Source organism: Bacillus sp. FSL R5-0576 (assembly GCF_038004765.1).
Taxonomy (GTDB): Bacteria; Bacillota; Bacilli; order Bacillales; family Bacillaceae; genus Bacillus; species Bacillus subtilis.
Window position 1 is genome coordinate 2,089,277 of sequence record NZ_JBBORU010000001.1, and the last position, 57,671, is coordinate 2,146,947.

62 protein-coding genes and 1 riboswitch (1 of these 63 cut by a window edge) are annotated in these 57,671 nt (G+C 42.9%); of the genes, 3 read left to right on the plus strand and 59 right to left on the minus strand.

The window, feature by feature from the left end:
* Positions 1-101: 101 nt before the first annotated feature.
* The 34 genes from NX903_RS10525 to NX903_RS10690 form a co-directional block, all read right to left on the minus strand.
* On the minus strand, positions 102-869 hold the full coding sequence (locus NX903_RS10525; RefSeq protein WP_004398051.1) for a menaquinol-cytochrome c reductase cytochrome b/c subunit: 768 nt from the start codon (positions 867-869) through the stop codon (positions 102-104).
* Between the two features lie 34 nt (positions 870-903).
* Positions 904-1,578 (minus strand): menaquinol-cytochrome c reductase cytochrome b subunit, encoded by a 675-nt coding sequence (gene qcrB / locus NX903_RS10530; protein ID WP_003225560.1) that lies wholly within the window; start codon positions 1,576-1,578, stop codon positions 904-906.
* A 1-nt stretch (position 1,579) separates the two neighbouring features.
* On the minus strand, positions 1,580-2,083 hold the full coding sequence (locus NX903_RS10535; RefSeq protein ID WP_003230627.1) for a ubiquinol-cytochrome c reductase iron-sulfur subunit: 504 nt from the start codon (positions 2,081-2,083) through the stop codon (positions 1,580-1,582).
* A gap of 141 nt (positions 2,084-2,224) precedes the next feature.
* On the minus strand, positions 2,225-2,671 hold the full coding sequence (locus NX903_RS10540; RefSeq protein ID WP_086344014.1) for a YpiF family protein: 447 nt from the start codon (positions 2,669-2,671) through the stop codon (positions 2,225-2,227).
* 54 nt (positions 2,672-2,725) lie between these two features.
* Positions 2,726-3,265, minus strand: coding sequence for a ReoY family proteolytic degradation factor (locus tag NX903_RS10545; RefSeq protein WP_004399171.1), 540 nt, complete (start codon positions 3,263-3,265; stop codon positions 2,726-2,728).
* A 71-nt stretch (positions 3,266-3,336) separates the two neighbouring features.
* The gene (locus NX903_RS10550; protein ID WP_003230620.1) at positions 3,337-4,608 is read right to left on the minus strand and encodes a tetratricopeptide repeat protein; all 1,272 of its coding nucleotides are present in this window, start codon (positions 4,606-4,608) and stop codon (positions 3,337-3,339) included.
* 334 nt (positions 4,609-4,942) lie between these two features.
* Complete coding sequence (gene aroA / locus NX903_RS10555; protein ID WP_086344607.1) at positions 4,943-6,229, minus strand: 3-phosphoshikimate 1-carboxyvinyltransferase; 1,287 nt, start codon at positions 6,227-6,229, stop codon at positions 4,943-4,945.
* 10 nt (positions 6,230-6,239) lie between these two features.
* Complete coding sequence (locus NX903_RS10560; RefSeq protein WP_003230615.1) at positions 6,240-7,355, minus strand: prephenate dehydrogenase; 1,116 nt, start codon at positions 7,353-7,355, stop codon at positions 6,240-6,242.
* 48 nt (positions 7,356-7,403) lie between these two features.
* Positions 7,404-8,486, minus strand: coding sequence for a histidinol-phosphate transaminase (gene hisC, locus NX903_RS10565; RefSeq protein ID WP_004399129.1), 1,083 nt, complete (start codon positions 8,484-8,486; stop codon positions 7,404-7,406).
* Between the two features lie 10 nt (positions 8,487-8,496).
* Positions 8,497-9,300, minus strand: a complete 804-nt coding sequence (gene trpA, locus NX903_RS10570) for a tryptophan synthase subunit alpha (protein ID WP_021481539.1) — start codon at positions 9,298-9,300, stop codon at positions 8,497-8,499.
* Positions 9,293-10,495 (minus strand): tryptophan synthase subunit beta, encoded by a 1,203-nt coding sequence (gene trpB, locus NX903_RS10575; RefSeq protein WP_021481540.1) that lies wholly within the window; start codon positions 10,493-10,495, stop codon positions 9,293-9,295. The genes trpA and trpB overlap by 8 nt, the downstream gene beginning before the upstream one ends.
* A complete protein-coding gene (locus tag NX903_RS10580) occupies positions 10,476-11,123 on the minus strand; it encodes a phosphoribosylanthranilate isomerase (protein WP_086344015.1) in 648 nt (215 codons plus the stop codon). The genes trpB and NX903_RS10580 overlap by 20 nt, the downstream gene beginning before the upstream one ends.
* Before the next feature lie 4 nt (positions 11,124-11,127).
* The gene (trpC, locus tag NX903_RS10585; protein WP_015714170.1) at positions 11,128-11,880 is read right to left on the minus strand and encodes an indole-3-glycerol phosphate synthase TrpC; all 753 of its coding nucleotides are present in this window, start codon (positions 11,878-11,880) and stop codon (positions 11,128-11,130) included.
* The gene (gene trpD, locus NX903_RS10590; RefSeq protein WP_014480124.1) at positions 11,873-12,889 is read right to left on the minus strand and encodes an anthranilate phosphoribosyltransferase; all 1,017 of its coding nucleotides are present in this window, start codon (positions 12,887-12,889) and stop codon (positions 11,873-11,875) included. The genes trpC and trpD overlap by 8 nt, the downstream gene beginning before the upstream one ends.
* Positions 12,861-14,408, minus strand: a complete 1,548-nt coding sequence (gene trpE / locus NX903_RS10595) for an anthranilate synthase component I (RefSeq protein ID WP_086344016.1) — start codon at positions 14,406-14,408, stop codon at positions 12,861-12,863. The genes trpD and trpE overlap by 29 nt, the downstream gene beginning before the upstream one ends.
* Before the next feature lie 216 nt (positions 14,409-14,624).
* Positions 14,625-15,008 carry a chorismate mutase gene (gene aroH, locus NX903_RS10600; protein ID WP_004398675.1) on the minus strand — a complete coding sequence of 128 codons (384 nt, stop codon included), beginning with the start codon at positions 15,006-15,008 and terminating at the stop codon, positions 14,625-14,627.
* Entirely contained in the window at positions 15,005-16,093 is a 1,089-nt protein-coding gene (gene aroB / locus NX903_RS10605; protein WP_086344017.1) for a 3-dehydroquinate synthase, read from the minus strand. The genes aroH and aroB overlap by 4 nt, the downstream gene beginning before the upstream one ends.
* On the minus strand, positions 16,093-17,265 hold the full coding sequence (aroC, locus tag NX903_RS10610) for a chorismate synthase (RefSeq protein ID WP_004398727.1): 1,173 nt from the start codon (positions 17,263-17,265) through the stop codon (positions 16,093-16,095). Before aroC ends, aroB begins: the two co-directional genes overlap by 1 nt.
* 74 nt (positions 17,266-17,339) lie before the next feature.
* Positions 17,340-18,110, minus strand: a complete 771-nt coding sequence (gene cheR / locus NX903_RS10615) for a protein-glutamate O-methyltransferase CheR (RefSeq protein WP_086344018.1) — start codon at positions 18,108-18,110, stop codon at positions 17,340-17,342.
* 236 nt (positions 18,111-18,346) lie between these two features.
* Positions 18,347-18,796, minus strand: a complete 450-nt coding sequence (ndk, locus tag NX903_RS10620) for a nucleoside-diphosphate kinase (RefSeq protein ID WP_010886554.1) — start codon at positions 18,794-18,796, stop codon at positions 18,347-18,349.
* A 115-nt stretch (positions 18,797-18,911) separates the two neighbouring features.
* Positions 18,912-19,874 (minus strand): heptaprenyl diphosphate synthase component II, encoded by a 963-nt coding sequence (gene hepT / locus NX903_RS10625; RefSeq protein WP_003246013.1) that lies wholly within the window; start codon positions 19,872-19,874, stop codon positions 18,912-18,914.
* A gap of 25 nt (positions 19,875-19,899) precedes the next feature.
* Complete coding sequence (menG, locus tag NX903_RS10630) at positions 19,900-20,601, minus strand: demethylmenaquinone methyltransferase (protein ID WP_086344019.1); 702 nt, start codon at positions 20,599-20,601, stop codon at positions 19,900-19,902.
* Positions 20,602-20,607: 6 nt separating this feature from the next.
* The gene (gene hepS / locus NX903_RS10635) at positions 20,608-21,363 is read right to left on the minus strand and encodes a heptaprenyl diphosphate synthase component 1 (RefSeq protein ID WP_144486747.1); all 756 of its coding nucleotides are present in this window, start codon (positions 21,361-21,363) and stop codon (positions 20,608-20,610) included.
* A 163-nt stretch (positions 21,364-21,526) separates the two neighbouring features.
* Positions 21,527-21,754 carry a trp RNA-binding attenuation protein MtrB gene (gene mtrB, locus NX903_RS10640; RefSeq protein ID WP_003230576.1) on the minus strand — a complete coding sequence of 76 codons (228 nt, stop codon included), beginning with the start codon at positions 21,752-21,754 and terminating at the stop codon, positions 21,527-21,529.
* A 21-nt stretch (positions 21,755-21,775) separates the two neighbouring features.
* Complete coding sequence (gene folE, locus NX903_RS10645; protein WP_003225516.1) at positions 21,776-22,348, minus strand: GTP cyclohydrolase I FolE; 573 nt, start codon at positions 22,346-22,348, stop codon at positions 21,776-21,778.
* Between the two features lie 187 nt (positions 22,349-22,535).
* Complete coding sequence (gene hbs, locus NX903_RS10650; RefSeq protein ID WP_003153447.1) at positions 22,536-22,814, minus strand: non-specific DNA-binding protein Hbs; 279 nt, start codon at positions 22,812-22,814, stop codon at positions 22,536-22,538.
* Between the two features lie 372 nt (positions 22,815-23,186).
* Positions 23,187-24,665: a stage IV sporulation protein A gene (gene spoIVA / locus NX903_RS10655; protein ID WP_003230572.1), complete on the minus strand. Its 1,479-nt coding sequence runs from the start codon at positions 24,663-24,665 to the stop codon at positions 23,187-23,189.
* 180 nt (positions 24,666-24,845) lie between these two features.
* Entirely contained in the window at positions 24,846-25,580 is a 735-nt protein-coding gene (locus NX903_RS10660; RefSeq protein WP_015714176.1) for a hypothetical protein, read from the minus strand.
* Between the two features lie 21 nt (positions 25,581-25,601).
* A complete protein-coding gene (locus tag NX903_RS10665) occupies positions 25,602-25,805 on the minus strand; it encodes a DUF2768 domain-containing protein (protein WP_024572571.1) in 204 nt (67 codons plus the stop codon).
* A 337-nt stretch (positions 25,806-26,142) separates the two neighbouring features.
* Positions 26,143-27,180 carry an NAD(P)H-dependent glycerol-3-phosphate dehydrogenase gene (locus tag NX903_RS10670; protein WP_015251807.1) on the minus strand — a complete coding sequence of 346 codons (1,038 nt, stop codon included), beginning with the start codon at positions 27,178-27,180 and terminating at the stop codon, positions 26,143-26,145.
* A 17-nt stretch (positions 27,181-27,197) separates the two neighbouring features.
* Positions 27,198-28,508 (minus strand): ribosome biogenesis GTPase Der, encoded by a 1,311-nt coding sequence (der, locus tag NX903_RS10675; RefSeq protein WP_003230565.1) that lies wholly within the window; start codon positions 28,506-28,508, stop codon positions 27,198-27,200.
* 153 nt (positions 28,509-28,661) lie between these two features.
* Positions 28,662-28,856 (minus strand): capping complex subunit for YIEGIA, encoded by a 195-nt coding sequence (locus NX903_RS10680; protein WP_024573590.1) that lies wholly within the window; start codon positions 28,854-28,856, stop codon positions 28,662-28,664.
* Positions 28,853-29,746, minus strand: a complete 894-nt coding sequence (locus tag NX903_RS10685; protein ID WP_029946258.1) for a YIEGIA family protein — start codon at positions 29,744-29,746, stop codon at positions 28,853-28,855. The genes NX903_RS10680 and NX903_RS10685 overlap by 4 nt, the downstream gene beginning before the upstream one ends.
* Positions 29,743-30,342, minus strand: a complete 600-nt coding sequence (locus NX903_RS10690; RefSeq protein WP_086344020.1) for a YphA family membrane protein — start codon at positions 30,340-30,342, stop codon at positions 29,743-29,745. The genes NX903_RS10685 and NX903_RS10690 overlap by 4 nt, the downstream gene beginning before the upstream one ends.
* 77 nt (positions 30,343-30,419) lie before the next feature.
* Here NX903_RS10690 and NX903_RS10695 point away from each other — a divergent pair, with 77 nt between their 5' ends.
* Positions 30,420-30,551: a YpzI family protein gene (locus NX903_RS10695; protein WP_003225499.1), complete on the plus strand. Its 132-nt coding sequence runs from the start codon at positions 30,420-30,422 to the stop codon at positions 30,549-30,551.
* 42 nt (positions 30,552-30,593) lie between these two features.
* On the opposite strand, the gene fni is transcribed toward NX903_RS10695, so the two are convergent.
* The 17 genes from fni to NX903_RS10780 all read right to left on the minus strand — a co-directional run bounded on the left by fni (position 30,594) and on the right by NX903_RS10780 (position 46,446).
* Positions 30,594-31,643, minus strand: a complete 1,050-nt coding sequence (gene fni, locus NX903_RS10700) for a type 2 isopentenyl-diphosphate Delta-isomerase (protein ID WP_086344608.1) — start codon at positions 31,641-31,643, stop codon at positions 30,594-30,596.
* A 12-nt stretch (positions 31,644-31,655) separates the two neighbouring features.
* A complete protein-coding gene (gene rpsA / locus NX903_RS10705) occupies positions 31,656-32,804 on the minus strand; it encodes a 30S ribosomal protein S1 (protein ID WP_014477197.1) in 1,149 nt (382 codons plus the stop codon).
* A 232-nt stretch (positions 32,805-33,036) separates the two neighbouring features.
* Positions 33,037-33,711, minus strand: coding sequence for a (d)CMP kinase (gene cmk, locus NX903_RS10710; RefSeq protein WP_024572170.1), 675 nt, complete (start codon positions 33,709-33,711; stop codon positions 33,037-33,039).
* Positions 33,712-33,789: 78 nt separating this feature from the next.
* Positions 33,790-33,966 (minus strand): YpfB family protein, encoded by a 177-nt coding sequence (locus NX903_RS10715; protein ID WP_003230553.1) that lies wholly within the window; start codon positions 33,964-33,966, stop codon positions 33,790-33,792.
* Between the two features lie 44 nt (positions 33,967-34,010).
* Entirely contained in the window at positions 34,011-34,664 is a 654-nt protein-coding gene (gene dgrA, locus NX903_RS10720; protein WP_086344021.1) for a cyclic di-GMP receptor DgrA, read from the minus strand.
* A 92-nt stretch (positions 34,665-34,756) separates the two neighbouring features.
* Positions 34,757-36,109, minus strand: coding sequence for a germination protein YpeB (ypeB, locus tag NX903_RS10725; protein ID WP_003230547.1), 1,353 nt, complete (start codon positions 36,107-36,109; stop codon positions 34,757-34,759).
* 34 nt (positions 36,110-36,143) lie between these two features.
* Positions 36,144-37,061, minus strand: coding sequence for a spore cortex-lytic enzyme (sleB, locus tag NX903_RS10730; RefSeq protein WP_015714181.1), 918 nt, complete (start codon positions 37,059-37,061; stop codon positions 36,144-36,146).
* Between the two features lie 138 nt (positions 37,062-37,199).
* Positions 37,200-37,856: a glutamic-type intramembrane protease PrsW gene (gene prsW, locus NX903_RS10735; protein ID WP_014480144.1), complete on the minus strand. Its 657-nt coding sequence runs from the start codon at positions 37,854-37,856 to the stop codon at positions 37,200-37,202.
* Positions 37,857-37,975: 119 nt separating this feature from the next.
* Positions 37,976-38,950: a YpdA family putative bacillithiol disulfide reductase gene (locus tag NX903_RS10740; RefSeq protein ID WP_086344022.1), complete on the minus strand. Its 975-nt coding sequence runs from the start codon at positions 38,948-38,950 to the stop codon at positions 37,976-37,978.
* Between the two features lie 107 nt (positions 38,951-39,057).
* On the minus strand, positions 39,058-40,332 hold the full coding sequence (gene gudB, locus NX903_RS10745; RefSeq protein WP_003230536.1) for an NAD-specific glutamate dehydrogenase: 1,275 nt from the start codon (positions 40,330-40,332) through the stop codon (positions 39,058-39,060).
* A 155-nt stretch (positions 40,333-40,487) separates the two neighbouring features.
* Positions 40,488-41,072 (minus strand): genetic competence negative regulator, encoded by a 585-nt coding sequence (locus NX903_RS10750; RefSeq protein ID WP_003230533.1) that lies wholly within the window; start codon positions 41,070-41,072, stop codon positions 40,488-40,490.
* 158 nt (positions 41,073-41,230) lie between these two features.
* Entirely contained in the window at positions 41,231-42,010 is a 780-nt protein-coding gene (locus NX903_RS10755) for a metallophosphoesterase (RefSeq protein ID WP_086344023.1), read from the minus strand.
* Positions 42,011-42,096: 86 nt separating this feature from the next.
* A complete protein-coding gene (locus NX903_RS10760) occupies positions 42,097-42,540 on the minus strand; it encodes a YpbF family protein (RefSeq protein ID WP_003230531.1) in 444 nt (147 codons plus the stop codon).
* 62 nt (positions 42,541-42,602) lie between these two features.
* Positions 42,603-43,325: a LysM peptidoglycan-binding domain-containing protein gene (locus NX903_RS10765; RefSeq protein ID WP_086344024.1), complete on the minus strand. Its 723-nt coding sequence runs from the start codon at positions 43,323-43,325 to the stop codon at positions 42,603-42,605.
* Positions 43,276-43,878 (minus strand): CPBP family intramembrane glutamic endopeptidase, encoded by a 603-nt coding sequence (locus NX903_RS10770; protein WP_024573135.1) that lies wholly within the window; start codon positions 43,876-43,878, stop codon positions 43,276-43,278. Before NX903_RS10770 ends, NX903_RS10765 begins: the two co-directional genes overlap by 50 nt.
* Before the next feature lie 26 nt (positions 43,879-43,904).
* Complete coding sequence (locus NX903_RS10775) at positions 43,905-45,395, minus strand: RecQ family ATP-dependent DNA helicase (RefSeq protein ID WP_015251799.1); 1,491 nt, start codon at positions 45,393-45,395, stop codon at positions 43,905-43,907.
* A complete protein-coding gene (locus NX903_RS10780) occupies positions 45,388-46,446 on the minus strand; it encodes a helix-turn-helix domain-containing protein (protein WP_086344025.1) in 1,059 nt (352 codons plus the stop codon). Before NX903_RS10780 ends, NX903_RS10775 begins: the two co-directional genes overlap by 8 nt.
* A 265-nt stretch (positions 46,447-46,711) precedes the next feature.
* Between NX903_RS10780 and NX903_RS10785 the strand changes: the two genes are divergently transcribed.
* Complete coding sequence (locus NX903_RS10785) at positions 46,712-46,960, plus strand: ferredoxin (RefSeq protein ID WP_003225461.1); 249 nt, start codon at positions 46,712-46,714, stop codon at positions 46,958-46,960.
* Positions 46,961-46,997: 37 nt separating this feature from the next.
* Here the strand turns inward: NX903_RS10785 and fmnP are convergent, their stop codons facing one another.
* Positions 46,998-47,570, minus strand: coding sequence for a riboflavin transporter FmnP (gene fmnP / locus NX903_RS10790; RefSeq protein WP_004399159.1), 573 nt, complete (start codon positions 47,568-47,570; stop codon positions 46,998-47,000).
* A 153-nt stretch (positions 47,571-47,723) separates the two neighbouring features.
* Positions 47,724-47,858, minus strand: a riboswitch (FMN riboswitch).
* 208 nt (positions 47,859-48,066) lie between these two features.
* On the opposite strand from fmnP, the gene serA reads away from it, so the two are divergent.
* A complete protein-coding gene (gene serA, locus NX903_RS10795; protein ID WP_014664444.1) occupies positions 48,067-49,644 on the plus strand; it encodes a phosphoglycerate dehydrogenase in 1,578 nt (525 codons plus the stop codon).
* Between the two features lie 42 nt (positions 49,645-49,686).
* Here serA and aroD read toward each other — a convergent pair whose 3' ends face one another.
* The 7 genes from aroD to resB form a co-directional block, all read right to left on the minus strand.
* Complete coding sequence (gene aroD, locus NX903_RS10800) at positions 49,687-50,454, minus strand: type I 3-dehydroquinate dehydratase (RefSeq protein ID WP_086344026.1); 768 nt, start codon at positions 50,452-50,454, stop codon at positions 49,687-49,689.
* A 111-nt stretch (positions 50,455-50,565) separates the two neighbouring features.
* Positions 50,566-51,672 carry an anti-sigma-X factor RsiX gene (gene rsiX / locus NX903_RS10805; RefSeq protein WP_086344027.1) on the minus strand — a complete coding sequence of 369 codons (1,107 nt, stop codon included), beginning with the start codon at positions 51,670-51,672 and terminating at the stop codon, positions 50,566-50,568.
* Positions 51,608-52,192, minus strand: a complete 585-nt coding sequence (gene sigX, locus NX903_RS10810) for an RNA polymerase sigma factor SigX (protein WP_003230521.1) — start codon at positions 52,190-52,192, stop codon at positions 51,608-51,610. Before sigX ends, rsiX begins: the two co-directional genes overlap by 65 nt.
* Positions 52,193-52,395: 203 nt before the next feature.
* Positions 52,396-54,165: a sensor histidine kinase ResE gene (resE, locus tag NX903_RS10815; protein WP_086344028.1), complete on the minus strand. Its 1,770-nt coding sequence runs from the start codon at positions 54,163-54,165 to the stop codon at positions 52,396-52,398.
* Positions 54,162-54,884: a DNA-binding response regulator ResD gene (gene resD, locus NX903_RS10820; RefSeq protein WP_003246107.1), complete on the minus strand. Its 723-nt coding sequence runs from the start codon at positions 54,882-54,884 to the stop codon at positions 54,162-54,164. The genes resE and resD overlap by 4 nt, the downstream gene beginning before the upstream one ends.
* Before the next feature lie 80 nt (positions 54,885-54,964).
* Complete coding sequence (resC, locus tag NX903_RS10825; RefSeq protein ID WP_086344029.1) at positions 54,965-56,140, minus strand: cytochrome c biogenesis protein ResC; 1,176 nt, start codon at positions 56,138-56,140, stop codon at positions 54,965-54,967.
* Between the two features lie 19 nt (positions 56,141-56,159).
* Positions 56,160-57,671: the 3' portion of a cytochrome c biogenesis protein ResB gene (gene resB / locus NX903_RS10830; protein WP_086344030.1), read on the minus strand. The gene runs 117 nt beyond the window's last position; the window shows 1,512 of its 1,629 coding nt (coding positions 118-1,629); the start codon falls outside the window, past its right edge — the gene reads right to left on this strand; the stop codon is at positions 56,160-56,162.

Sequence of the window (57,671 nt, forward strand, 5' to 3'; positions counted from 1 at the left end):
ACTCTCAGTCTGTAAAAATAATATGTCCATATAAAAAAGCTGACGCCGGGTCAGCTTTTGATAATAAAAGTATATCCTTCCATTTGACAATTCACAATACGTTATTTTGCGGTTGTTTCAGAAATAAATTTTGCAAGTTCTTCGAGCTGCTTATCATTTCCTTTGAACACACCCGCCGGCATTTTGCCTTTTCCTTCTACAGCGATTTTTTTGATTTCTTCCGGTTTCAGCCCGCTGTCAACCAATGAAGGCCCAGCCGCTCCTCCCTGAAGGTTATCCCCATGGCAAGAAATACAGCCCTGTTCCTTAAAGACCTTATATCCTTCTGCATTGGTGTCAATGTCGGCTTCTTTTGTGATTTTCCCCTGTTCTTCTGCCTTGGCCCAGTCATGAGTAGCAACTGACTGCCACGTCAAAAATACAGCAGCGGAAATGGCCAGAAGCATCATACCGACAGCGACCGGACGCTTCCACGGCCTTCTTTCTGTCCCTCTGTCTAGGAATGGAGCCAAAAGCAGGGCCCCAAAAGCGAGACCTGGCATAATCATGGCGCCGACCACTGTAAAGCTTCCAGCGGCGTATTCATACTTCAACAGCTGGTATAAGAAAAGAAAATACCAATCCGGCAGCGGAATATAACCAGTATCAGTCGGGTCCGCCATCCGCTCCAAAGGCGGCTGATGCACAATCGTCAAAACGAGAAAACCGATGAGAAAGACAGCTCCAACCATCCATTCCTTTAACAAGAAATTTGGCCAGAAAGCCTCTGTTTTACCGGGATACTCCGAATAATCCTTCGGTATATTCGGCTTTTTTTCAGCCGGTATCCTTGAGTCGCCTACAAATTTCATCCCTTTGCCCCGGTGCATGTCATCCCCTCCCTTTTATTCGCAGATCAAGAGTTTAAAGCGGTCCTGAAATTCCCTGCTTCCGGATCATAATAAAATGTGCAGCCATCAGCCCGAACAATGCGGCAGGAAGAAAAAATACATGGATCGCAAAAAACCTAGTCAGCGTTTGGGCGCCTACAATATCCGGATGCCCTGCAAGGAGCGTTTTAACCTGCGTTCCGATCAAAGGCGTGGCTTCGGCGATCTGCAGCCCGACTTTTGTTGCAAACAGAGCCTTCATATCCCAAGGAAGCAAGTAGCCTGTAAAGCCAAGACCGAGCATAACAAAAAAGATCAGCACACCGACAATCCAGTTCAGCTCGCGCGGTTTTTTATACGCGCCTTGGAAAAAGACCCTCAGCGTATGTAAAAACATCATCACAATGACCAGGCTCGCACCCCAGTGGTGCATCCCCCTGACAATCTGGCCGAATGCTACTTCATTTTGCAAATAATATACCGATTCCCAGGCATTTTTGATATCAGGCACATAATACATCGTTAAAAACATTCCAGATAATACTTGGATAACGGTTACAAAAAACGTCAGTCCCCCAAAGCAATACACAAACGCAGAGAAATGATGGGCGGGATTCACATGTTCCGGTACTTCGTGATCGGCAATATCCCTCCACATCGGTGTAATATCAAGCCGCTCGTCTACCCAGTCATAAATTTTGTTCAGCATGTCACCCTTCCCCCTTAGGCTTTGCTTTTCCAAGATACAGGAAGCCGTCTTTTACTTCTTGCTCATAATGATCAAGAGGCGCAAGCGGCGGCGTGCCAGGGACATTGGTGCCGTCCTTTTCATAGAGTCCGTAATGGCATGGACAAAAGAATTTATTCGGGTTTTTAGGATCACTATTCCAGTTCACCGTACACCCTAAATGTTTACAAATTGGCGAAAGTGCTACAATTTCATCCCCGTTTTTGAAGACCCAGGCTGATCTTGACTCTTCTGACTCATACCAGGCATCGACTTGATTAATTTTAAAATCAAAGCGCTGCGGCTCTTTTGTCAACTCATCAACGCTGACAACCTGAACCATATCCTGCTTCCCTGTCGATTTTAATACCGGGTCGAGTGCGAAGCGAACCATAGGCATGAGCATACTAGCCGCCATAAAACCTCCTACGCCTGTGAGCGTGTAATTCAAAAATTGACGTCTGGATATATCATGTTTTCCGCCCATCTCTTCTCCCCCCTCTAGGTACCCCTGCAAACTAACTAAAATAGAAAATATTGCAATAACTCTAGACACCCTCATAATATATGAATCTCTCAGCAAGGTCAATATAGCCAAAATATTGTTTATAAGGAAATGTAAGTGTTTTTATGAAGTGCTCCATAACTGTAACAAAACGTTCAAAATTTCAGCAGTGCGTTCATCCAATATTTTTCTTTTTAAAGAGTCATTTAAATGCTCTAATGGAACAGACGGTGTAACAATGATTTTGCCTAACGCATCCTCAGCTCTCCAACTTTCGTCAGATGTGAGCAGGACAACATGCGGAAATTCCGTTATCAGCTCTTCCCGCAAATCCTTAAGCCCTTGAACGGTTATTTCATTTCTATCAACATATGTATAAGGCGGAAGTAAATATACCCGTCCCTTTAACTGCCTTTCAAGTTCTTCTGAGAGAAGCTGCGTAAACTCGCCTTTCTCCGCCGCCATTTTAAAATGGTTATTAACCCTTATGTTAATTAATGGCATGACAGCGGTATCAATGTAATCCTTAGCTTGTAAATAGTCCTTGGCATCAGTGATTCTCCACCTCATCGTTCTCCCCCTTTACGGCAACAAGCCTTGCAATTCACTGCAAGGCTGGTCATATTATGTGAGCTGATTTAATTGGCGCGATAATTGTTCAAATGCCTCTTTATCATGACGATCTAACGCGTCGTCAATGTCTTTTAATAATTTTTCTCTTTGGAATGTGGAAATAGCGTGCTCTAAAATCTGTTCCGCCAATCCCTGATCTTTTTTATTCTCAAAAAGGTTTTTCGGAATATGCGGGTTGGACTCCAGCACCGCCGCATATTCAGGTGAGCTGTAAGCCGAACGGAAATTAAGCTGGATAAACAAATCCTGCTGTTTATTTAATCTAATATCATGAAAAGATTTTTCCGCGTCGGTAGTCATGACATTCTCTTTATAGAACCGGAACGGAACTTCTTCAACACAATGTGTTGACATTATAATGCCTCTCGGGCAAAATTCAGCCTGCTCCACAAAATGAACCTTCTCCATGAGAGAATCATGGCTCATTAAGTAGTTCAAGATCCAAACGCACTCTCGGCGCTTTAACTGATAATGGTTTAAAAACCAACGGATAAAATCTTTTTTCTCATTGACAGAAACAGGGGTCTGCATGTAATTCCCTCCTCTATCGTTCGTATAATCTATATACTTATATGTTCCACATGAATGGTTAATATTCCTGCTTATCTAGAAAATTCATCCTCGATTCGCAAAATCGTTTCTTCAAGCTCTTCATTGGCTCCGTCCATTTCAAGAACCTTTTTCAAAAGCGGCAGCGCTTCTTTTTGAAGGCCTTCTTCTAATAGGAAGCTTGCGTATTCATATAAGAAATCTCTATCCTCCCGGTAATGAAGATAGGCAGCCTCAAAGGATTGTTTTGCTTCCTCGTATTGCTCTAATTCAGTATATGCGCTTGCAAGATACCAATTGTATTTAGGATCTTCTTCACCGTAGCTTCGAACCTCTTGAATAAGATCAATGATCTGATCATAATCCTCTTCTTTGTGATACACGGCAAGAAGTGTATGAAGGGCCTCGACAAAGCCCGGATCAAGCGCAAGCGCCTCCTGAAGCAGCTTCTTCCCCTCTTCTGACTTCCCGATTTTTAAGGCCATTTTGGCGGCATAAAGGAAAAGTTCTTTGTTATATTCATCATATCTGATCCCCTCTTTTGCCGTTTTTAATGCCTCTTCATACATTCCTTCAGCTTCATAGCTTTTCGAGAGCGGCATATAAAGTGAAGTATAAGATGGATCAAGCTCCTTTAAATCAGACAGCTGCTTAATAGCTGTTTTCACAAGCCCCGCCTGTAAGGCTGTAAAACCATAGCCGAAAATCGTATTAGGATCAGGATTCTCATCGACAGCTTTCTCATACCATGGAATGGCATCCTCAAATTCACCTGAGGCACTTAACGATTCTGCCAGTCTTTGATGGACATTAACGCCCCCGATCTCACTCTGCTCCTCAGCCGTTGTTTTAAAATATTGAACCGCTTTTGCATAGGCTCCCTGAGCAAAGTAAAGTTCTCCCAGTGCAAAATCAATAACAGGTTCATTGTCCAGAATGGACTTTGCCTGGAAAAGCTTTTGTTCACTGACTTCGAATAACCCCTGCATCTGATAAAGATCCGCCATAAGCAGCAAACTTTCCGGATATGATGGATCTGTTTCCGGAATAGTCTCCAGCACAGCGAGGGCTTTTTCTTCTTCGTCAATATCTATTAAAAGTTCAGCGTAGAAATTCGTCAGTTCTGTTTCATTTGGATATAAATCATGTAGATCACTAATCAGTGAAATGGCTTTTTCTACATCGCCCCACTCGTAATAAAGCTGGGCTGCAATGGCTTTATCTTCATCATGCAGCTGTTTTTCAGCCTTCGAGAGCGTGTTGAGGCCTTTTTCTGTTTCACCTGCTTCAACTAATTTTATGGCTTCTTGAATCAATGTATTCAAATCGGACCGGTCCTTTCTTTTCCTATACAACATCAACCATACAAAAAAGCTTTATTTGTTCGGGTTAATCTTATCATAATTCAGACGAATGCCCCCGGCAAATAAGATGCTTCTGTACGGAAGGGAATTATTGAGTCTTATTAGTTTACCAAAAGATCTTGAGATAGAAAATGAAAAAAGGAAGATCGCCCTCTGTACAGTAAAGCAGCTCTTTGACCTGCCGGCTTGTAAGTAAAGCACATCCCCCCTTTTCGTTTTTCTATCCGTTCTATAAGACAAGCTATGTTTTTTCGCCTCGAATTATGATCTGCATAAAAAATCCTGAAGTAAAACTTCAGGATTTTTTCGAAAGCTTATTTAAATGCTCGAAGAAGGTTGGATAAGAAACGTGAATGGCATCCGTGTGCTCGATTTCAATCGGCTCCTCCGTTATACAGGAAGCAATACCAAGCATCATTCCGATTCGATGATCTCCGCGGCTGGACACTGCAGCGCCGCCTTTCAACGTTTGTTTGCCATAAACCTTCATTCCATCTGCTGTCGGTTCAATTTCAGCACCCAGCTTGCGAAGCTCAGAAACAACAGTATCAATACGGTTTGTTTCTTTCACTTTTAGCTCTGCCGCGTCCTTAATAACGGTGGTTCCTTCCGCCTGAGTCGCAAGAAGCGCGATGATAGGGATCTCATCAATTAAACGCGGAATGATATCTCCTCCGATTTCAACTGCCTTTAGAGATGACGTTTCTATAATCAAATCTCCATAAGGCTCTGCACCGCTATCAGCAGATGGTTTGATTTCAAGTTTTGCCCCCATGTTTTGAAGGACATCAATAATACCTGTCCGAGTCGGATTTAAACCTACGTTTTTCAATACAATTCTGCTGTTTGGAACCATCGCGCCAGCAGCAAGGAAAAACGCGGCTGAAGAAATGTCTCCAGGAACAAAAATATCAGCAGCTGTCAGTTTCTGGCCACCAGCAATGGAAACACTCGTTTGATCTTCAGAAAGCTTAACGCCAAAAGCAGAAAGCATCCGCTCAGTGTGGTCCCGAGATTTATGGGGCTCTGTTACAGTTGTTGTGCCCTCAGCCTGTAATCCGGCCAGCAAAACAGCAGATTTAATTTGCGCGCTTGCAACAGGTGATACATAATCAATTCCTTTTAATGAAGCGCCGCTCACTGACAGCGGTGTAAACTCTCCGCCGGCTCTGCCGTCGATTTTAGCCCCCATTTTTTTCAAAGGCTCAGTCACACGCTTCATTGGGCGCTTCGCAATGCTCTCATCTCCGGCTACCGCGCTGTAAAAAGGACGGCCCGCCAATATTCCGAGCATCAGGCGAATCGTTGTACCTGAATTTCCGACATCTAAAAGGCTTTCTGGCTCTTTCAGGGCATCGATTCCTTTTCCGTGAATCACGACATCGCTGCTGCTTTGCTCAATGTGAACACCCATTTTTCTAAAGCAATCGATCGTGCTCAGACAATCTGCTCCCGGCAGAAAGTTTTTAACTGTTGTTGTGCCTGCCGCTAGCGCGCCAAACATAACAGAGCGGTGAGAAATGGATTTATCACCGGGAATATGTATTTCTCCATGTAAGGTCTGCACCTTTTCTCGTTTCATTTTTTCCACCTCAATCAGCATAAAAAGTTTCATATTCCGCCCGGGCTTCAATGCATTGTTCTGCCCTTTTGCGGTCGTCATCAGACTGAAAACTGATCCTTAAAATCCCGTTAATATCCTCTCGTGTTTCGATAATGCGGATATTCGTGATACTGATGCGCTCCGCAGCTAAGATCGCTGTTATCTCGGATATTACACCCGGATGATCGGGTACATCCACATATAAATCATAAAATGCAGGTATCGCTCCCTTCTGCCGAAGCGGCAGCCCGTCGCGATAATCCTTGGCTGTTTTAAAATAACGAAATAGATTTTCCGCATCTTCTTGTTCTACATATGTACGGATCTTGTCAATTTCACGAATCCACTCATCAAAACGGTCTAAGATTTTATCTTTATTATGTAATAAAATATCCCGCCACATTGCCGGGCTGCTTGATGCAATCCTTGTAATATCTCTGAACCCGCCGGCAGCAAAACGCTTAACAAGCGGATACAGGTTTTCCGAATGATGGGTTTGGTGAACAAGGCTAGCTGCTACAATATGCGGAAAATGACTGATTACGCTTGTAACGCCATCATGCTCCTCTGGCGACATTTCCACAAAATGGGCATTCGTCCCCTTCAGCAGGTTTTTTAACTGTTCCACAGCTTGTTTGTCCGTTTTCTGGCCTGGCGTTAAAATATAAAATGCATTTTCAAACAGGAACTCCTTCGCAGCGGCCACTCCTGATTTATGTGAACCCGCCATCGGATGCCCTCCGACAAATTGATAGCGGCTAGGCAACACTTGATCAGCGTAATCAACCACTTTTTGCTTTGTGCTTCCTACATCCGTAATCAAAAGCTCATGTTCAATTCCTGAATGAGCCAGCTCTTCAAGCATAACCAGTGTTTGTTCAACAGGTGTCGCAATGATTACTGTAGCTGCCTCTTTCACACCGCTAATAAACGAATCAGCACGATCGTCTATCACGCCTAATTTTAATGCCGCTACCGCCTGTTCATCAGAGATGTCGATTCCGATAATCCGTTTGCCGGGATGATTTTTTTTGATGGCTAGGGCAATCGAACCGCCTATCAATCCGAGACCGGCGAGCAATATTGTATCTTTCATTTGATTCATACGTCATCACCTGGTTTATAGACTAAAGAGGTGATATTTGATCACCTCTTATAAAATTTCAGCTAAAATGGCAAGTATTTCTTCATTTTGCTCTTTTGTTCCGATCGTAATCCGGAGTGATGTCGGGAAACCTAATGCGTTTCCTGACCGGACGATATAGCCTTTTTCCAGCAGAGCCTGAAACAGTTCATCAGCAGGACGTTTAAAGTCAATTAACACAAAATTTGTCTGTGAAGGGTAGCACTTTAAACCATGAGTTTTCGCAAAATCATAATACTGCTGAAGGCCTGCATTATTTTGCTCGACACAGGAAGCAATAAACGCTTGATCATCAAGTGCTGCAATCGCCGCAGCCTGGCCCAGACGGCTGGTATTAAACGGCTCTCTCGCCGGCTCAATCTGGCGAATCAGGTTCTCGTCAGCAATTCCGTATCCGACTCTGAGCGCTGCCAGACCGTATGCCTTTGAAAATGTGCGCAAAATCATCAAATTGGAATACTTGCTTAAGAGCGGCACGGTTTCCGGGTAATCCTCTGCTGTTACATATTCATAATATGCTTCGTCAAGAACGACAAGGACACGAGAAGGAACGCGCTCCAGAAATGCGAGTAATTCTCCTTCAGATGTATAAGTGCCAGTCGGATTATTCGGGCTGCATATCCAAACGACTTGTGTCTGTTCGTCGATGGCTTCTAACATGGCGTCTAAATCATGTGAGCCGTCGGGACGAAGTGCAATTTCACGTACTTCAGCACCTTCAATAACCGCATTATGTTTATATTGCGGAAAAGTGGGGGCAGCAGTAACCGTGTTTGTTTTATCGTTTAAAAATGCCCGGCAGATGATCTGTATGATTTCATCAGAACCGTTGCCGAAAATAAGTGATGTTTCGCTGACATTGAGGTGCTTACTGAGCCTTGTCCGCAAAGCGGCGCTATACCCGTCCGGGTAAAGGGCTAGCTGTTGAATCTCATGATGAAGCGCCTCTTTTGCAGCCTCTGAACAGCCGTAAGGATTCTCGTTTGAAGCAAGCTTCACAACTTTATCCAAGCCATATTCTGATTTCACTGCTTCAATCGGCTTTCCAGGCTGATAAGGCTTCAGCTGTTTTAAATGTTCTTTGATACGCAAATCAGTCACCTCATTTTAAACTGTACAAGCCGCCAAACGCCATTGCATAATCCTCAAACTCCTGCAGCGCCTGATTTCTCGTTTCAGCGCTGATGAGCCGGTCCTTTAATTCTTCTATTTTTCTGACGAGCGCGCTTCCCACTACGACACCGTCACTAATCTCATTCATCTTTATGACCTGTTCACGGTTTGATATACCGAACCCTACGGCGACCGGAACAGTGCTGAGATTCTTCACTGTCCGAATGAACGGGTACACGGATGAATTGAACTCATTGCGGACACCGGTCACACCCAGAGAAGACACACAGTAGACGAAGCCCTCGGCTTGTTCAATAATGGTTTTCAAACGGCTTTCGCTTGTCGGCGCAACCAAAGAAATATACGTCACCTCATGGCTTTTACATTCCTCTTGAAGGCTGTTGCTTTCTTCTAGTGGCAGATCCGGAACAAGCAGACCGTCAATATGATTTTCCCGCAGTAAAGCGAAAAAGTATTCTTTGTTCAATTGTAACACAGGATTATAATACGTAAAGAGGATAATCGGAATATTCACTCCGTTTTTTTTCATTTCTCCGCCTAATTCGATTGCCTTTACGATATTCATTCCTTGATCAAGTGCCCGCTTTGAAGCCCGCTGGATCACCGGACCGTCTGCAAGCGGGTCAGAGTATGCAACACCAAGCTCCAATGCAGTGGCGCCTGCTTTTTGGAGTGACTTCGCCAGTTCAATCGAAACCTCAGGAACTGGATCGCCCGCCGTAATAAACGGGATAAACAATTTTTCTGATGGTTGAAGATCCAATTTAAACATGGGCTTTCACCTCTTCTTCCAATACCTTCATTAATGTGTTGACATCCTTGTCTCCCCGTCCTGATAAACAGACGAGAATGAGTTGACCGCGATCCATTCCTTTGGCGAGTTTGAATGCTTTCGCTAACGCATGGGCAGATTCGATTGCCGGCAAAATCCCCTCTTTTTCTGACAAAAGCTTTAATGCATCCACCGCTTCTTCATCAGTGATACTGTCATAAGTGACACGGCCGCTCTTATGCAAGTATGCGTGCTCCGGACCGATTCCAGGATAGTCGAGACCGGCTGAAATAGAGTAGGGCTCAATAATTTGCCCGAATTCATCCTGAATGAGATAAGTCAATGAACCGTGAATAACCCCTACGGTTCCTTTCGAAATAGTGGCGGCATGAAGAGGCGTATCAATTCCTTTTCCTGCTGCTTCAGCGCCGATCAGTTCAACATCTTCATTTAAAAATGCCTGAAACATACCTATCGCATTGCTTCCTCCGCCTACACATGCCACTACTTTATCAGGCAGAGTGCCTTCAATACGTTTCAACTGGTCCTTCGCTTCCTCTCCGATCATTTTTTGAAATTCACGGACCACTTGCGGATAAGGATGCGGGCCGACAACTGATCCAATCATATAAAAGTGATCCTCACAATGCTGAACCCAGTACCGGATCGCCTCATTTGTGGCATCCTTCAATGTTCCGTTTCCACTTGTTACAGGCACTACCTCCGCTCCAAGAAGCTTCATGCGGAAAACGTTCAGAGACTGGCGGGCAACATCCTCTTCACCCATAAACACTGTACAGGAAAAGCCGAATTTGGCTGCAACTGTTGCAGCGGCTACGCCATGCTGGCCGGCACCGGTTTCAGCAATGATTTTCGTTTTGCCCATTTTTTTAGCAAGCAGCGCTTGACCTAGCGCATTATTGATTTTATGAGAACCTGTATGGTTTAAATCTTCTCGTTTCAAATAGATTTTCGCGCCGCCTAAGTATTCAGTGACTCGATCAGCGTATGTTAATGCAGTCGGCCGTCCGGAATAGTCCTTTAACAGCTTATAATACTCTTCACGAAAAGCGGGATCATCCTTGATTTGTTTAAATGCTGTTTCTATTTCATCTAACGGCTGCATGAGTGTTTCCGGAACAAACTTTCCTCCAAAATCACCGTATCTGCCTATTTCATTCGGATATGGATACATATCGGTTCATCCTTTCTTCTAAAAGCCTCATCAGATTCTGATCTTTTTGTCCGTTTTTTTCAATTCCGCTGGCAAGGTCAATTCCTTCTGGCTGCCATTTCAATAGGCCTGTGATGCTATCCGGATTCACGCCGCCAGCGATAAAGCAGCGTTTACCAATAGCCGCCTGCTGATATTCCGGCACACATTCCCAAGAAAATGCAACACCAGTTCCGCCTCTAGACCCTTTTACAGACGAATCGATCACAAAGCCGTCAACATGATCTTTAAAGCGGGCTATTTCTTGAGTTGTGTTATCCTGATGGTGAAGCGCCTTCCATATTTCACAGCCAGTCAGCTTGCAAAGAGCATCAGCATCCGCCGGTTTTTCATCACCGTGAAGCTGAATGACGTCGAGCTTCAAGCTCTTGGCAATACGTGACATCGTCTCTATTGATTCATTAACAAAAACACCTGCAACCTGTTTTTCGACCCGAACTTGGTTCAGCCATTTTTTCACATCTTCCGGAGATACTTTTCGTTTGCTTTCAGCAAAAATAAATCCTAGGTAATCAGCCTGTGATTCCGCCGCAAGCTGCAAATCCTTTAGTGACCGAATACCGCAATATTTTAATGCCGGTTTCTTCACAACCTCACTCCCCAAACAAAGCATGGATTGCTTTACGCTGAGAAGTTTGTCTCATCAATGATTCACCGATAAGTACAGCTCGCGCCCCATGTTCATTGACAAATGTTAAATGTTCTAAAGAACCGATTCCGCTTTCGCTGACAAGCAAGGATTCTTTCGGAACGAGAGATGCGATTTGTTCTGTCTGCTTTACAGATGTTTCAAACGTTTTTAGGTTTCGATTGTTTACGCCGAGAATGTCGGGTGTGAACACTTTCAATATTTGTTCTAGCGTTGATGCATCATGAACCTCCACTAACACGTCCATCCCCTTTTCACCTGCTTCAAGATATAATTCATGAAGGTGTAAGGGATCAAGCACCTCGCCGATTAACAATATGGCATCCGCTCCGATTCTTCTTGATTCCTCTACTTGAAGAGAATCAATGATAAAATCTTTTCTAAGTACAGGAATCGAAACAGCACGCTTTACGTCTGATAAATAGCTGTTTTCCCCTTGAAAAAACGGGGTGTCTGTTAAAACGGAAATCGCATCTGCCTTCGCAGCTTCATAGTCTTTTGCAATCTGAACAGGCACAAAATCCTCTTTAATAAGCCCTTTTGACGGCGATGCTTTCTTCACTTCGGCAATCAACCCAATAAACCGATTCGGGCTTGCCAGCGCCTCCTTAAATGAACGTTTCTCGAAAGGCTGCTCTACCGGCAAAACCAGTGTTTTCACTTCTTCTTTCTTTTGTTTGATGATTTTTTCAAGCATAGATCTCTTCCTCTTTCTGCTTTAGTCGTTCAAGCTGCGCGGCAGCGCCTCCGCTTGTAATCGTCTCTAACGCCAGCTCCGTTCCTTCCTTCAGTGAGGCGGTAATTCCCGCCGTGTAAATCGCAGCTCCCGCATTAAAAGCCGTAATAGATAAAGCGGAACTGCTGCTTTTATTTTCAAAAATATTCTGAATGAGATAGGCGCTCTCTTTCGGTGACTGCACCTGTAAATCTTCAAGTCTGCCATTTGTGAAACCGAAATCTTCGGGTGAAACGGTATATTCCCGGCGCTCTCCGTCCTTTAATTCAATCACATCGGTCGGTGCTGTAATTGAAAGCTCATCTAAACCGTCACGGCTTGATACAAACATGACGTGCTTCGGCTGAAACGTCTCCAGTGCGCTTGCCATCAGTCCAGCTTTTTCAACAGAATAGACCCCAATCACCTGACGCTTCGCCTGTAAAGGATTGCTGAGCGGCCCAAGCAGATTAAATACCGTTCTGAAACCTAGCTCTTTTCTAGTACCTGCTACATGTTTCATAGACGAATAGTAAAGCGGCGCAAAAAGAAATCCCATGTTGTTTGTTTCAATGCTGCTTTTGACCTTTTCGGGAGTGGTTTGAATAGAAACCTCTAGCTCCTCTAAAACATCAGCGCTTCCGCTTTTAGAAGAGACAGAGCGATTGCCATGCTTAGCGATTTTCGCGCCAGCTGCCGAGGCAACAATTGCCGAGGCCGTTGAGATATTAAAAGTGGAAATACCGTCTCCCCCTGTTCCGCATGTATCAACAATATCAGGAAGTCCATCGACTGTAAGAGCGTGTGCCCGCATTGCCTTCACAAAACCCGCAAGCTCTTCTGGCGTCTCCCCCCGATGAGCAAGAATTGACAATATACCACCCATTTCCGAAGGAGTCATTTCCGCTGCCATCATCATATTCATCAGCGTTTCAGCCTCACCGGCAGTAAGGGTTTTTCCGTCAACGCACAATTGTAGAAATCTGTTCATCAGCTTTATCCTCCTTGCTATGAAACATGTCTTCTGCAATATGAATCGTTTTCAGCAGCGCACCGGCTTTATTACAGCTTTCTTCGTATTCGGCTTCCGGAACAGAATCAGCAACAATGCCAGCACCTGCCTGTATCGATGCAACGCCGTTCTTTACACTCATCGTGCGAATCGTAATGCAAGAGTCGATATTCCCGTCAAATCCAATGTAGGCAATACATCCTCCGTATGTCTCTCTCGGTGTTGGCTCGAGCTCTTGCAAAAGCTGCATGGCACGGATTTTGGGTGCGCCTGTTAAAGTCCCCGCCGGGAAAGCAGACATCAGTGCATCGACAGGATGAACCCCTTTTTTCAATCGGCCTGTAACCACCGAGATAATGTGCATGACATGTGAAAAGGAAACAATTTTTGTGAACTCCGGCACAGAAACTGAACCATACTCTGCTACTCTGCCGATATCGTTTCGGGCAAGATCAACGAGCATGTAATGCTCCGCTTTTTCTTTTTCATCCTTCATGAGCTCAACCTTCAGTCTCTCATCTTCAGCTTTGTCTGCACCGCGTTTTCTCGTACCGGCAATCGGATGGATTTCTAAGTGCCCGTCTTGAACGTGTATTAACCGTTCCGGAGAGCTGCCGACTATTTCTCTGTCTAGCAGTTTCATATAATACATATACGGCGAAGGATTGACGATCCTAAGCACTCGGTATAACTCAAAAGCATCTGCTTTTATCGGCACCTCAAATTTTTGTGATAAAACACCCTGGAAGATATCGCCTGCTTTTATATAGCTTTTGATTTTTTCTACATCAGCCATAAAAGCCGATTTTTCATAATTAGAAGATACCGTCTCAAAGCTGGGTGTCTTGTATGAATCAGCAGAGAGAAACAGCTCTTTTATGTTTTTTTGGTCCATCATTTTTTCGATGAGATTTTGGAGCTCCAGATGATTTTGATGGAATACATCCATTTTTTCGTTTTCTGTTTCCTCTCCAGTGAGCCTTGCATATTGGATAAAGTGGACGTTTTTGGTTTCATGATCATACGCAATTAATGTCCGGCAAACAAACAGCATGCACTTTTCCATGTCTGTTTCTTTTCTATGCGAAGGAACAGAAGGCTCAATCAGCGGGATCATATCATAGCTTAAGTACCCGACAGCTCCGCCGACAAAAGGAATGCCAAGCTGAGGTGTTTTGATTTTGTATGTGGTATTCATCCAGTTCAGCACTTCTTTTAGTTCATTTCCTGTGTAAAGAGATTTGCTGTCCTGATCAGCGGCCGAAAAACGGCCCTGCTCTTCTTTAATTGTGAGAAATGGATTCAGGCCGATAAACGAATATCTTGACCAAGTGGATGTATCGTCCTTGCTTTCAAGAAGATACGTAATCTCCCTGTCAAGCTTCTCTATCATTTGAATGGGTGTCAGTGTATCGACTGTGAAGGTCTCCACAATCGGTATCGTGTGGTGGGACAAGCTGTCCTCTAAAAATGCGGAAATGTTTGATTGGAAATTCATTGCTCTCACTCCTTATGGCAAGGAGAATGAGAAGATGGCATGAGAGGATAAAATACTATATAACAAATAAACCCAAAAGAAAGACTTCTTTTGGGTAGAATAAACATACATGTCTCAGCTCAACTAAACTCATTCTCTGCTACCCTATTCTCTAACTCAACTCATTCTAATCGCTTTATACACACTCTTGTGTATTTCTAAGCTATTCTTATCGTATTACAATTCAGTATTTTTTGTCAATGATAAATCGGGCCTCAATACGACGGCTTTTTCTAAATATACATGTCTGATCTGATCCTGAGGGACATCTGTCTGGACCGTCATCATGACTCTTATGCACTTTTTCAGACCGCCCGTTACGTCCATTTCCTGCATACATGTTACCGGTACATACTGCCATCCTGAAAGCTCGCGAACAGCTTTTGCCGGGAAAACAGCGTGCAAGTCAGGTGTAGCCGAAAGAAGCATTTGAACAACATCTTCCGGTTTTGTATGATTTTCTTCTATGATTTTCTCTAACAGCTGTTTTGTTTTTTGTAAAATTTCTTCTTCAGTATCCCGTTCAACTGTAGTTGCTCCGCGAATTCCGCGAATCATCATGATGTCTCCTCCAATCGCCATTTGTTCAGCCAGCTCTCAAGTTCATTTCTGGAAAATGTATGATCAGCAACTTTCCCTAATTCGTTGAGCACAATAAACTGAATCTTCCCGCCACGGGTTTTCTTATCATTCATCATACGGTCCAAGAGAACCGAAGTTTCCGTCTCTTTTCTGATTTGACTTGGATAACCCAGGCTTTTTAGCCAGCTGACCAAACGTTTTCTGTCCATTTCACAGCCTACAGTCTTTTCGCTTATATATAAAGCAAACTGCATTCCGAGGGCTACGGCATCACCGTGAGTGATCTGCCCGTATCCATATTCCGCCTCAACGGCATGACCGAGCGTATGCCCAAAGTTTAAGTAAGCTCTTATCCCCTCTTCTTTTTCATCCTGCTGAACGACAGACGCTTTAATTGAAATGCCTTTAAAAATCATGTCATTCAGCTGATCATTAGTGATATCACGCAGTGAGTGGATATTCAGCAGCTCCTCCAGAAACGCTCTGTCATAGATAAAAGCGTGTTTAATCACTTCTGCCATTCCGGACCTAAGCTCTTTTTCAGGCAGAGAACGCAGGAAATCTGTATCATAGAGCACGGCTTTCGGCTGATAAAACGCACCGATTAGATTTTTTCCAAGCGGATGGTTCACGGCTACTTTTCCTCCGACTGCGCTGTCATGTGCCAAAAGCGTTGTAGGCATTTGAATGAAATCAATGCCGCGCATAAAAGTGGCTGCCACAAAACCGGCAAGATCTCCTACAACACCGCCACCGAATGCGATGATGCATGAGGAGCGATCCAAATGAAAACGAATCGCTTCACTCTGCAATTTTGTGTACATGTCCATGGATTTTGCCTGCTCTCCACTCGGTACCGTCACTTTTTTCACAGGCCATTTATCTTGCAGCAAATGAAGTATTTCATCACCATACAGGCGGTCTACTTCTTCATCCGTGACAAGCATAATCCTTGTTAAAGGCCTGTTTAAAGAGGTTAATAGTTCGCAAGCCTTTTTTCTGATACCTTGTCCGATAAAAACAGGATATGACGAGGAAGCAGTTTGAACATGCAGTGTCTTCATTAAAATTCCCTCGACAGTTTTCTCATATTCTCCACATTTTCTCTAATGCGGTCAATTTGATCTAATCCGAATTGTTCAACGACTGCGTTCGCAATTTCCCAAGCGACAGCCGCTTCAGCGACTACACTTGCCGCAGGAACAGCACAGCTGTCTGAACGTTCTATGCTGGCGGAAAACGGTTCTTTCGTTTCAATATCGACACTTTTCAGCGGTTTATACAAAGTCGGAATCGGCTTCATGACTCCGCGGACAACGATTGGCATTCCTGTCGTCATGCCGCCTTCCAGTCCTCCAAGTCTGTTAGTAGCACGGGTGTATCCTTTTTCCTCGTCCCAAATGATCTCGTCATGGACTTCGCTTCCATTTCGCCCTGCTGCCTCAAATCCGATGCCGAATTCCACACCTTTAAATGCGTTAATTGACAGAACAGCGGCAGCAAGCTTGCTATCCAGCTTGCGGTCATAATGGACATAGCTGCCCACGCCTACCGGCATTCCCTCGACAATGACTTCTACTATTCCGCCGATGGAATCTCCGTTTGCCTTTGCTTCATCAATGGCAGCCATCATTTTTTTGCCTGCCTCTTCATCGTAGCATCTGACAGGAGACTCTTCCGTTACGCGCTGCAGGTCTTCAATTGACGTATATTCTGTTTTTTCAGCTTTAACAGCGCCAATTTGCAACACGTGGCCCGCCACCTTAATGCCAAGCTCAGAAAGAATCTTTTTAGCTACAGCCCCTGCCGCCACTCTGACAGTTGTTTCCCTTGCTGAAGAACGCTCAAGCACATTTCTCATATCACGATGATTATATTTAATTGCACCGTTTAAGTCAGCGTGCCCAGGTCTCGGTCTGGAAATCTGGCGCTTCATTTCCTTTTCTTCATCTTCTGTAATTGGAGCGGCGCCCATGATTTTTGTCCAATGCTTCCAATCGTTATTTTCAACTACGAGAGCAATTGGTGAACCGAGTGTACGTGCATGGCGCACCCCGCTCATAATTTTGGCCTGGTCTTTTTCGATCTGCATGCGGCGGCCGCGGCCGTGTCCTTTTTGGCGTCTGGCAAGCTCAAAATTGATATCTTCCTCCGTTATGTAAAGCCCGGCAGGTACACCCTCAATAATGGTTGTCAGTTGGGGGCCGTGTGATTCTCCGGCTGTTAAATATCTCATGACTTCTTCTCCCTTCATCGCATTAACGCTTTTAAGTAAAACTACTATAACATATTTTTCAGCAAAAAGTCAGTCTATCTTTTTTGATAAAAGAATGTATCGGCTGGGACTAGGCCAAATTTCTCGGGGTTGAAGATTTGCTCGGTGCTGCCGACAAAAAGAACTCCATTCTTCTTCAAGCTATGTGCCATTTTTAAATACAGCTCTTCCTTCGCGCTTTCTGTAAAATAAATAAATACATTGCGGCACACGATTAAGTCAAAGTCTTGTTCATAACGATCCGCCAGCAAATTGTGCTTTTTGAATGTAATATTCTTTTTGATTTCCGGTTTTACTTCATAACTTCTATTTGCGTTTTGCGTAAAATAACGATCTTTCACAGATAGCGGCACTTCCTGTAAAGACCGCTCCTGATAAACGCCTTTTTTCGCTTTTTCCAATGCTTTTTCATCAATATCCGTCGCCAAAATCTGATAGCCCGGAAGACCTTTTTGCTGGTCCAAAAGCATGGCAAGCGTGTATGGCTCCTCCCCCGTTGAGCAGGCGGCACTCCAAATCTTTAAAGGCCTAGAGGTCTTGATTAACGGCAGAATTGCAGTCTCAAGAACTTCCCACCTTTTATAATTACGATAAAATTCTGAAACATTGATCGTCATTCTGTCCAATGTTTCATTTAAGAGAGCTTGATCCTCTTCCAATGCCGCCGCAAAGTCCTTAAAGCTTTGGAACCCCTTTTTCTCATAAAGTGACGTTAGCCTTCTCTTCATTTGTGCTTCTTTATATAGTGTCAAATCGACTCCGGTTAATTGTTTCCATTTCGTTGTAAATACGCTGTATGTATCCATCTCTACTCTCCCAGTCTCGCTGTCTTTTTGTCCTAGTATAGCTTGTTTTATCAGGAAATTGTATTGTTTCAATAAAAAAATCAGCTTTTCAGCTGATTTTAGATCGTTGGGAAAGGCAGAGGTCTGATGCACATTGCCATTCAACCCTTTATTCACTTTAATGTAAACCTTTACAAAACAGATCAAAAACCGGCGGCGTTATATGATGCCGGCTCTGTTACTTATTTTCACAATGATTAATAGATCCAGCCTGCCATAAGCTGCTGATATGATACTAATTCTTCATTCTTAAAGAAAATGTTAATCTCGCGTTCTGCACTTTCGAGAGAATCAGAGCCGTGGATGATGTTTTTTCCGACAAACATGCCATAATCCCCACGAATCGTACCAGGTAAAGCTTCTTTAGGGTTTGTTTTCCCGATCAGCTGTCTCGTCACTTCAATGACATTTTCGCCTTCCCACACCATTGCGAATACAGGTCCTGAAGTAATAAACTCAACGAGCTCTCCGAAGAAAGGCTTTCCTTGATGTTCGGCGTAGTGTTTCTCAGCCATTTGTTCAGTCACTCTCATTAACTTGGCGCCAGCTAATTGTAAGCCCTTACGTTCGAATCTAGATAAAATGTCCCCAATGAGCTGACGTTGGACACCGTCTGGTTTCACCATGATAAAAGTCTTTTCCATCATATTCTCCACCCCATCATTATGTATGTATAGGCTTTCACACTGCACACCGAAATCGTAACATCTTTCTGATAATTAATCAATCCGGGGCGGAGAAATTTCTTAATATCTACAAAAATTAAAATTTTCTTTTACCGATATATTTTGCGATGGCTGCAAGAGACGAGCGTGCGCGCCCTCGAGGAAGCGTGTTTAATTTCTGAAAAGCTTTCTGCAGATACATTTCGCTTACTGCCATAGATGCTTCAATTGCATCTGTTTTTTTGATTTCTTCAATGATTGGTTCAAGCTGTTCCTGCGTTGTCTCACTGTTAATCAATTTAAGCTGGTTTTTTAATGCAGGATTTTTCAGGGCATACAGCACTGGCAATGTGACGTTTCCTTGAAGCAAATCTCCTCCAACGGGTTTACCCAGTTCTTCTTCAGTTGAAGTAAAATCAAGAATATCATCAATAATCTGATAAGACATGCCGACGTAATACCCAAACCAGTACAATGCCTTATGAATCTTCTCATCAGCTCCAGACGCAATAGCACCAAGCTGGCAGCTGACCGCGATCAAGAGAGCCGTTTTTCTTTTGATACGGCGGAGATACGTTCTGAGATTTTGTTCCATGTTGTATTTGTCTTTGATCTGCTCAATTTCCCCTAGACAAACTTCAACGATCGTCTGTGACAAAATCCTATGGGCTTTCGGTTCGTTAATTCTCGTCATCATTTCAAGAGATCCCGCAAGCATATAATCGCCTGTGTACATCGCAATACGATTGTCCCACTTTGCTTTGATTGTCGGTTTTCCTCGGCGAAGCTCCGCATCATCAATGACATCATCATGAACCAAAGATGCCATGTGAATCATTTCCAGAGTGACGGCGACATATTTAATCTTATTAATATCGTAATCGCCAAACATGCCGGAAAGCAGCACGAAAACAGGACGAATACGTTTCCCTCCGGCCTGCAGCAGGTGAAGACCTGCCTCGCTTAAAAGCGGGTAATCGGAACGTACGGTTTGTTCAAGTTCTCTTTCGATTACATCAATATCGTCATTTAAAAAAGAGTAGGCCATTTTAAATTTCATATCATTCACCCAAACATCTGTGTTTTCATTTCCATCCGATATGCGTGGCAGCGACTCCGCCAGTAAACGAATGATATTTAACATTTTTCAGGCCCGCCTCTTCAAACAGGCCTGCCAGTTCCTTCATTCCAGGGAAATCTCTGGCTGATTCTTGAAGCCAAGAATATTCTTTATAGCTCTTCGCAAACAGTTTCCCGAAAAACGGCATAATATACTTAAAGTACATAAAGTAAGCCTGTCTAAATCCGAACATTTCCGGCTGGGACGTTTCCAGACATACCACCTGCCCGCCCGGCTTCACTACACGTCTCATCTCTTTCAGTACAGTCAAGTAATCAGGGACATTGCGGAGTCCGAAGCCAATGGTGACATAATCAAATGTATCATCATCAAAAGGAAGCTCCATCGCATTTCCGTGCAGCAGTTCAATTTGGCTGAATCCGCCGTCTTTTACTTTCTGCTCGCCGACACTCAGCATATTTTCACTGAAATCCAAGCCCTTGATCGCGCCGCTTTTGCCGGCCGCTTTTGCAAGAGCGATCGTCCAGTCAGCCGTTCCGCAGCAGACATCAAGTGCTTTTGCGCCTTCTTTTACATTCATGATGCGCATCGTTTTGTCGCGCCATTTTTTATGCTGCTGAAAACTGATGACAGAGTTCATTTGGTCATAGTTTTTATATATTTTTTCAAATACTCCGTGTACGCGCTGTTCTTTTGAGTCCTGCATAATGGTTTACCCTTCTTCCACTTTCTGATGATAGGTTTGATCTTGGCTGATTGTCTTCAGACGGTTTATTAAAATGTTCTGAATAGGTGAATTTAGAGGCAGAAGTGACTCAATGCTGTTTTTCGCTTTTTTAAAACAAACTTCTAATATCTCTTCTTTTGTTTTTCCCAGCTGTATAAAACTGCCGATCACATCCAGAAATGCATCATTTCCGTTCATAAGCCGCTTAAATACAAAAAAATCACTCGACAGCTTTTTCCAGCGCGGGAGGTTGAAGTGTTCCGCCACACGATGGAATAAAGCTGATTCAACGATGCCGACACTTTCGAAAAAATCGTTTTCGTCCTTGAAAGAACGGTCATATAGACGAATTTTATGTTCGTTGATTTCTTTAATGGCTGTAGCAAGCGTCCGAATCATGTAGATATCCTTCATTTCAGATAGTAAAGAGTAGTACAGCCCGCTGAAATAATCGCCCGCGAGAACAGTCAATTGGCGGTTTTTGTTTTCGTCTCGTTTTATGACTCTAGCTGTCGTCACTTCATCATGGGTATCAAGGGCGCTTTGTACAAGCATCGCTGTTACAATATAATTTTCTCTGTCGTTGTTTTTTATGTCAGCTTCTTCAAATAAAGCATGAAAAAGAAGAAGCTTATCCTCATCAATTTTCGGCGCAGAAATATGCTTCGCTAAATAAGGATGAGACAGCTTTTGTTTTAATTTCGTGTTCAGATTGGCTAAAGTTCCGTAGATGTCTTGCAAAAATATCACCCTTGTCCCCAAATTCACATTTATTTCTTAATCTATGTATGAGTTTTATCTTTTCATTCGCTTACGCAGGTATCATTATAGCATAAAAAAAAGAAATTGGCTGTATCCTCCCGCTGTTTGCGAGCATTTGCTTTTAACAGCGGGGACAGCCAGCTTATTTTTTTTCGCTTTTCATTTCTCCGTACGCGGTTTGAATCAGTGCCTCTCCTCTGACTTTAATGGCAGAAGTATGCTCTGTAAACTGAGCGATGATCACTTCTCCCTTGTCGAGTTTTTCGGAATGGTGAAACTTTGTGTCTGTTCCTCTTGTCAGGCCGATCACATTCACTCCGTCCTCAACGGCTTTAATGACGACAAAATCACTTGAATGCTTTTGGTTCATTTATAGCACCCTCTATCTTTATTAGTCCTGGCGTTTAATATGTTCCAATACTTCTGCACGGGCAGCGGCATCATCTTTAAAAACGCCTCTGACTGCTGAAGTCACAGTTTTCGCACCCGGTTTTCTTACACCGCGCATCGTCATGCACATATGTTCCGCTTCAACCACTACCATTACGCCATGCGGATCAAGCGTTTCTACGATGCTTTCTGCAATTGTAGAAGTGATGCGTTCCTGAAGCTGCGGGCGCTTTGCAACGGCTTCAACGGCACGTGCCAGTTTGCTGAGTCCTGTGACCTTTCCGCCTCGCGGGATATATGCAACATGTGCTTTTCCATAAAAGGGAACAAGGTGATGCTCACACATAGAATGAAACGCGATATCTTTTACAAGAACAAGCTCCTCATGGTTTTCACCGAAGATAGTCTGGAAATGTTCTTTTGGATCTTCATTCAAGCCGGAGAATACTTCGGCATACATCTTTGCGACTCTTTTCGGAGTATCAAGAAGCCCTTCTCTATTCGGGTCTTCTCCGATCGCTTCTAAAATTTGACGAACAGCTTGTTCGATTTGCTCTTTATTAACTTCTTTCATGTTCTATGTCCTCCACCAATGAATACATTTAATTTCGATTCTAGCACATATGCCCCGCTAAAAGCAAAGTGAATGCCCTGTCAGGAAGCCCATGCTCTTGAAATATGAAAAGCCCCTTAGAAAGGGGCTTTTCTGTGAAGAAATAAAGTGTATGTAAGCTAGATGCATACACGATCTATATTCACAATTATTTTCCGGCAACAGCGTCTTTAAGCGCTTTACCTGGTTTGAAAGCAGGTACTTTGCTTGCTGGAATTTCGATTTCTTCACCTGTTTGAGGGTTGCGTCCTTTACGTGCAGAACGTTCACGCACCTCGAAGTTACCAAAACCGATCAGTTGGATTTTATCACCGTTTTTAAGTGCATCTAAGATCGTATCAAAAACAGAGTCAACTGCTTTTGTAGCGTCTTTTTTAGACAATTCGCTTGCTTCTGCAACCGCATTGATAAGTTCTGTTTTGTTCATGCCTTTCACCTCCTCCCAAAAGGATACATTCAGTTCGTTTATTATCATTTCTTCACAGTTCAGTCTGATTCTAAACCTGTCTCAGAAAAAAATGAGAGCAAGTAAGAGAAAGACAATTAAACGGCTTTTAAGAAAAACTGCACTCTGAGGAATGTTTGTCCAACAAAGTGAAGAATTTCTGTATGTAGAGTAACACATATAAAAAGCCATATCAAGCATTTTAAAGCGTCAATCCCTTGCTCGTCAAGGATTTAAGGTGATTTACCGAACAAATATTCCTTTTTTTCCTTTTTTCATCCTATTCCTTGATCCTTTTCCATTATTAAGAGCAAAGAAAAAAGACCTCCCATTCTATAAAGAGGTCTACCGGTATTACAGGATGATGGCGATTAAGCCGCCAGAGCCTTCGTTTATGATTCTTTCTAATGTTTCTTTTAATTTATACCGTGCGTTTTCAGGCATTAATGACAGCTTTGCCTGAATCCCTTCTCTCACAATTGAGCTCAGCGACCTTCCGAAGATATCGGAGTTCCAGATGGAGAGCGGATCATCCTCAAAGTCCTGCATTAAATAGCGTACAAGCTCTTCACTTTGTTTTTCCGTTCCGATAATCGGGGCGAATTCGCTTTCGACATCGACTTTGATCATATGGATCGACGGAGCGACAGCTTTCAGCCTCACACCGAATCGCGAGCCCTGCCTTATAATTTCCGGCTCATCGAGACTCATATCAGCTAAAGCAGGCGCTGCAATGCCGTATCCCGTCTGTTTGACCATTTTTAAGGCATCAGACACTTGATCATATTCTGTTTTCGCATGGGCGAAGTCTTGCATGAGCTCAAGCAGATGGTCTCTTCCTCTGATTTCGACGCCCACAACTTCTTTTAGGATTTGATCATATAGATGATCCGGCGCGTACAAATCAATTTCTGCCACCCCTTGGCCCAGCTCAATTCCGGCTAATCCGGCACTTTCAATGAATTCAAACTCGCTGAATTGGCCGACAACCCTGTCTACGTCCCGGAGCCGTTTAATATCCTTAACCGTTTCCTTCACGGACTCCTGATAGCTTTCACGCAGCCAATGGTTTTCTTTCAGCACCATTACCCAGCTTGGGAGATTGACATTCACTTCTAGCACCGGAAACTCGTAGAGGGCCTCTCTGAGCACACTCAGCACATCTGATTCCCGCATGCTCTCTACACTCATTGCCAATACGGGGATATCATATTTTTCGCTTAAATCCTGGCGCATGGCTTCCGTTTCCGGGTGATACGGCCTGACTGAGTTGATGACCATAATAAAAGGTTTGCCAACCTCTTTCAGCTCTTCAATGACTCTTTCTTCAGCCTCTATATAGTCACTTCTGGCGATATCTCCAATGGTGCCGTCTGTCGTAATGACAACTCCGATGGTCGAGTGTTCTTGAATGACTTTTCGAGTGCCGATTTCAGCAGCCTCATGAAATGGGATCGGTTCTTCGTACCAAGGCGTATTGATCATCCGCGGCCCGTTTTCATCTTCATATCCTTTAGCCCCGGGCACTGTGTAACCTACACAATCTACTAATCTTATATTCACATCGAGTCCGTCTGACACATGAACAGACATCGCCTGATTCGGAACAAATTTAGGCTCTGTAGTCATAATGGTTTTGCCGGCTGCGCTCTGCGGCAGTTCATCCTGCGCTCGGGCCCGGTCTGCTTCGTTACTGATATTCGGGAGCACCACAAGCTCCATAAATTTTTTAATGAACGTGGATTTTCCTGTACGGACAGCACCTACGACTCCTAAGTATATATCGCCTCCTGTTCGTTCAGCGATATCCTTGAAAATATCGACCTTTTCCAAGTGATCCCCTCCCGGACTTCCTATCCTTTTCAATTTTATTAAGCTCTTTCAATCAAACACAGGACACTATATGTGTATGACGTTGTCCTATTTGAATATGACATCTTTAGAAAATTTCTCATCCTCAATCTATTAATATAAAAAAACCTTTCTCCCTATTTGTATGCAAGGGAGAAAGGTTCATTCCTTTTTCATATCATTTTCTAAAAAAACAGGTTCCTGTTTGTCATTTACCGTATATTTTACAGAAAACGCGGGGACAAAGGGGGTTTCCTGCCAAATCATATCCTGGATTTCAGTCCCGGGTTTAAACGTTTTCTTGCTTTTTTTGAGGCAAGAAGCCAGCTCAGTCCGGTAATCAGCATATATTTCTCCGTCTCCGTCAATCATAAGCGGCAAGGAATTCCCTGAGATTGGGCTTGTCACTGTAAGAGAGCTTCCATCCCCAAGCTTCTTCTCATCGAGTGTAAATAAATCACGAGATAGCACATCTTTGTAAGGCGGATATTGATGCTCCTGACGATACATTTGGATGCGTAATTTCACATCGCGAATTTTTTCTGCCATCTTTAGATCAATTAATTTAACAGTCGGATCGTTCTCTACGTCAACAAGCACGTATTGATAGTCTCCCCCGCTTTCAAATGCCGTACTTGGAGGTTCAGCTATGTATCTTGGCGCTAACCGGTTAAAGTCTATCGGATATTTTTGATATAGCGGTGTCGACATATCTTTGGTTTGAATGGGAAGCAGCCCCCCATTTGCCTTTTGAAATTCATCAACAGCAGATTGAACCTGCTTTAGCTGGTCTTGATAAGGAATGGCATGCACACTGCTTTTCCGTTCATTTGGATATAAACATCCGGATAAAAACACGACTGCCGCAAAAATGATTGCACACTTCAGTTTACCCATACAGCACTTCCTTTTACAGCTTTATTCATTGACAGGGCCGCTAAAAACCACGACAAACACAATAATTCCAGATATGAGCATACACATGTATGCGAATGATGAAATCGCAATCTTCAAAAAACGGTTTCGGCATTTAAAGCGGCTTAAATAGATGGAAGCTACAGCCAGAAACATCAGACCCATGGACCCTAGAGCAAACCACATTTTCATCAATGCCAGATTCAATGACGTGCGCCTCCCCGATATGTATGATGTAAGCGTTATATTATATTTTAATATACAGCGCCGGAAAAGATCAACCAGATTTTCCATCCTTTGATAGAACAAAAAAACTGAAGCAAAGAGGGGGACCTTCGCTTCAGTCAACTTGACTATATTCACCTGCACGTTTAAGAAACACTCTCTTGGACTTCGATGCTATAGTATGCGACATGGCATACAGATGCATCCTCTATTGCCTAAATCGGCAAAATGTTTCAGGAGATCCCAAGACTTGGGTGTTCTTCTGTTTTTCGGGCTTTCGTTCAATTAAGATATGCGATCCATCATTTGATTGACACTTTTACTTCACTTGATTTTCAAACGTATTTACCAAATCCTCCATCTCGTGGGTTTTCCCTCTCGCCATTAAAGATTCAACAGCGGTTTCCACTTTTTGTCCGTTGAATAGGACCTGATGGAGAGCTTCTGTAATCGGCATTTTAACATCATATTTCTTCGAAAGCTGATAAGCCGCTTTCGTCGTGCGAACGCCTTCGACTACCATTCCCATCTCTTCAAGAACATCTTCAAGCTTGTACCCTTTTCCGAGCAAATTGCCCGCACGCCAGTTTCTGGAATGAACACTTGTGCACGTCACAATCAGATCGCCTACTCCTGTCAATCCAGAGAACGTCAAGGGATTTCCGCCCATTTTCGTTCCGAGTCTCGCGATTTCGGCAAGTCCGCGTGTAATCAAAGCAGCTTTGGCATTGTCGCCGTACCCTAAACCATCTGTAATTCCTGCAGCAAGGGCAATAATATTTTTTAAAGCCCCTCCGATTTCAACTCCGATAATGTCAGGATTTGTGTACACCCGAAAATTGTGATTAATAAATAGATCCTGCACCTCTTCTGCTGCCCTCATGCTCTTTGAAGATGCAGTAACAGTTGTGGGGTGCCGTAGCCCTACTTCTTCCGCATGACTCGGGCCGGAAAGGACAACGATATCTTTTCTGACATCACTCGGGAGCTCAATTTCCATAATTTCAGAAATGCGCAGAAGTGAATCTGGCTCAATACCCTTGCTGACATGAACAAAGACTGCCTTTTTCGTTATAAAAGGGACAGCCTGTCTCAGCACTTCCCGAATTGCTTTTGTCGGGACCGCAACGATAATGAAATCCGCGTCTGAAACAGCTGTCTTCATATCCGTTGTTGCCTCTATTGATTCTGGAAGCTTGACGTTCGGCAAATAATCTTTATTTTCATGCTGATCATTGATTTGATGGATCAGATCTGCACGGTGCCCCCACATGGTTACATCGTGATGATTATCAGCTAACACTAAAGCCAGTGCTGTTCCCCAGCTCCCCGCTCCGAGCATTGTGACTTTTTTCATATTTGCTTCACACCTTTTTATTTTCTAGCTCTTGCAAATATTTTGATTGGTGTCCCCTCAAAACCGAACGCGTCTCTGATCCGGTTTTCTAAAAACCGTTCGTATGAAAAATGCATCAATTCCGGATCGTTTACAAACACAACGAAGCTTGGCGGCTTTACCGACACTTGAGTCGCATAGTAAATCTTCAAACGAGAACCGTTATGAGTCGGTGTCGGGTTCATTGCCACAGCATCCATGATGACATCATTTAAGACGTTTGTCTGAACTCGAAGTGAATGATTTTCACTTGCTTTAATAATCGCAGGCATCAGCGTATGGATCCGTTTTTTCGTTAAGGCAGACATAAATAGGATTGGCGCATAATCCAGAAATTGAAAATGATCGCGAATATTTTCTTCAAATTCTTTCATTGTGCTCTCATCTTTGTCAACAGCATCCCATTTGTTTACGACGATGACGACGGCCTTGCCCGCTTCGTGTGCATAACCGGCGATACGCTTGTCCTGTTCAATAATGCCTTCTTCGCCATCCAGCACAACCGCCACGACTTCTGAGCGGTCAATCGCTTTCAGCGCCCGCAGTACACTATACTTCTCAGTCGTTTCATAGACTTTCCCTTTTTTTCGCATACCTGCAGTATCGACAATGACAAACTCCTGCTGGTTGTAAGTAAATGACGTATCAACAGCATCTCTTGTCGTTCCAGCCACGTTGCTGACAATAACGCGTTCTTCGCCGAGCATCGCATTCACAAGTGAGGACTTTCCGACATTTGGACGTCCGATCAGACAGAATTGAATAACTTCTTCATTGTATTTCGTTTCAGGAATGTTTTTAAAATGCTCTGCAACGGCATCCAGTAAATCACCCAGTCCGAGTCCGTGTGTTCCCGAAATTGGATATGGCTCGCCAAAGCCTAGCGAATAAAAATCATAAATATTCGCTCTCATTTCTGTGTTATCCAGTTTATTAACCGCTAAAACAACAGGCTTTTTTGTGCGGTACAAAATTTTCGCCACTTCTTCATCAGCAGCTGTCACGCCTTCACGGCCGTTCACCATAAAAATAATCACGTCCGCTTCATCCATGGCGATTTCAGCCTGCTGGCGAATCTGCGCTAAGAACGGCTCATCACCGATATCAATACCGCCCGTATCAATCAAATTAAAATCATAATTCAGCCATTCAGCCGAGCTGTATATCCGATCCCTTGTCACGCCAGGGGTATCTTCTACAATTGAAATTCTTTCTCCCGCAATCCGGTTAAAGATTGTGGATTTTCCTACATTTGGTCTCCCGACAATGGCTACGACAGGTTTACCCATAGTACCCTTCCTTTCAATCCAGCCGCTTTCATTTTTACATAAATTTTCAACCGGTTATTAAAATCATTTCATTCACTTTTATGAAAAGAAACCCTTCAGAGGAAGGGCTTAACTCATTTATTATATCAGTTTTTACTGGGATCACAACTATTCTTAAAAATGTTTCACGATCAAATACACGTCATCTCCGATTCTGTGAGCTATTCCATCAAGGATCGCTTCAAGATTTTTAGCGAAAAGCTCCATCTCCTTTTGGTCATTGCAAAAAAAGACAGGTGCTCCCCCTGCAACCCGGTTTCGATTTGTCGTGATTATAGACAAAATCACTTTCGTAAGAGATTCACTCATCCTATCACCTTATCCTGATTCTTGATAAATTCAGTCGGCATTCTAATCGCATTTTCCAGGGTTGGAACATTGCTAATAATTTGAACAGCCGTTTCGGGATGGTGAATTTGCGGGAGAACAAATACTGCCACTCTCCCATCATTTAAATCCCGTTTTGCAATTGGTGTCAAAGATGGCTCTCCTGAATCCCGATAAACCCCGAGCACATTGGAAACATCAAATAAAATGGCCTGACGCTGCCCTAAATTTGCTATCGTCGCTGCTGAATTAAAGTTTTTTGGCGTTAAGATAAAGCCCATGCCATGCTTTAAAATCAGTTCCTGTTTCTCTGGAAGCCCGATATTCATCATATAAATATTATCAATAAACAGTCCCGGACCGTCAAAGCGCGGCTTTATGTACTCGATGTCTACAATATCCTTCAACACACTGCCCGACATAAACTTCATGGCCAGTAAAAAACAAACGACAGCCGCTATGACTGCAGCCCAGATGGATAAAAACACATACGCAGAGGTTGTCAAAAGCGCTGTAAAGATCACAATATAATTTCTGCTTTCAAACGCAATGGCAATCCCCTCAATATATGTGCTTCCTCTTGAGACAAGCTCATACGAATCCATTTGCGTCAATGTGTTCCGCTCCATGTTTCGGACATCTCTAAATTGCGTCGCTGCCAATGTTAAAAATGTGATGGCCGTAAATTCCTCCTGCAAAAGCGCCGGCATAATAATTGCACCTAAACCAGCCGCTATCAACCCCAGTGCGATGTGAATCACTTTCCCATGAACATAGGTGGGATACTGGCGGTAATCTGTTTTCAGCATATAAAGCCTTGTCGCAATTCCGGCAATGACCCCAGCAATAATCGGATAGATGTAATCACTCATGACATTTTGGTAGCTCCTTTGTTTGATCTTTTGCTTTTCTGACCAATCTGGCTTGCGAGGTGTTCGTATTTAGATATGCCAAACAGCAATATCATCCCCGCAGAACACGCATTCAGCCATTGAAAGCCGCCGACAGCCATAGCCCCGGCCAACTTCTGGATCACAAATGAATACACCAGTTCGCCATGGCACATCCCTAGGACAAATAAGACAAGCTGCTTCTCAAAATTCCTTTCAACAGAAGCTGTTAAAAGCACTATTAATATAACAGCAGCCCACTCAGGTTTTATGATGAACCAAACCGGGTCATATAATGCAAAAAGATAAACAAACGCATACGCGGCAACAAGCGTCAAATAGACCATAATGTAACGAAAACGATACATTCCCAAATACCCGGCATAGACACATCCGCAAACGAAAAACATCAAATATGCAGCATTCAGGGAAAAATATAAAGCGATGTCATGTATGCTTAGAATAATATTAGTTAAAATAAAGACAGAGACGGCAATTCGTCTTTTCGTCTTTTCAAAAATAAATGTTGTCAGAACCCACAGAAACCACATTGACCAATAGTAATAAAATTGTTCCATTTGACTTCCTCCATATTCCCAGTATGGAGTTCAAGCTCATTTTTTAAACAATCTATCTCACATTAAGGAGTATGATCATGGGAAAAGACAGACAAGAGAAAAAACTCAAAGCTTCAGGCAGAGTCGAATCAGACCGCGACCAGTCCATTCACTATGACGGAGCGACAAGCCTTGAACAAAACGGAAGATTCAAAAAGCGAAAATCATAATACAAAAAGCCCAAACCACATATGGTTTTGGGCTTTTATCATTTATCGCACACTATAGCTTGATGTATTGATCCCTCTCTCTGTGAGCCAATGATGGGTTTCACCTTTGATCACAAGGGGCGCCTTTTGTAAATCGTCAATCGTTCTGGCGCCCAGCACGGTCATAATCATCTTTAATTCCTCAAGGATCAGCTGAATCTCCTCAAGCAGTCCTTCCTCACCACTGTCAGTCAGCGCTTTTAAAAAATGCCCTGCCATTCCGGTGCAAGAGGCCCCAAGCGCAATTGCCTTTGCCACGTCAAGTGCATCTTGCAGACCGCCAGAGGCGATCATGGTGCTTGCAGGAAACTCAGAGCGGATTTCCGCCAAACTTGCAGCTGTCGAAATGCCCCACGAGTTAAAAAAGGAGATTTGCCGCTGTCTTCGGAGATTTTCGATTTTCGAGAAATTTGTCCCTCCGTAACCGCCAATGTCAACAGCTGCAGCACCAGCTTCATACAGCTTTCCTGCTGATTCTTTGCTCATACCGAATCCGACTTCTTTCACAATGACTGGTACACTGACATGACTGCAAATTTGTTCAATACGTTCCAGTGCGCCGCTAAAGCTTCTGTCTCCTTCAGGCATCACAATTTCCTGAATCACATTGAGGTGGATCTGCAGTGCGTTTGCTCCAATCATCTCAACGGCTTCCTTTGCCTGGGCAGCCGTTGCCTCGCTTCCCAGGTTGGCAAAAATCAGCCCGTTTGGGTTTTCCTTTCGAACAATTTCATAGGAAAGACGCTCTGATGGATCTTTTAATGCTGACATTTGCGATCCCACAGCAAGGGGAATTCCAGCCTGAGAAGCCGCTCGCGCAAGCGATTTATTAATTTCATATGTAAGTTTTCCGCCGCCGCCAGTCATTGCATTGATAAAAATCGGCGAACTGCTTGAAAGTTCGCCGATTTTTGTGGAAATATCTACTTGTTCTAATGCAAGATCGGGCAGACTGACGTGAACAAACGTAATATCATCAAGACCTGTTTCCCGCTTCTGGCCGGTGGACAAGGCATGATTGATGTGTTGTCTTTTTCGTTCTGCTCGAGTCACGTTTATCACCAATTATTTTAGTTTATTCAGCTTATCTCCGATCAGATCTCCAAGCTGGAAGCCAGTGCTTGTTTCTTCCTTCGCTTGATATTGACGGTAATCTTCCTGATCAGCTTTGGGCGTTTCTTCAAGTTCACGCATGCTTAATGAAATGCGCTCCTCATTTTCATTCACATCAAGTACCTTCACTTTTACAGTCTGTCCTTCTTCAAGGACTTCATGCGGCGTGCCGATGTGTTTATTGGAAATTTGAGAAATATGAACGAGACCTTCAACACCTGGAAGGATTTCAACAAAGGCACCGAAGCTTACAAGACGCTGTACAGTTCCTTCAAGCACATCGCCAGGCTTCACTTTTTCGCCGATTTGGCTCCAAGGTCCAGGCAGTGTATCTTTGATCGATAAAGAAATACGTTCATTATCACGGTCAACCGATAACACTTTCACTTTTACTTCTTGTCCCTCTTCAACAACGTCAGACGGCTTCTCTACATGAGAGTGGGAAAGCTGTGAAATGTGTACAAGTCCGTCGATGCCTCCAATATCAACAAACGCGCCAAAATCAGTCAGGCGCTGTACTTTGCCATCAAGTACACTTCCAACTTCAAGAGACTGAAGAAGTTCTTGTTTTTTATTCGCTTGTTCACTTTCAACAACAGCACGGTGTGAAAGGATCACGCGGTTTTTATCACGGTCAAGCTCTACAACGAGCAGTGACAGTGTTTTTCCTTTATAGTCAGTGAAGTCTTCAACGAAATGTGCTTCAACAAGTGATGCCGGAATAAAACCGCGAACGCCGATATCAACGACAAGGCCGCCTTTCACGACATCTTTCACTTCAGCTTCAAACACTTCTTTTGTTTCAAATTTTTTCTCAAGGTCTTCCCAAGCGCGGTCTGCATCAACAGCACGTTTAGATAAAATCAAAGCATCGTCTTCCACTTTTGTTACTTTCAGGTCAAGCTCGTCGTCTACTTTAACAACATCCGATGCTTTCTCTACATGAAGACTTGATAATTCACTGATTGGAATAATACCGGATTGTTTGACATTGATAATTTCTACATCTACATGTTTGTCTTCTACCTTTGTCACAATCCCTTTAACTACATCTCCAACCTCTGGCACTTGAACATCAATTTGATTCATTTCCTCTGTCATTTGAATAACCTCCTTGGTCCAAACCTACACAGCTTAATTAAAACGGTTTGAAAGCTGAACATATAACATGCCCGCTTTTAGCCGAATATGTATTAAAGAATCATCCAAAAAAGTTTTTTGAATGATCAATAAAAAGTTTTATTAGTATTAACTTCTAATAAAAGGACAGGTTTGTCAAGCAATAACATTCTATCTTCGTTGAAAAATTCAAAAAAAGTGGCATTTGCCATCCTCAGCGGGACTTTTGCTCCACAGCCTCGAGGATTTTATCAGCTACCTCTTGAATGGAAAGCGATGTCGTGTCGATTTCAAGAGCGTCTTCTGCTTTACGCAGCGGAGATACTTCGCGCTCTGAATCAAGCTTGTCTCTTCTTGCAATTTCCTCAATTAATGTTTCGAAGTTGACATCAAAGCCTTTTTTCACATTTTCTTCATAACGACGTTTCGCTCTCTCTTCAACAGATGCCAAAAGAAAGATTTTTACTTCTGCATTTGGCAGCACATGCGTCCCGATGTCACGACCATCCATGACGACGCCGCCTTTTTCCCCAAGCTGCTGCTGGCGTTTCACCATTTCTTCTCTGACACTTCTGTGCTTGGCCGCAATTGAAACTTGGTTGCTGACTTCATCTGTTCTGATCGCCTCAGTTACATCGGTGCCGTTTACAAGCACTTTTTGTCCATCTTTTGTTGTAATCAGCTCAATGTCTGTCCGCTTTAGCAGCTCAGCCAGTTTTTCTTCATCTGTCAGATCAACGTTTTCCTGTAAAGCCGCGTACGTAATCGCCCGATACATCGCTCCTGTATCAATATATATGTACGATTTTTTCTCAGCCACAATTTTGGCAACGGTGCTTTTCCCCGCAGCTGCCGGGCCGTCGATTGCAATCGATAATTTCTTTTCCATAATTCCTCTCCTTGCTCTTTTCTCCTCTATGGATTGTATCACGAACTTTATGAAAAAGGGTGAAAAATTGATGAATAATTAATGTTTGAAGGTTTCAATCCTATTGTTTTCCTCCATTTTATCCACCCCTTCATATTGAATCACTTTTGATACGTATGGTTCAATATGCTGATAGTGAAAAAGAAATTGGACACCAAGTAAAATGATGGCCTGAATGAACAATAATTTGATCAGCAGCCGTTCAAATGTTTTCATTGGAGCACCTCCATTACAAATAGTATGGAAGTGTTTGCCGATGTTTATTCCATTCGGGCCTTTCTTCTCTTATTTAACTGGCGCCGGATGCAGTATTGAAGCAAAGCCTGCTGGTCACCTGCTGCAATTTCTGAATACTCTAAAGTCATTTTTCGTTTTTCTGACTTGGGGTCATTAAAGATTCGTCTGACAACTGCTTCTGTTTCTATTTGACGTGAGTGCTCCTCTTCAGGAAGACGGATGATCAGGCGCAATGATTCCCCCGATTGAAAAGAAAGGCCATCAGCTAAAACCACGGCGATGCCGCCTGCACTGATGTTATAAGATAGTGTGCGGATCTCTTCTTCATTTCCCGGCTGAATTTGCACATCTAATACCGCATCAGTTCTTACATATTGGCGGCGCTGGATTCTTTTCATTTTTTCACGTGGAGGCACTTCAAGACAGATCATTTGAAGTTTGTCCTTCACTTTACCTTTTATACGGCTTATAAAGCGATAAGGAACTTCGTCTTTTCCCACAAACTCTACCGTTACTTCCATATCGTTATGTAAAATCACAGTTCGCCCTGTAACTACATCAACAGGATACGCGATCAAAAGTTCATTGTTTTCGATGCTGACCGCCTTGCTTTTTGCCTTTTTCAATTCATTTTCTTCTATATATTCTAAAAGTACAGTTTCTCCAATCTCTATCATTGACTTCACTCTTTCGCATTCAATATACTCACGTTTTTATTAAAGCACGTAATGAAAAAAAGGAAAAGACATTTAGTCCTTTCCTCCTGTTTTTACAGGTCTTTATATATAGGTTCTGCATTTTTTAGTTTTTCAACCTTTTCTTCCGATCCGTCTTTGGCATTGATATACATTCTGAATGTGTCATTTTCAATTGTTCCAAGCATTTCGTAACATAACACTTCTTGACCTAGTTCATTTGTAATCAAAGCGAGCCTTGTTTCTCTCACTTGTACATTTTTATTTAATTTAGACTTTGCCTCTGCTTCAGTAATTGCAGGCTTAGGTATGGTTCTTTTTCTATGAGATGTGAGGAAGTCTCTTGCTGAAAAGCCGACAACCTCACCGTCATCCAAGGCCACTTTCATACGAATTGCCTCCGGGTACATCCGGACTTTATTTTCAACAGGAACATATGAAAATACACCGATTTTATCATATTGGGCACTTTCATCAATTTCCAAATCATCTGTTTCAAATCCGTTTTTCTTTAAAAATGCAAGCGCTCGGTTCGATCCGTCATTTAAACTGATTTTCTGATCTTTCACTTCTCTGTTTTGGATCAAGTATACCGGATGCCCGCCCTTCTTCGTAATATCCATATAAATCACTGCTTTATGGTCTGGGTCTTTCATGCTGATGCTATATACATCGCGATTTGTTTTTTTTCCGCTCTTTACCACTTTAATTGAATAATTGTCATCTGGGGCAAAGCGCTCAGCAATTTGTTTTGCTTCCTGTTCGGAAATTTGTTTTCCCTTCAGATGGCTGAAGCCTTTCTCTTCTTTTTTCGTGCTGGTGAAACTCGGGCCAAGATCAGTGCCAGTGGAGAATGCACCAACATTTTTTTCGACTGTTTTAAAGCTGTTGATAATCGTATTATCACTTTGTTTTTCGTCAGAAGCCAGGGCCATTTCTACGTCCATCCAGCGAAGGTTTTTGCTCATGACAAGGTGCTGAACATGGCGCAATTCATTTTGTATATCTTCGGACTGCTGATATAGCTTATTTAGTGATGTATACTCGTTTTTATCAAGCGGCTTTTGGTCCAAATCTCTGACTGACGTTTTATAGCTGAAATCGCCGATCTTTGATAATAGCTCTTCAGTTTTATTAAACGGCATTAATGTAAGCGGCAGCTGACTGACGCTGTTATGAGCTTCTGATGTAATCCTCCACACATCGATCAATGCAGGCGACAGTGATTTTTGGCTGTTCATGGCAAGTGTTGTTCCGATTTTATCATGAAGCTGATCCACCTGATAGGTAAGCTCATGAAACGCCCGCTGATAGTTATTTTCAGCATGAAGAAGAACTGCGTCTTTTTCCTGGTGTTCTTTGTATCCCCAGTAGCCTGTACCGACTATTGCAATACCAAGCACGGCGATTAAAATTCCTCTGATCATTTATCACACCTCTTTTTATGCTTTCTCATATCTGCTACTCACAGAAAATGTGTTTACCGATTCTTTTAATCTGCGGACGCCCCCAAATCCACGGACTTGTAGCCGTATCCGGATTAAAGTAGTAAAGTGCTTCCTCTGATGGATCCCAGCCATTGATGGCATCCAGCACTGCTTCTCGTGCCGTTTCATTCGGCTGCATGTAAATTTGTCCGTCGGCTACTGCTGTGAAGGCAAGCGGCTCAAAAATAACCCCCGCTACTGAATTTGGAAATAACGGGCTGTTCAAACGGTTTAAAATGACTGCTGCAATAGCAACCTGCCCCTCGTACGGCTCGCCCCGGGCTTCGCCATAAACCGCTTGAGCAAGCAGCCTGATATCGTTGTTGGAAAATCCACCAGGCATGTTCGCTGCTACCGCATCCTGTTTTCTTGCTTTTGCTGGTGTATTGTTTTGCTGTTTATTCGCATTCGCTTTAGGCTGCTGCGTTGTTTTTTCTGCAGGCTGTTTCTGCCGTGCTTCTGCTTGTTGTCTTGCCTTTTGTGTTGCTGCTTTTGATGGTTTCGTCTGATACTTTAGCGGAATTTTTCCGTAATGCGTGAATGTATTCCCTTTATTGAGCTGTTCCATGACATATTCACGATAGTATTTTGATTTACATATTAAGGTTTGCTTTGTTTTAGCTCCTACAAGGCCGTCAACCTCTTTTAATCCGAATTGATCCTGAAAATTTCGAACTGCCCAGTACGTCCCCCATCCATAAACCCCGTCAATTTTTCCGTTATAATATCCGTTGTATTGAAGACGCGCCTGAAGCTCGACCACATCATCCCCTGTTGCCCCTCTTTGAATGACCTGATTCGAAAAGGCAGAGATCGTTTCAGTATTAATAAACGTCGTTATTGTAAAGGAAAAAAGGATGAGACATGCCATAATCGATCCTTTGGACTTCATCTTTTCAAGCCTCCTACTGCAAATTTTTAAGTGTAATCGTATTTTCTGTAACGAGGTTATTTTTATACACTCTTTCCTTGTTATCCCTCAGAACATAAAAACTGCACACAAAAAAGCCGCACGGTTGCTGTGCGGCTTCTATACTTGCATCATATTAACGGAACGGGCTTTTTTCGCTTTACGCAAACCAAACCACCATAAAAATACCATAAATGGAAGCATATAATAAATCCAATTGCTAAGCGCTGTTAGGATAAAATCATATGATCCATGCAAAAGGGATGGGACAACTAAAGAAAGAGTAAGCCACTTTACACGCGCCTTATCAGCGGAAAAACGGGCTTTTCCAAGGTAAAATCCCATTATAACGCCAATCAAGGCATGGCATGAAACAGGCAGCAGCGCCCTGACAAACGCATGCTCCACGCCGTGGCCAATTAAATAAAGAATATTTTCGAGGGTTGCAAAACCGAGTGATACACTTGTACCGTACACAATCCCGTCATAATGCTCATCAAAGTGGGCGTGCGGGTAAACACTGATCATCAGTATAAACCATTTTAATGATTCCTCCAAAAACCCCGAAGATAAAAAAGAAACGAAAAAGCTTCCGCCTCCTACATTCTCTTTTTCAAGTACATACTGGATAAACATTATGGGAAATACAAGAACAACCCCGAGAAAAAACGACCGTAGCACCATATGTACAGGTTCATTATCATACTGATCTTTTAAATAAAAATAACTTAATAACGCGATGCCGGGGGCAATTCCTGCAGAGATGATTGCAAACATCAGGCAACCTCTTTCCTTTATATTCCTACGTCTATCCTACCATGTTGTTTAAAATTTTACATCTGTCTGCACTTAAAAAAACAAAAAGAGCATACGAATGCATCATATGCTCCTCATCTTTAATGGTTTTCTCTTTTGGCGATTTCCGCTGCGATATGCCCCCCGTGAAACCTGCCGTTTTCAATAAATATTTCATTTGCATTGTTTCCCGCAGCAATAACACCGGCAATAAAGACACCTTCAACGTTCGTTTCCATCGTTTTTTCGTTGAAAAATGGACGCCCTGTTTCTTTATCAATTTCAACACCAATTTTTTCAAGAAATTGATGATCGGGATGATAGCCTGTCATGGCAAATACAAAATCATTTTTAATGGTAATGAGTTCTTTCTCTCCGGAGCGAAACACAACTTCATTCTCGGTGATTTTTTCGACACAAGCGCCAAATTCCATACGGATTGTACCGTTTCTGACGAGAGCTTCAAATTCCGGCAGAATCCACGGCTTAATGCTCGGAGAATACTCATTGCCCCTATATAAAACTGTGACACGCGCCCCAGATTTCACGAGTTCAAGGGCGGCGTCCACGCTTGAATTTTTCCCGCCGATGACAACAACATCTTTATCAAAATACGGGTGGCCTTCTTTAAAATAATGAAATACTTTCGGCAAATCCTCACCGGGTACGCCCATATAGTTTGGATGATCATAATAGCCTGTGGCGATGATACAATATGGCGTCTTGTAGGTCTCTTTTGACGTCTCAATAACAAATGTATTATTTTCCGTTTTCGTCACTTTATGCACCATTTCAAATGCGTTAACACGGATGTTTTTCCGTTTGACGACTTCCCGGTAATACGATAAAGCCTGAATTCTGACAGGCTTCCTGTTTTCCGTAATAAATGCCACATCTCCGATTTCGAGCTTTTCACTTGAGCTGAAAAAGGTTTGATGCGTCGGATAATTGTAAATACTGTTAACGACATTGCCTTTTTCGATGACGAGGGCATCAATGCCAATTTGTTTTAGGTGAATGGCAGCAGATAGTCCGCAAGGCCCTCCGCCTATAATAATTGCTTTTTCTTGAATCATTTCTGTCAACTCCTGCATTGGCATTTCACTTCATATTTTCTATTTCCGAATAAAAAAATCTCCTATTTTATCATAGGAGATTTTTTATTTTTATGCAAATCATCAACTTATATCCAGCCTCTAAAACGCGAAGCTTCAGCCATTTTGCGAACGCCGACCATATATGCAGCGAGCCTCATGTCAATTCTTCGGTTGTTAGCCATTTCGTAAATATTGTTAAATGATTTGACCATCATTTTTTCTAATTTTTCTTCTACCTCTTCTTCACTCCAGTAGAAGCCTTGGTTATTCTGAACCCATTCAAAATAAGAAACTGTTACGCCACCGGCACTTGCCAGCACGTCTGGTACAAGCAGAATGTCCCGGTCTGAAAGAATTTTTGTTCCTTCAAGCGTTGTTGGCCCATTCGCTGCTTCAACGACAATTTTAGCCCGGATATTATGGGCATTTTCTTCTGTAATTTGATTTTCAATCGCAGCAGGAACGAGAATATCACAATCCAGCTCCAGCAGCTCTTGGTTGGTAATGGTATCGTTGAAAAGCTTTGTTACAGTACCGAAGCTGTCGCGTCGGTCGAGTAAATAATCGATATCAAGGCCTTCCGGATCATAAAGTCCGCCATACGCATCTGAGATGCCGACAACTTTTGCCCCCGCATCATGCATAAATTTTGCCAAATAGCTTCCCGCGTTTCCGAAGCCTTGGACAACGACACGCGCACCTTTAATATCGATGCCTCTCTTCTTAGCCGCTTCTTTAATACAGATGGTAACACCTTTTGCTGTCGCAGATTCTCTCCCGTGAGATCCGCCAAGCACAAGCGGTTTGCCTGTAATAAATCCAGGCGAATTAAATTCATCAATTCTTGAATACTCATCCATCATCCAAGCCATGATTTGTGAGTTTGTAAATACATCCGGTGCCGGCACGTCTTTTGTCGGGCCGACAATTTGGCTGATCGCTCTGACATACCCTCTGCTCAGACGCTCCAGCTCTCTAAACGACATATCCCTTGGATCACAAACAATTCCGCCTTTACCACCGCCATATGGAAGATCAATTATGCCGCATTTTAAACTCATCCAAATTGAAAGCGCCTTCACCTCTTTTTCTGTTACGTTCGGGTGAAAACGTATCCCGCCTTTCGTTGGACCGACAGAGTCATTGTGCTGCGCACGATATCCTGTGAAAATCTTTACTGAACCGTCGTCCATACGAACAGGTATTTTTACCGTTAATAATCTCATCGGCTCTTTTAACAATTCGTATACCTCTTCGGGATATCCCAATTTTTCCAGAGCCTTATGTATTACGGTTTGGGTTGATTTTAATACATCAAGTTTGTCCTCTTCTGTATGACCGGTGTTTCGATCGGCTGCCATTTGAGTTAACCTCCTAGAATCTTCTGTTTCTCACATGCTCCCTTTCAGAGAATAGTATACACCTTCATATGATCTGTGCATAGAATAAACGTTATGTTTTTCCATGTTTTTTAACGAAAAAAAACTGCTGAAATCAGCAGTTTTCCGTTGCATTCTTATGAAAAATGAGTTTGTATCGTCTCTACGGCATTACCGTCCATAATGAGCTTACCATACTCTTGCAGGCGATAAATCGTTAAAGTTGTCGGATTGCCGTATTCAGCCAGAACCGCCACAACCCCTTCAGCCGTATGTGACCCTAGATCTTCAAGGCTTAAAAAGTACTGCCCGTCATAGTGGTAGACAGTTCCCCCTGTGATACCGATTCGCTGTAAGCTTTCTGAAAGCTGAATGATATCTTCAAAGGAATGGAATTGATATATGATGTCCGCGCTTTCATCAAGCTTGACTTGCATTTCGATGTAATCATCATCATACTCATCGTCTTCTGAATCGGCGTCTTGGTTCTTTGTTACAATCACGACCATCCCTTGTGCTTGGAGAGAATACACTTCCACTGCAATCGGTCCATTCGCTTCAAAGCCGAGCTCTGTATTTGCTTCATTCATCATATCTTTAAATAACTGGTGGACTTTAAATGAGTCCTTCCAGAGGTCTTCTTTTGTCAATCCCCGGTCTGTCAAATCATCGAGGGTTAAAAAGATTTTGATCTTATTATAATTCAGACGCTCAAGCCGCATAACGTTCCCTCCTGCCTCTACTTGCACACAAATCATATAACACATTATATGAGATGATGAGTCATAGGTTCTTAATTGTTATCAGTTTACACTGAGTTCACTAGTAAGACAAGCACAATGCAGTTTTTATTGCCATACGGATTTTTGCTTTTTAGAAGTTATTCTGGCCCGCAAAGAGTCACAATGTGTGTTTCAGGCTCAGCACCTAAACGAAGAGGCACTTTTGTCGTGCCGTAGCCGTTGCTGATCAGATATGCCGCGTTTTTAACAATACCTGTTTTCCCCAGTTCATAAGGGCCGAATTTTCCAAACCTGATCTGGCCTCCATGGGTATGTCCGCTGAATATCACATCAATACCGTCATCTTCATTGATTTGTTCATGAATCTCCGGATTATGGCAAACCAGAATATTCAGCTGGCTTTCATCAAGTTCTTTGATGGCTTCCTCATAATGATCCATCTCCATCCTGATATCATCAACCCCCGCAATCGCAATCGTATGCCCATTGTATGAAAACGGGACTGACTCATTTCTCAGAGTGATGACGCCGTGTGCTTTAAATATGGAATACAGCTTATGCTGCCTGACTTCATAATCATTATTCCCCCACACAAACACGATAGGGACCCCGAAATGTACGAGCCTTTTGATGTTTTCCTCGATTCTCGCACTGGGCACCCCGCCCTCAGCTAAATCACCGCCGATTATAACCAAGTGGGGGGCATGGCTTCGCGCTTTTTCTAAAAGGTCTTGATCGATGAGACGTTTGTGAATGTCTGAAATAAAAAAGATTGTCAGAGGCGGCTTGCCCTTCATCTTTGATAAAGGAAACGTATGTGTCTTCAAATGATTGCCTTTTGCTGTTGCATACATTTTTGCCGTCATTGCCGCTGCCGCAACAGTTAGTACACCGGCAATTTTCACTGATAGCTTCATAAAAAACTCTCCATTCTTTTTAGAACTTATCAATAAGACGGACAATAAAAAAAAGACGTTTCTATCGTTTGAGAAAACGCCCCATTTTATTTACTTTCAAAATATAGATTAATGTCATATTTGTGCTTCATCATATGAAAAACAGACTCTCTCGCCTTCCATTTATCGGGCTGCGGCCAGAGATCAGTGCTTTTCTGAATAATTTCACATCTCAGTTTATGGAAATCAGTCTCGGATTTTTCTTCCTTTTTCTTGAAATAATATGAAGTGCAGTAGGCAAAAGCGGTTGCCAGCATCCAAAATAAATAAAAGGTATGGCTAAGTATTTCTTGAAGTATAAGCTGAGGCTCCGGGCTTTTGATCATGATCATAACACATAATAAGCCTAGGCAGATAAGTGAAGCCCATCGCCATCTGCGGCATTGTGCTGCATAATTTTCGAATTTTTGTTTTCGTTTTACCAGCGCTTGGAGCATCTGTTTGGTCGGCGCGTCTGTAAACTGATCCAGCTGATTCCATAAGGATTCCATACGCTTCACACCTTGTCCATTTTCATTGCTACAATATATGAACGTAAAATAAAAATAATACCCTATTCATCCATTAAAGGGATGTCCAAAACTTGTCCGGTGTAAACATCATTTCCATTCAGATGATTATACGCTCGAATTTTTTCTTCTCCTGTCCGGCTTTTATAATACTTCATGGAAATGCGGTATAGCGTTTCTTTCTTTTGGACGGTGTGCTTGACAACGCGATTCGGCACATTTTGAACTGGCTCAGCCGGCTGCTGTTGCTGTTGTACTGTTGATTGGGAAGAGGAAGCAGCCGCGGCGGTTGCTTCCTCCTTATTTGCCGAGTCTTCTTTTTCCGCTACAGCAGTCTGTTTCTTATCAGCAGCTGTTTGCTCTTTTGGCTTGGAATCTTCTGGCTCTTTTTTTGACTCCTTCTGCAGTGCGGTTTCTTTAGTGTCTGCGGTATCGTTTTTATCCTCTGATTTCGGGACAACCTCATATTTGCTTTGGCTGCTGTCAATAAAAACATCTTCATAATCGTCATGATTATCCGGGTGGCTCTTTAGATAAAATAAGGTGACTAAAACGATAACCGGCACAAATACAAATATTACTGCAAGTACTGTGAATAATGGCGTTTTTGTTTTGCCTTGCTTTTTTTTCTGTTCTCTTTGATTTTTTACAGATTGTCTTGTCGGAAGGCTTTCTCCATCATCGACATAATCGTCCGCCAATGCGGCGTTTTGATCTTCATAAAGATTCTGGGCTTTTCTTCTCTCTACTCTCGACATGTTCGTCATGTTTATCCCTCCTCACATGTTCAAAACGAATCTGACAGGCAAACACGGCATCAATGATAAAATGCGCCGTCATCGGAACAAATAAGTTGCCGGTCCATTCATACATCAGACCGAGCAAAAAGCTGATTGCTGTCACCATAATAAATAACAGCCATTTTGACAAATACCGAAAGTGCAGAGCGGCAAATATAAGGCTGGCCGCCCATAAACCGATATGAGTCTGCAGCACTCCCCTGAATAACATTTCTTCCGCGAAAGCAATCAGAAGCGTTAAAAATATAATATGAGGGATTGACCTCTTACTGAATATTTTTTTATTGATTCCGCCGTCATCATATAAATGAGACGGAAACCATTTCATTACTGCCATATCGGCTAAAATAACAATAACAGCTATAGAAACACCATACCAGATGATTCGCATATCGCGAATGTCCCAGAGCTTTAATACGTCCCGTACATCCTCAAAAAAGAACAGTCCTGCTGCAGCAGCGGCAAAGATGATGAGTAGCTGCGTCAAATATAACTGCTTCAGCATATCACGGTCAGACATATGCTGAATATAATCTTTTTGCTGTTTCAGTTCAGCTCACCTACAGTCTGCAAGCTGAATATCCGGTGCAATTCCGAACTCCAGCTGTCTAATGGCGCCATTTTACTCCGTTCCCCTTTTTGTTCATACAAGGATAAATCAAAACCGCAATGTGAACAGCACGGGAGGTTTCCGTCATCAGGCTCGTATGATTCATCAAAGTAGGTTAACAGTGCCTGCCTTAAACAGCCGTCACGCTGAAGCAAAAATGATACACGGTGCATTTTTTCCAGCTTCAGCTCCATGCGATATGAAATTTCTTTCTTCATCAGTTCAACTGATGTTTTTCCCTGCATAAAGAGATGAATCATCATACGGGCCTGTGTCTCTCCGACTCCATACTGAAGTAATACGTCACGAAGCCTTCTCTCATCCCGCTCCTCCGTCTTCTCTAGCACACGGATCACGTCGGCGATTTCTTCAGCTGTGACACTCTCCATCTGGATAATCTGTTCCTGCAATTCAAAATCCCCTGGCGCCCGCAGCAAAATGCTGACACTCGGCTTTCCATCGCGGCCCGCTCTGCCGATTTCCTGCATAAAAGCTTCTGCCGTCTGCGGGAGGTGAAAATGAATCACATATCTGATATCAGGTTTATCGACACCCATTCCAAACGCATTCGTACAACATATCACATCAAGCTGGTTATGAATAAACTGCTGCTGAATTAAAATCCTGTCCCCTGACTCCAAACCGCCATGGTAAAAGTCGGCTCTGCTGCTCGTTTTGCTTTTAATTTCACCCGCTAATTCCTCAGCCCATTTCCGTGTCGGACAATAAACAATTCCCGGACCTTGCAGGTTTTCAACCAGCTGAATGACCCTATCTATTTTTTCGGCAGTATCCGCCGCATTTTCAACCCTCAGTGCGATGTTTGGGCGGTTGACTGAGTTGAGATGGCGTACAGCATGCTGCAGCTCCAGCAGGTTCATGACATCTTGCAGCGTTTCCTTTGTAGCCGTGGCGGTCAATGCCAGAACAGGCGGGTGACCAAGTTTTTTTCTCAGCTGTCCGAGCTTTGAATAATCAGGCCTGAAGTCGTGTCCCCATTCAGAAATACAATGCGCTTCGTCAATAACAAATAGGCTGATCGGGACGCTTTTCAATTTTTCCAATACATATGGAGACTGTAAAGCTTCAGGAGACAAGTACAAAAATTTATATCGATGAATATGTTCTAAAACAAATTGTCTTTCCTGCCTGTTAAGCATGCTGTTCAAAGCTGCAGCACGCTTTTCCCCCCGGGCTTTGAGCTGCTGCACCTGATCCTCCATTAAAGAAAGCAGTGGAGAAACGATTAATACCATGCCGTCAAGCATATAACCAGGCAGCTGGTAGCAAAGCGATTTCCCTCCCCCAGTCGGGAGCATTGCAATGGTATCCTTCCCGCTGAGTATGCTTTCAATAATGTCCTGCTGCCCTTTTTTAAAGGAAGTAAAACCAAAAAACTGATATAACGTTTGCTGTAATTTAGTCATATTGCTGCACCTGCTTTGTCAATGCCAGTCTGATTTGAAAGTAGCTGAACCGCTGTTCCAGCCCGTCGCGAATTTGTTTGATTTTATTCGTCCGCATCCGTTTGGCAAACTCTGCGATTTGAAGCTGGTCTTCTGCTGATACATAGTCATTAATCATAAACGCAGGCTCATGGAGAGAAATCTCGACAATGTGGTCTTCGATCGTCGCTGTTTTCAGCTTTCTGATTTCAGCAATTCGATGTATCGGAAACCCTTGTTTGACCATCTGCCATGTTTTCCTCGTCGACTCTGTCAGGGCATTATCTAAGTGCACATCAGAAAGGAGATCCTTTAACAAAGCATCTTCACACTCCGGAAGAGAATGAATAAAATAATGTACCGAAGCCCAAAACATGATATAGACATACCATTCATCTTCTTCCAGCGTATCAGCAAGCTGCCTGCTCGTATAACCGATCCGATGGTGCGAGGTTAAGGAGTAGACAAAAATTTGCGCTGCTTTGTTTTCAATCTTTTTTAAATGCGCCTCAAGCATGGCAAAAAGGCTTTTTGCCATCTCTATATGATCCGTATGCCGGGACAGGTATTTCTTTACCCAGTGAAGTGTCTTATGATCCTTAGTGACAGGGATATACTGCCTGCTCCCTTGCTGTTTATGGGATAGGACCTGCACAAGCAGCGAAAGCCTTTTCCAAAGCACACCGGCAGCCTGCTGATAATGAGCGCCGTGACAATGAACGGGCCAAGGCCGCTCGCTAAGGGCATGCCTTAAAACTGCTGCGCCGCTGGCTGTCACTTTGTATGTATCTGTTTCAGACATTGGCGAGAGATATGAATGCTTTTCAAGCTTGTCAAGCGACTCAGAAATATCGCTTCTCGAACATTGCGCCGCCATTCCAAAGTATTTTGCAGTCTGAAATAAGCCGGCATCTTGAATGGTTTGTGACGACCTCTTGCCTTTGAATAGGTGAAAAACAGCGCTTCCCGACCGTTCCCCGTTTATTTTGCAAAGGCAATCGAGAACCATAATATCGAAGTAATTTAATGACAACCTATCCACCTACATTCTTCCTGACAAAAATCGTTGATTTGCTCTTTTTATTTTAACAGATTTCAAACAGAAATCGACGTTTAAAGTCATCATTAAGGGGGATGTTATGTAGATAACCCCTTATCTGATAAGCATTCTCAATCATTTTTCTGTTGAAATGTGGCAGCAACATCATTACAATAAGTAAGAGGAATAGGTGTTAAATTGATTAAATATAAAGATTGATCCATTTGTTCCACCAAGAACAATCTGGGAGGTTTTATTCATGGCAAAGTACACAATCGTAGACAAAGATACATGTATTGCATGCGGCGCTTGCGGAGCTGCTGCACCAGACATTTACGATTACGATGATGAAGGCATCGCGTTCGTAACGCTTGATGAAAACAAAGGTGTTGTCGAAGTTCCTGAGGTACTGGAAGAAGATATGATTGACGCTTTTGAAGGATGCCCTACTGATTCCATCAAAGTGGCGGATGAGCCATTTGAAGGCGACCCGCTTAAATTTGAATAGAAGTAACAAAAAAGCTCCCGAACGGGAGCTTTTTTATTTAATGGATATGTGCACTTCGCTGCTGCTCAATCCATGGCTTAAGCTTGATAAAAATTAGTGAAAATACAACCGTAATTACAATACCTTTTATCATGTTAAACGGCAGGATACCTGCGACGACTGCTGTTTTTAGCGCGCTGTCGGATAATGCCGGTGAATGTAAAAACCACGTGTATGCCGGAAGGATCAGAACATAATTTAAAATACTCATTAAAATGGTCATCGCTGCAGTTCCCAAAAGCAGGCTGACAGCCAAGCCCTTTGCTGAGTTGAGTTTTTTAAATAAGAAAGCAGTCGGTAATATAAAGAGTGTTCCTGCAATAAAATTCGCAACTTGCCCTACAGGAACTCCGGCCATGCTTCCCTGAATGATATACTGAAGAACATTTTTTATCGCTTCTACGGCAATACCCGCCAAAGGTCCGTAAATCAGAATGGCAATAATAGCGGGAACGTCGCTAAAATCGATTTTTAAATAATCCGGAAGACCCGGAAACGGGAAATTTAACAGCATCAAAACAAATGCAATGCTGCTCAGCATGCTGACCACAACTAATTTTTTTACTTTCACTTCATTCTCTCCTTTTCGATCACATCTTACTCGAAAACGGAAAGGTTCTTTTCCAGCCAATAAAAAAACCGCTTCATATATAAAAGCGGGGTTTCGAAAATTAGGCTAGGCAAAGAAACGTTTGAAAAATTCAATTTCAAAACGCTTATGAACCTCCATCTTCTCCCATCCAGACTGTACTGTCGGCTCCGGAATCTCACCGAATCCTGCTGTAAAGACAGCTCGCGGGCTTAGAGCCATTGGCTCATCACCGCCGGTAGGGAATTTCACCCTGCCCCGAAGATTGATCATATGAAATTTAATTACATTATAAACGATAACTGGTTGGCTGTATAGAGAATTGCTTCAAATTAAATATATTACCTGCAAGCTATCAGATCATTGATTTATTAGGCTTTACTTTTATCCTTTACTGCGTCAATACACGTTGACACTCTTTTGAGAATATGTTAAATTATCAGATATTTAGTTTGTCAATTTAGGAGGAAATCTAACGATGTTTCGAGTATTGGTCTCAGACAAAATGAGCAACGACGGTTTACAGCCACTTATTGAATCAGACTTTATTGAAATCGTTCAAAAAAACGTAGCAGATGCAGAAGATGAATTACATACTTTTGATGCTCTTTTGGTGCGAAGTGCGACAAAAGTAACAGAAGACCTTTTTAACAAAATGACTTCTTTAAAAATTGTCGGAAGAGCCGGTGTCGGTGTCGATAATATCGATATTGATGAGGCTACGAAACACGGGGTAATCGTGATCAATGCTCCGAACGGCAACACCATTTCGACAGCTGAGCATACATTTGCAATGATCTCTTCTTTAATGAGACACATTCCGCAGGCTAATATCTCAGTGAAATCCAGAGAGTGGAACCGCACAGCTTATGTCGGTTCAGAGCTTTATGGAAAAACGCTTGGTATTGTAGGATTAGGCCGAATCGGAAGTGAAATTGCACAGCGTGCAAGAGCATTCGGTATGACTGTGCACGTTTTTGATCCTTTCTTAACGGAAGAAAGAGCGAAAAAAATCGGCGTAAACAGCCGTACATTTGAAGAAGTGCTTGAAAGTGCGGATATCATTACCGTTCACACGCCTTTAACAAAAGAAACAAAAGGCTTATTGAATAAAGAAACGATTGCAAAAACGAAAAAAGGTGTTCGCTTAATTAACTGTGCGCGAGGCGGAATTATCGATGAAGCAGCACTTCTCGAAGCTTTGGAAAGCGGGCATGTTGCGGGAGCAGCGCTTGACGTTTTCGAAGTTGAACCGCCAGTTGACAACAAACTTGTTGATCATCCATTAGTCATTGCCACTCCTCACTTGGGAGCATCAACGAAAGAAGCACAGCTCAATGTCGCCGCCCAAGTGTCAGAAGAAGTTCTGCAGTTCGCAAAAGGCCTGCCTGTCATGTCAGCTATCAACCTGCCTGCCATGACAAAAGATGAATTTGCTAAAATTAAGCCCTACCATCAAATTGCAGGAAAAATTGGCAGCCTTGTATCACAGTGCATGAAAGAACCAGTACAGGATGTTGCCATTCAATATGAAGGCACAATTGCTAAACTTGAAACATCGTTCATTACAAAAGCCCTTCTGTCAGGCTTTTTAAAACCGCGCGTTGACTCTACTGTTAATGAGGTCAATGCCGGGGGTGTCGCAAAAGAACGCGGCATCAGCTTCAGTGAAAAAATTTCCTCTTCTGAATCTGGATACGATAACTGCATCAGCGTAAAAGTGACAGGAGACCGCAGCACCTTTACTGTAACGGCTACGTATATTCCTCATTTCGGAGAACGAATTGTCGAGATCAATGGATTTAATATTGATTTTTATCCGACAGGTCACTTGGTGTATATCCAGCATCAAGATACAACAGGTGTCATCGGCCGAGTAGGACGTATTCTCGGGGATAACGATATTAACATTGCAACCATGCAGGTTGGCCGTAAGGAAAAAGGCGGAGAAGCCATCATGATGCTTTCCTTTGACAGACATCTGGAAGATAAAATTGTGAAAGAACTAACAAATGTCCCTGATATTGTGTCTGTGAAGCTCATTGATCTGCCATAATCAAAAAAACTCAAGCTATATAGCTTGAGTTTTTTTATTGTTCTATCCTCGTGTGTTTTTATGCAAAATATCTAAGACACTCCTTAGCTCAGAAACAGGTATTTGACCTGGTGCGGACGCCTCTTCTCCAGCTCCAAAAGTACAAGCCGATCCAAAAACCTCACCGCTCAGCCTGCTGATGAGCCCTGTTGCAGCCATTGACATTGTAATAATGGGACGGTCTGCATATTTTGTTTTCATTGTATATGTCGCATCAAGCAGCGTTAGGAGATCTCCAGTATCATTCGGCATAACAGCCATTTTGGGAATATGCGCCCCTAAATCCTGCATTTTCCGAAGTCTTGAAAGAATCTCATCTTTTGAAGGTGTTTTTTCAAAGTCATGATTTGACATCACCACATAGACGTTGTTTTCTTCCGCCATCGATACTAACGCTTTTACATGTGCATCTCCTGAAAATAATTCGATGTCTATCAGATCGATGTCTTTTGTTTGGATTGCCGATTCCAGCAAAGCAATATAGGAGCTTTCGTCCATCTCCATGCTCCCGCCCTCTTTGTGGGTTCTGAATGTAAATAGAAATAGCTTGTCTTCTAAAGATTTACGAAGCTTAGAAATGAGCTTTGTGACCGCTTCTCTGTCATTCGCTTTTTCAAATACGTCGACTCTCCATTCAACAATGTCCGGATTCAGTAATTTTACTGCTTCTGCTTCATTCAGAATTTGTTTTTCCGTCTTTCCCATCAGCGGAACGATGATTTTCGGCATTCCTTCCCCGATGGAAACTCCTTTAATCGTTAACACGTTCACTCATCTCAAATCCTTTCAATCGTTACCTTGTTTTATTATACACGTACAACTTTTTTTTGAAAATTTCTATTATATGAATAGCAACTAAAAAAGAGCCTTAAAGGGCTCTTTTTAGTTTAAGGAAATCGGATTTGGAGCAGCTGGCACCGGAATTGCATCTGATATGTCATATTTGCCGATTTTTTTCGTTCTGGTTTCCGTAAAGGTCACTTCTGTGAAGCCAAACTCTTTTGCAGTCAAAAGTAGTCCCTCAATCATTAAAATACCGGCAATAGAATCATCAACTTCTGACTCCTTTGAAAAGCGGATATATAAGTGTTTCTGTTTCTTCGTTACAGATTGGACAGCACCCGCTTGAATAAGAGGTGTCGTATCTTCTTGGCTGCTCGATTCCATTTCCTTAATCGCTTCTTTTACTGTATCAAAAGAATGATTTGACGGAACGAGAAAGTCTTGTCCTTGTTTATTTTGGTACAAGTAGTAGGATCGTTTTGACTGTTTGGGAATCGAAATTTCCGTAAAAGTGCCATATGAGCCAATCCGAACCCCAGTCTCATTTTGATCCGATAAAAATTTGACTTTTTCATAAGGACTCCATTTTAAGGATTCTTTAAGCAATTTTTTTAACAGTGTATCATCTTTTATAGAAAATGCCGTAGCTGGCTGATGGACTCGTATACTTAATTCCTTCTGCTTTGGTTTTTCCTTTATTTCTACTTCATCTATGAAGGTTGGAATTGTAATGGCATGATCAAGGATGCCCAATTCACTACTTTCAAACAGCATATCCTGGATCGTTTGGTCTGCATTTGTTTTTTGAATGCTGACGGGTATGATTGCAGATGTATCGGCATCAGCAACCGCTACAGTGATGTAATTGTCTTGTTCCTTTTCAGGAACGACAAACGATGTCTGATCCAAGGATGATGCAACTTTTGGGCTGTCTTCTGTCTCAGTTTTCGTTACTGCGTTCTCTTGGGACGCTTCTTTTTGTTGAGGCTGTGCCTGATCAAAGAAATGAGGAGAAATAATGAAGGCGATATAAACCGCAATTGCAGCGGCACACGCGGGGCCAATCCACCTGACAGCGGGCTTATTTTTACGCTTTGCCATCGTCAGCCGCTTGTAAATATCCTGAGGCGAACGATGGTCTTTAACTGCCGGAAGTTGACTTAACAACTCCTTTATCTGTTCTTCGTTCCATTCTGACTTCATCATCCATTAGCTCCTCCCTCAAAAGCTCCATATGTTTCCGAAGTACTTTGAGCCCTCTGTGTTGGGTCGTTTTTACTTTGCTTTCCGAGAAGCGCAGAGCCTTGGCTGTTTCCTGTATTGAATATCCCTGAATAAACCGCAAGATAATCACAGCTCTTTGATCGATTGTACATTGATCAAGCGCAGCATAAATTTCCCGGACATTTTCATGTTGAACCGCAAGTTCGTCCGGCAGCAATTGCTGATCCCTGACATCCTGTGTATCCCAGTCAAATGTACCGAGTATACGCTGTCTGATTGTTTGCTGTTTACGGAACCAGTCTATCGCAACATGGCGTGCGATAGACAAAAGCCATGTTTTTTCACTGCTTCTTCCTTCAAACGTATGATAAGAATTTAATACCCGGATATAAACCTCTTGAAGAAGGTCTTCTGTCTGGTTTTTATCCTTTACCATATAAAATAAAAATTGGTACAAATCTTGATGATATGTATCATATAATAATTGAAAGGTTTCTTCCATTTGAAACCCCTCCGTTCACTTTTTTGTCGTATGAATAGCTTGAAAAGTTACATTACAACTATATTACGAGTAACTGGAATTTGGAAGGGAATTTATATTAACATATCCTTAAATTTTATTAATGTTGGCTATTAAAAAAACACCCGCTCAGTCAGCGGGTGTTTCTTATGGAACAAGATTCTTCGGCAAATTCAGACTCGATTTTACCGTTTTGTCGGAATATAAAAAGTAAATGTTGTTCCTTTATCTATTCGGCTGTGCACAGTAATTGATCCGTTGTGGGCTTCCACGATATTTTTAACGATAGCCAGCCCTAACCCGGTTCCTGCTCTGCCCCTTGTCCGCGCTTTATCTGCCTTATAAAACCGCTCAAAGATAAATGGCAGATCTTCTTCCGGTATGCCGGACCCGGAGTCTTTGATATCAATTTTCAATCCATCCTTCACAGAATGGACTGAAATGGAGACACTGCCACCGGATGAAGTATGCCGCAACGCGTTATCGATCAAATTGGTAAATACCTGCTCCATCTTGTCTTCATCAAACATAAATTCCTCTTCTGTGAGAGAAATGTCATGATGTAAAGCAATATTTTTTTCTTTCGCAACACCGGAAAACTTCCGAATGATCTTTTCTAAAAACTCATTCACATTGATTTTTTCATAATGTAAGCCTGTATGGCCTGATTCCATTCGGGCTAAATCAAGCAAATCATTAACTAAACGGCCCATTCGGAGCGATTCGTCATAAATGATTTGGGCAATTTCTTTCCGGTCTTCTTCAGAGCTTGCAATGTCATCGACAATTGCTTCACTGTATCCCTGAAGCATGGAGATCGGTGTTCTCAGCTCATGACTGACATTTGCGATAAAGTCCTCCCGCAGCTTATCAAGGCGGCGTTCTTCTGTCATGTCACGCAGTACGGCAACCGCTCCTCTTACGTGCGATTCCGCATAAAGCGGCGACATCAAAAGCACCCATGATCTGCCTTGCAGCGTCATCTCAATCATTTGTTCTTTTTCAGTGCTGACAGCGTTTTGAAACAGCTCTTTTGCTTCAGGCGGAAGGTTGTCGCCTTCTTTGATATTCATATTCTGTTCATAATACCAAGCCTGAAGAAAACGTTCAGCCGGCGGGTTGGTCACAAGAATCGTACCGTCAATATTAATGGTAATAACCCCGTCAGCCATACTGCTCAAAATGTTAGAAAGCTGCTCTTTTTCTTGATTGAGCGCATTGATATGAAAGTTAAGCTGCCGGCCCATTTGATTAAAAGCGGTCGCCAGTTCACCGATTTCATCCTGAGTTAAAATCGGGATTTTTGTATCGAACTTGCCCTTCGCCAAATCCTGCGCGCCTTCTCTCATTTTTCGGAGAGGGTACGTGACCCTGCTTGATAAAAAGAATGCGAAAAATGTGGTCAGCACAATCGCAATTCCAGCGGCAAGAAAAATATAGCGGGTCGTATGTTTTGTTGTATCTTTAACGGCAAGCAAAGACTGGGATAAAAAGACCATGCCTTTCTTTCCGTCTTTTTCATACGGGACACCTACAATCAGGCGTTCATTATCCGTGTCTGTATCGCTCAATCCCGTCCGTTTGCTTACTTTTTTATGGTCTTTGAGAGCTTTATTTAAGTCTTTGTCATGCTGTATTTGCTCAACCGTAATAGACGACAGGCAATTTTTATCATTCGGAGAATACCAGTGGTTCTTCTCATCCTGGATGATGGCAATGCTTGTTAAGTTATCAGCGAGCTCCCAAGTGATTGACCTTGCCAGTGCCTGGTCCTCGTGATTTTCTAGGATGACAGCAACTTTATTCGCAAGCTGTGTTAAATCATTCTCGGCTTCTTCCACATGGTAGTTTTCAATAAACTCCAGCAAAAGAACCGTTAAAATGAACAATACGATCAAGACGAGTGAAAGGATCGTAAACCACAGCTTGCCTACTACGCTTTTCCAAAATTTCATTCAGCGCCGACCTCAAATTTATAACCTACACCCCATACGGTGACAATTTTTTTCGCAGCCTCCGGAGAAACCTTGTTCAGCTTCTCTCTCAAGCGTTTGACGTGAGTGTCCACTGTCCGTAAATCACCAAAAAACTCATATTGCCACACTTCTTTCAGAAGCTTTTCCCGATCATACACCTTGTCAGGCGTTTTCGCTAAGAAATATAGAAGCTCATACTCTTTTGGCGTCAGGCTCACTTCTGTTCCATCAGCTGTTACGCGGTGAGCATCATGGTCTATGGACAGATGTGAAAACACGAGCACATTTTTCGTCGGTGTATTGGCATTGAAATAAGAGGTTTGGGATGCTCTTCTCAAAAGGGCCTTTACACGCAGCACGACTTCTCTCGGGCTGAACGGCTTAACAATATAATCATCTGTTCCCGCTTCAAACCCCTGCACCCGGTTTGCTTCTTCTCCTTTTGCGGTCAGCATGATAATGGGTGTCGCTTTTTTTTCACGAATTTGCCGGCACACTTCAATTCCATCAGTCCCCGGCATCATCAGATCAAGCAAAATTAAGTCATAATTGGCTTCAAGCCCTTTGGCAATGGCTTCATCACCATTTTCAGCTTCATCTATAGCATAATTTTCACGTTCAAGATACATTCTTAAAAGGCGGCGAATTCTGGCTTCGTCATCAACTACTAATATTTTTGTTTCGTTCGTTTGGTCCATGTTTTCCCCCTGCTTTCCTTCTGTTACTTTCATTTTATCAAATCGTGAGAAAGTTTGAGAACTGTGTCGCTTTCAAAGGACTATGCATAAGAATGAAGTCCGGCAAGCACAAGATTTACGAATATTAAATTAAACATAATAATAGCAAAACCGATTACGGCCAGCCATGCTGACTTCTCACCGTGCCAGCCTCTTGACAGTCTTAAATGCAAGTAGGCGGCATAGAACAAAAATGTGATCAGCGCCCATACTTCCTTAGGGTCCCAGCCCCAAAATCTGGTCCACGCGAGCTGAGCCCAAATCATTGCAAAGATCAGCGCGCCGAGTGTAAAGATCGGAAATCCGATTGATACGGCCCTGTACCCAACCTCATCCACCAGATCAAGATTGACGTTTTTCACCAGCGGATGTAATAGAGCGCTGATTCTTTTTCTGATGATCAGACGGAGAGCCCCATACAACACAAGACCTGCTCCAAATGACCAAATGACAGTGTTCACTTTTCTGCCTGAGAAAAGCGCGGGAAGATCAACAAGCGGTTCCATTCTTCCTTCGGTCAAAAGCTCTCCCTGATGCGGACCGACAAGCGCGGGCATTTCGTACACCATCACGCTTTTTTCTTTATTTTTGTCCACCCAGTTAAACTCCGCTTCATAGCCTGCAAGACGAAATGCTGATGTGATTGCAATAAAGGCGACGGTTGTGACCAGGATAAACATAATCGCTTCAAGCCAGAAGGTCTTTTTGCTTGGCTTTGTCTGGTCTACATGCTTCAAAAGAAAGATGACACCAGCGACAAAGCTGATGGCAAGTATAGCTTGCCCAAGCGCGGCCGTTGTTACATGAATATACAGCCAGTTGCTTTGGAGCGAAGGAATTAAAGGCGAGATATCTGTTGGAAACATGCTGGCGTAGGCAATCAGCAATAAAGCAATTGACAGCGTAAACAGACCTAATGAAGGCAATCTATAGAGAAAATAAAGAATGATAAACGCCAAAACAAGCATCATGCCAAAAGCGGTGGTGAATTCAAACATATTGCTGACAGGCGCATGGCCGCTGGCAGCCCACCTTGTGATGAAATATCCAAGGTGGCAGAAAAAACCGACAATAGAAAAGGTGATTCCAATGTTGGCCCATCGGTTTGGCCTGCCCTTTTTATCTTTATTCCCGCGTATGGCCCCGCCGAAGATTGGGACAGCGATTAAATACACAAGAAAGGCCGCATAAAGAAAATTTCCGCTCAGCTCTGCCATGACATCACTCCCTTTTCGCCTATTTCTGTGTTTTGATTAATTCTTTTTGGTCCACCGGTTCAGTCAGTCCGGAATCAGCCAATATAAATGCTAAATCCTTCTTCAGGCCAAACCAGTTTTTATTGGTATGCCCCGCTACCATAACTGCGCCATCCTGTGAGTGCAGCCAAATTCTTCGATGCTGCCAGTACATACCTTGAATGACACCGATCATAAAAATGGCTCCGCCGACAGCAAGCACCCAGAGTGTCAGATCCTTTCTGACTGTAAGTCCAGTAATGTTTTTCGTTTCGACATGGTCAAATTTCAGCTTGTATTTATTATTGCCTGATCCTTCGATGGTTTCTTGGATGGCGACAAAGCTCTTTTCGCCTTTCGGTTTGTCCGGCGTTATAATATTAAAGACAAAAGCCGGATTGTTAGGGATCTTTGTTTTTGTGCTCGGCTCTCCGTCCTGATTAAAATAGAAGTCAGGCAGGTAGCTGGCGATTTCCACCTTGTAACCGTTGCCAAGATCATAGACCGAATCTGGATCCAGAAGGTTGATCTTCAGGCTCCCAAAGGATTTTTTTGTTTTTTTATCAATCAGCTGGAACACCATTTGGTCAAGCTGATTCTCTTTGTAATCCACCTGGTAAACGGAAAAAGAATCAAAACGCAGCGGCTGATTGACACGGATGTCTTCTTCTGTTACTTTTTTCAGCTTCGGCTTCTCGCCATAAACAATTTTTCCTTCTCTCTTGTAGAGTACAGCCTCGGTTTGAAAGTTCTTTGCCACTCTACCGTCCCCGACTCTGTCAATGGCATCTGCAAATACCTTTTTTTCCGTTTTGCTGTTATAGGTCTCTACGCTGAATTGATTGTTTTTCAAATAATATTTTCCGTCTGTACCCGGAATTGCGGCGGTTTCGCCTTCTCTGACCCAAAGCGTCTCATCGACGTACATGCCAGGCACAAATCTCAGCATCGCACCAATCAAAAAGATGATCAATCCAATATGGTTGACATACGGGCCCCAGCGGGAAAAGCGTCCTTTTTCAGCAAGAATGCTGCCCTCTTTTTCTCTGATTCTATAATGTTTTTTCTTTAATAGAGCAACTATCTTTTCTTTCGATTCCCCGTTCAGTACTGTAACTGTTTCACTGAACAAGCGCTGCCTTCTTAAAAAAGCCGGGCTCCTTCTGACGCCTTGGTTTTTTAACGCTCTATACAACGGAATGACCCGATCAAGGCTGCAAATCACGAGTGAAATGCCGATCGAGGCAATGAGCAGCAAATACCACCAAGAACCATATAAATGATGAAACCCGAGCAAATAATAAAGCTGGCCGAACGTGCCATACTGCTCCTTGTAATAAGTATCAGCCTGTGCGCCCGGAGGCAGATAGGCTTCCTGGGGAAAAATGGTGCCGAACGCTGATGCGGCAAGGGTTATGACGATAAGCCATATTCCCACCTTAACCGAGGAAAAGAAATTCCAAATTTTGTCGATAATCGTTTTGTTATAGGTTTGCGAACGTCTTGCGCTTCC

Bases quoted from the DNA above. Each gene is read 5' to 3' on its own strand.
- NX903_RS10525 (WP_004398051.1), bottom strand. From the start codon at position 869: ATGCACCGGGGCAAAGGGATGAAATTTGTAGGCGACTCAAGGATACCG.
- qcrB (WP_003225560.1), bottom strand. From the start codon at position 1,578: ATGCTGAACAAAATTTATGACTGGGTAGACGAGCGGCTTGATATTACA.
- NX903_RS10535 (WP_003230627.1), bottom strand. From the start codon at position 2,083: ATGGGCGGAAAACATGATATATCCAGACGTCAATTTTTGAATTACACG.
- NX903_RS10540 (WP_086344014.1), bottom strand. From the start codon at position 2,671: ATGAGGTGGAGAATCACTGATGCCAAGGACTATTTACAAGCTAAGGAT.
- NX903_RS10545 (WP_004399171.1), bottom strand. From the start codon at position 3,265: ATGCAGACCCCTGTTTCTGTCAATGAGAAAAAAGATTTTATCCGTTGG.
- aroA (WP_086344607.1), bottom strand. From the start codon at position 6,229: ATGAAACGAGAAAAGGTGCAGACCTTACATGGAGAAATACATATTCCC.
- NX903_RS10560 (WP_003230615.1), bottom strand. From the start codon at position 7,355: ATGAATCAAATGAAAGATACAATATTGCTCGCCGGTCTCGGATTGATA.
- trpA (WP_021481539.1), bottom strand. From the start codon at position 9,300: ATGTTTAAATTGGATCTTCAACCATCAGAAAAATTGTTTATCCCGTTT.
- trpB (WP_021481540.1), bottom strand. From the start codon at position 10,495: ATGTATCCATATCCGAATGAAATAGGCAGATACGGTGATTTTGGAGGA.
- trpC (WP_015714170.1), bottom strand. From the start codon at position 11,880: ATGCTTGAAAAAATCATCAAACAAAAGAAAGAAGAAGTGAAAACACTG.
- trpD (WP_014480124.1), bottom strand. From the start codon at position 12,889: ATGAACAGATTTCTACAATTGTGCGTTGACGGAAAAACCCTTACTGCC.
- trpE (WP_086344016.1), bottom strand. From the start codon at position 14,408: ATGAATTTCCAATCAAACATTTCCGCATTTTTAGAGGACAGCTTGTCC.
- aroH (WP_004398675.1), bottom strand. From the start codon at position 15,008: ATGATGATTCGCGGAATTCGCGGAGCAACTACAGTTGAACGGGATACT.
- aroB (WP_086344017.1), bottom strand. From the start codon at position 16,093: ATGAAGACACTGCATGTTCAAACTGCTTCCTCGTCATATCCTGTTTTT.
- aroC (WP_004398727.1), bottom strand. From the start codon at position 17,265: ATGAGATATTTAACAGCCGGAGAATCACACGGCCCCCAACTGACAACC.
- cheR (WP_086344018.1), bottom strand. From the start codon at position 18,110: ATGGATACATACAGCGTATTTACAACGAAATGGAAACAATTAACCGGA.
- ndk (WP_010886554.1), bottom strand. From the start codon at position 18,796: ATGATGGAAAAGACTTTTATCATGGTGAAACCAGACGGTGTCCAACGT.
- hepT (WP_003246013.1), bottom strand. From the start codon at position 19,874: ATGAAATTTAAAATGGCCTACTCTTTTTTAAATGACGATATTGATGTA.
- menG (WP_086344019.1), bottom strand. From the start codon at position 20,601: ATGCAGGACTCAAAAGAACAGCGCGTACACGGAGTATTTGAAAAAATA.
- mtrB (WP_003230576.1), bottom strand. From the start codon at position 21,754: ATGAACCAAAAGCATTCAAGTGATTTTGTCGTCATTAAAGCCGTTGAG.
- folE (WP_003225516.1), bottom strand. From the start codon at position 22,348: ATGAAAGAAGTTAATAAAGAGCAAATCGAACAAGCTGTTCGTCAAATT.
- hbs (WP_003153447.1), bottom strand. From the start codon at position 22,814: ATGAACAAAACAGAACTTATCAATGCGGTTGCAGAAGCAAGCGAATTG.
- NX903_RS10660 (WP_015714176.1), bottom strand. From the start codon at position 25,580: ATGGGTAAACTGAAGTGTGCAATCATTTTTGCGGCAGTCGTGTTTTTA.
- NX903_RS10670 (WP_015251807.1), bottom strand. From the start codon at position 27,180: ATGAAAAAAGTCACAATGCTCGGAGCGGGGAGCTGGGGAACAGCACTG.
- der (WP_003230565.1), bottom strand. From the start codon at position 28,508: ATGGGTAAACCTGTCGTAGCCATTGTCGGGAGACCAAATGTAGGAAAA.
- NX903_RS10680 (WP_024573590.1), bottom strand. From the start codon at position 28,856: ATGAGTGAATCTCTTACGAAAGTGATTTTGTCTATAATCACGACAAAT.
- NX903_RS10685 (WP_029946258.1), bottom strand. From the start codon at position 29,746: ATGAGTGATTACATCTATCCGATTATTGCTGGGGTCATTGCCGGAATT.
- NX903_RS10690 (WP_086344020.1), bottom strand. From the start codon at position 30,342: ATGGAACAATTTTATTACTATTGGTCAATGTGGTTTCTGTGGGTTCTG.
- NX903_RS10695 (WP_003225499.1), top strand. From the start codon at position 30,420: ATGGGAAAAGACAGACAAGAGAAAAAACTCAAAGCTTCAGGCAGAGTC.
- rpsA (WP_014477197.1), bottom strand. From the start codon at position 32,804: ATGACAGAGGAAATGAATCAAATTGATGTTCAAGTGCCAGAGGTTGGA.
- cmk (WP_024572170.1), bottom strand. From the start codon at position 33,711: ATGGAAAAGAAATTATCGATTGCAATCGACGGCCCGGCAGCTGCGGGG.
- NX903_RS10715 (WP_003230553.1), bottom strand. From the start codon at position 33,966: ATGAAAACATTTGAACGGCTGCTGATCAAATTATTGTTCATTCAGGCC.
- dgrA (WP_086344021.1), bottom strand. From the start codon at position 34,664: ATGATAGAGATTGGAGAAACTGTACTTTTAGAATATATAGAAGAAAAT.
- ypeB (WP_003230547.1), bottom strand. From the start codon at position 36,109: ATGATCAGAGGAATTTTAATCGCCGTGCTTGGTATTGCAATAGTCGGT.
- sleB (WP_015714181.1), bottom strand. From the start codon at position 37,061: ATGAAGTCCAAAGGATCGATTATGGCATGTCTCATCCTTTTTTCCTTT.
- prsW (WP_014480144.1), bottom strand. From the start codon at position 37,856: ATGTTTGCAATCATCTCTGCAGGAATTGCCCCCGGCATCGCGTTATTA.
- NX903_RS10740 (WP_086344022.1), bottom strand. From the start codon at position 38,950: ATGATTCAAGAAAAAGCAATTATTATAGGCGGAGGGCCTTGCGGACTA.
- gudB (WP_003230536.1), bottom strand. From the start codon at position 40,332: ATGGCAGCCGATCGAAACACCGGTCATACAGAAGAGGACAAACTTGAT.
- NX903_RS10750 (WP_003230533.1), bottom strand. From the start codon at position 41,072: ATGCGGCTTGAGCGTCTGAATTATAATAAGATCAAAATCTTTTTAACC.
- NX903_RS10755 (WP_086344023.1), bottom strand. From the start codon at position 42,010: ATGAAGCTATCAGTGAAAATTGCCGGTGTACTAACTGTTGCGGCAGCG.
- NX903_RS10760 (WP_003230531.1), bottom strand. From the start codon at position 42,540: ATGGAATCCTTATGGAATCAGCTGGATCAGTTTACAGACGCGCCGACC.
- NX903_RS10765 (WP_086344024.1), bottom strand. From the start codon at position 43,325: ATGACGAACATGTCGAGAGTAGAGAGAAGAAAAGCCCAGAATCTTTAT.
- NX903_RS10770 (WP_024573135.1), bottom strand. From the start codon at position 43,878: ATGTCTGACCGTGATATGCTGAAGCAGTTATATTTGACGCAGCTACTC.
- NX903_RS10775 (WP_015251799.1), bottom strand. From the start codon at position 45,395: ATGACTAAATTACAGCAAACGTTATATCAGTTTTTTGGTTTTACTTCC.
- NX903_RS10785 (WP_003225461.1), top strand. From the start codon at position 46,712: ATGGCAAAGTACACAATCGTAGACAAAGATACATGTATTGCATGCGGC.
- serA (WP_014664444.1), top strand. From the start codon at position 48,067: ATGTTTCGAGTATTGGTCTCAGACAAAATGAGCAACGACGGTTTACAG.
- rsiX (WP_086344027.1), bottom strand. From the start codon at position 51,672: ATGATGAAGTCAGAATGGAACGAAGAACAGATAAAGGAGTTGTTAAGT.
- sigX (WP_003230521.1), bottom strand. From the start codon at position 52,192: ATGGAAGAAACCTTTCAATTATTATATGATACATATCATCAAGATTTG.
- resE (WP_086344028.1), bottom strand. From the start codon at position 54,165: ATGAAATTTTGGAAAAGCGTAGTAGGCAAGCTGTGGTTTACGATCCTT.
- resD (WP_003246107.1), bottom strand. From the start codon at position 54,884: ATGGACCAAACGAACGAAACAAAAATATTAGTAGTTGATGACGAAGCC.
- resC (WP_086344029.1), bottom strand. From the start codon at position 56,140: ATGGCAGAGCTGAGCGGAAATTTTCTTTATGCGGCCTTTCTTGTGTAT.